Raw genomic sequence first — 57,301 nt, forward strand, 5'->3', positions numbered from 1 at the left:
CGGGCATGATGATCCGGCACGGCAAGGGCCCGCGCGGCGGCGTCGCCCGGTCGGTGAAGATGATGCGCGGCTACCTCGCCGAGCTGATCCACAAGAAGCGCCAGGCGCTGCCCGCCGAGCCCGCCCCGGGCGAGGACCTGATCTCCGGCCTGATCCGCGCCTCCGACCACGGCGAGCACCTCACCGAGAACGAGGCCGCCGCGATGGCGTTCATCCTGCTGTTCGCCGGTTTCGAGACCACCGTCAACCTCATCGGCAACGGCACGTTCGCCCTGCTGACCCACCCCGGGCAGCGTGCACGCCTGCAGCGGTCGCTGGCCGCCGGCGAGCGGGAGCTGCTGCAGACCGGCGTGGAGGAGCTGCTGCGCTTCGACGGCCCCGTCGAGATGGCCACCTGGCGTTTCGCCACCGAGCCGCTGACCGTCGGCGGGCAGGACATCGCCCCCGGCGATCCGGTGCTCGTCGTCCTCGCCGCCGCCGACCGGGACCCGGAGCGGTTCGCCGACCCGGACACCCTGGACCTGGCCCGGCGCGACAACCAGCACCTGGGGTACGGGCACGGCATCCACTACTGCCTGGGCGCTCCGCTGGCCCGTCTGGAGGGGCAGACGGCGCTCGCCACCCTGCTCACCCGGCTGCCGGACCTGGAGCTGAACGCGGACCCGGCCGAGCTGCGCTGGCGCGGCGGCCTCATCATGCGCGGCCTGCGGACTCTTCCCGTCCGTTTCACCTCCCGACCTGCGACTTCGCCCGTGGACGGAGGGTGACGCACCAAAAGGTGACAGCGACTCAACTATGTGATGTTCGTGTGATCTGCGCGGCATGAACTTGTGACGAGCGTTCGTATGGCTATACGTTCACGCATCGGCGTGGCGCCGAGCACCACCCGCCACGCGTTCCCTGTTGTCGGGTGAAAGGTTGCTGCATGCTCTCCGGGAACGGTCGTCACCGACGCCCCCGGCAGGCTCCCGCCCTGCTCGTCACCGCCGGCGTCACCGGATCCGCCATCGCACTCCCGCTGATCGGGGCCTCCGCCGCGAACGCCGCCGACGGCACCACCTGGGACAAGGTGGCGGAGTGCGAGAGCGGCGGCTCCTGGAGTGCCGACACCGGCAACGGCTACTTCGGCGGCCTCCAGCTGTCCCAGGACGACTGGGAGAAGTACGGCGGACTCGCCTACGCCCCCAGCCCCGACCAGGCCAGCCGGTCCCAGCAGATCGCCGTGGCCGAGAAGATCCTCGCCCACCGCGGGCCGGGCGCCTGGCGCACCTGCGCGCTGCTGGCCGGGCTGACCCGGGACTCCGGCGCGGCGAAGGTGGACACCGGCGTGGACGGCAGCACCTCCGGCGACACCGGGTCCGCCGCCGGCTCCGGCTCCTCGCACTCCGGCGGCCACTCCGGATCGTCCGATTCCGCCGGCTCCTCCGACGCGGCGCACTCCTCCGACGCGACGGGCGATGCGGGCGTGACCGACCCCGGCCCCTCGAACTCCTCCGAGGAGGAGGCGGACTCCCCGGCCACCACCCCGTCCGCGTCCTCCCCGTCGGACCACGCGTCCGCCGATCCGTCCCCGGAGCACACCGGTTCCGTCTCCGTCACGCCCTCACCCGGCGAGACGGGCAACCCGGTCACATCCGGCGCGCCGGAGGGAAGCGGTACGAACTTGCCGGGGGCGCCCTCTGTGGCGCCTACCGTTCCCGACCAGAACGAGTGGGACAACCCGGGCCAAGTGGTCGGCGTTTCCGCCCTGGTGGACACCGGCGCACTGGGCTCCGGCCGGCATCGCGGCGCGAGCGCGGACGAGAGCGGCCTCCGCGGCCAGGAGTCCGCGACGGGCCGGCACGCCTCCCGCGGCGCCGCCGGCGGCACCTACACGGTCCGCTCCGGCGACTCCCTGTCGTCCATCGCCGACTCCCTCGACGTCCACGGCGGATGGCACGCGCTGTACGCCGCGAACAAGAGCACCGTCGGAGCCGACCCGGACCACATCGTCGCCGGTCAGACCCTGGACGTTCCGGCTCAAAGCGCCCACGTCGGGAGCTAGTTGAGGGTCCGGTTCGCGTCGAATGTCGCCTTCAGCGAAAGTGTGGGATGAGTCTCAAAGGCCTGGATCGTCTTTGAAATTTCGCGCACCGGCTGTCTACGGTCATGTCCGCTCGCCACCGCGAGCTCCCGGCTGCCGCACGCCGAATCCTGCCGGCGGCCGCCCGGGAACAGTCGTCGCATCGCGCGCCGCAGGCAGGAGCGGGGGACCCAAGGTAAGTGCCGCACCGTGTGGTTGACGGAGCGGCTGGGGGTGAAGCCGTGCCTTCTTCGGGGCACGGCCGGGCAACTCGACCGGCCCGAACCCGACAGCTCACCTCGCAGGCGTCGGTGAGGGGATCCTTCCATGCTGTTTTCCGGCAAGGGCAAGCACCGTCGTCCGTCCAAGACCACCCGCGCCGTCGCGCTCGCCGGTGTCGCCGGCGTGGCCGTCGCCGGCCCGCTGCTGGCGGCGGGCAACGCCTCCGCCGCCACCGCCTCCGAGTGGGACGCCGTCGCCCAGTGCGAGTCCGGCGGCAACTGGTCCATCAACACCGGCAACGGCTTCTACGGCGGCCTGCAGTTCGCCCAGTCCACCTGGGCCGCCTACGGCGGCACGGCCTACGCCCCGCGCGCCGACCTGGCCACCAAGGCCCAGCAGATAGCCGTCGCCGAGAAGGTCCTCGCGAGCCAGGGCAAGGGCGCCTGGCCGGTGTGCGGCAAGGGCCTGTCGAACGCCGCCTACAGCGGCTCCACCGGCTCCACCGCGCCGTCCTCTCCGGCCGGCGGCACCAGCTCCTCCGGTGGCTCCGGGAAGAGCACCACCACGACCCGGTCCACCGAGCAGCAGCACGCGGCCCGTTCGGCCACCCGCACCGCGCCGGAGAAGACCGTCACCACCCCGAGCGGCCGCCACGTGGCCAAGGGCGACGGCGAGTACACGGTGGTCCCCGGCGACACCCTCAGCTCCATCGCCGCCGCCCACCACGTCGCCGGCGGCTGGCAGAAGCTGTTCGAGCTGAACCGCGACATCGTCGACGACGCCGACCTCATCTACCCGGGCCAGCAGCTGCACCTGAAGTAAGGAGCGGCCCCGCCCCCGTCCCCACAGCTCCCCGCCCCGGCGCGTGTTCCCCCGTACGCGCCGGGGCGGGGTCGTGCGGGGAGGAGGCGAGCACCGGCGCACAGGGACGGAGCCGGCGCACAGGGCCGGACGGGACGCGGCGCGCACCCGGAGCCCGCCCCGGCCTCCGCGCCCGGCTCCGCCCTGGTGCGTCCGCGTCCCTCCGCCCGCTCGCCCTCCGCCCGCTCCGCCCCGGCGCGTCCCTGCCCCGCTCGCCCGCGCCGGTCCGGTGCCCGTCGATCCTCCGGACCTGTCGATCCTCCGGACCTGTCGATCCTCCGGACCTGTCGATCCTCCGGACCTGTCGATCCTCCGGACCCGTCGATCCTCCGGACCCGTCGATCCTCCGGACCCGTCGATCTCCGGATCCGATCGGTCTCCGAACCCTTTGTTCCGGAGCGGAACAATGTGTACTGTCACCCTGTCCGAGGGACGGTCGGTCGGCCGACCCGCACCCCTGGACGGTTAGGCTCTAGTCGCAAGGCTCACCAGCCCCGCACTTTCAGCGTCACATCCACGAAGGAGATGCTCGTGCCGTCCATCGACGTCGTCGTAGCCCGGGAAATCCTGGACTCCCGAGGCAACCCCACGGTCGAGGTCGAGGTCGGCCTCGACGACGGCAGCACGGGGCGTGCCGCCGTTCCGTCCGGCGCCTCCACCGGCGCCTTCGAGGCCATCGAGCTGCGCGACGGTGACCCGGGCCGCTACCAGGGCAAGGGCGTGGAGAAGGCCGTCCTCGCCGTGATCGAGCAGATCGGCCCCGAGCTGGTCGGCTACGACGCCACCGAGCAGCGCCTGATCGACCAGGCCATGTTCGACCTGGACGCCACCGACAACAAGGGCTCGCTGGGCGCCAACGCCATCCTCGGTGTCTCCCTGGCCGTCGCCCACGCCGCCGCCGAGGCCTCCGACCTGCCGCTCTTCCGCTACCTGGGCGGCCCCAACGCGCACCTGCTGCCGGTGCCGATGATGAACATCCTCAACGGCGGCGCGCACGCGGACTCCAACGTGGACATCCAGGAGTTCATGATCGCGCCGATCGGTGCCGAGTCCTTCTCCGAGGCCCTGCGCTGGGGCGCCGAGGTCTACCACACGCTGAAGAAGGTGCTGAAGTCCAAGGGCCTGTCCACCGGCCTGGGCGACGAGGGCGGCTTCGCCCCGAACCTGGAGTCCAACCGGGCCGCCCTGGACCTCATCCTGGAGGCCATCAAGGAGGCCGGCTACACCCCCGGCGAGCAGATCGCCCTGGCCCTGGACGTGGCCGCCACCGAGTTCTACAAGGACGGCCGGTACGTCTTCGAGGGCAAGGAGCGCACCGCCGAGGAGATGACGGCGTACTACGCCGAGCTGGTCGAGGCCTACCCGCTGGTCTCCATCGAGGACCCGCTGAGCGAGGAGGACTGGGAGGGCTGGAAGGCCATCACCGCCCAGCTCGGCGACAAGGTCCAGCTCGTCGGTGACGACCTGTTCGTCACCAACCCCGAGCGCCTGCAGAAGGGCATCGAGGAGGGCGCCGGCAACGCCCTGCTGGTCAAGGTCAACCAGATCGGTTCGCTGACCGAGACCCTGGACGCCGTCGAGCTGGCCCAGCGCAACGGCTACAAGTGCATGATGTCCCACCGCTCCGGCGAGACCGAGGACGTCACCATCGCCGACCTGGCCGTCGCCACCAACTGCGGCCAGATCAAGACCGGCGCCCCGGCCCGCTCCGAGCGCGTCGCCAAGTACAACCAGCTGCTGCGCATCGAGGAGATCCTCGACGACGCCGCGGTGTACGCGGGCCGCAGCGCCTTCCCGCGGTTCAAGGGCTGAACCGCACCCGAACCGCACCGTGACCACGGCCTGACGCGGCCCGGCCGGCGCCGCGCGGGCCGTGCTTCGACCGTCGTGCGTACGTCCCCGTACCCGGTCCCGTACCGTGTCCGGGGACGTACGCGTGTATGAAGGACGCCGGCAGCAGGTAAGGGGAGGCGGAAGCCAGATGGCCGTCAAGGACCGGGACCGGTTCTCCACCGCGACCAGGCTCAGGCTGCTCGGGGAGCAGACCGCGGCCCGGGTCTACCGCTCCCAGAGCCGTCGGCAGGCCCGCCGTTCCCGGCTGACCGGCCGCGCCGCACTGCTCGCGCTGGTGGTGTGCTCCCTGGTGGTCGCCCTGGCCTACCCGATGCGGCAGTACGTCTCCCAGCGCGAGGACATCGCCGACCTCAAGCGGCGCAAGCAGCAGGCCCAGGAGCGGGTCGAGCAGCTGCGTGACCTCAAGGCGCGCTGGCAGGACGACGCCTACGCCGAGCAGCAGATCCGGCAGCGGCTGCACTATGTCAAGCCCGGCGAGACCGGATACACCATGATCGACCCGGGCGAGGCCAGACAGTCGAGGGCCGAGCAGAAGACGGCTCCCCGCCCCTGGTACATCAACCTCTGGCACGCCGTGGACACCTCCGACGCGGCCCGCCACTGAACCGACAGGAAGACCCACCCACAGGCATGGAAACCCCTCCGCCGCCCACCCCGCGCACCGAACCCACCGCCGAGGACACCGAGGCCGTCCGGCTCCAGCTCGGCCGGCCCCCGCGCGGGCTGCGCGCGATCGCGCACCGCTGCCCCTGCGGCCGGCCGGACGTCGTGGAGACGGCACCGCGGCTGCCCGACGGCACGCCCTTCCCGACGCTGTACTACCTCACCTGCCCGCGCGCCGCCTCGGCGATCGGCACGCTGGAGGCCGAGGGCGTGATGAAGGAGATGACCGAGCGGCTGCAGCGGGACGAGGAGCTGGCCGCCGCCTACCGGGCCGCGCACGAGGACTACTTCCGGCGCCGGGACGAGATCGAGGAGCTGACCGGCTTCCCCAGCGCGGGCGGCATGCCCGACCGGGTCAAGTGCCTGCACGTGCTCGTGGCCCACTCCCTGGCCGCGGGCCCCGGCGTGAACCCGCTGGGCGACGAGGCGATCGCGCTGCTGCCCGAGTGGTGGCGCAAGGGAGCCTGCGTGCAGGTGCCGCAGCAGCACACGACGAGCGAGGAGAACGACACGTGACCCGGGTGGCAGCCATCGACTGCGGAACGAACTCCATCCGTCTGCTGGTCGCGGACGTGAACCCGGACACGGGCGAACTGACCGACCTGGACCGGCGGATGACGATCGTGCGGCTCGGCCAGGGCGTGGACCGCACCGGCCGGCTCGCGCCCGAGGCTCTGGAGCGCACCTTCGCGGCCTGCCGCGAGTACGCCGAGGCGATCAAGGAGCACGGGGCGGAGCGGGTGCGGTTCGTGGCCACCTCCGCTTCCCGGGACGCCGAGAACCGGGACGAGTTCGTGCGCGGGGTGGTGGACATCCTCGGCGTCGAGCCGGAGGTCATCACCGGCGACCAGGAGGCCGAGTTCTCCTTCACCGGCGCGACCAAGGAACTGGCCGGCCGGGCGGACCTGGACACGCCGTTCCTGGTGGTGGACATCGGCGGCGGCTCCACGGAGTTCGTCGTCGGCGAGGACCACGTGCGCGCGGCCCGCTCGGTCGACGTCGGCTGTGTGCGCATGACGGAACGCCACCTGGTGCACGGCGGCGTGGTGAGCGACCCGCCCACCGAGGAGGAGATCGCCGCCATACGGGCGGACGTCGAGACCGCGCTCGACCTCGCCGAGCAGACCGTCCCGCTGCGCGAGGCCCGCACCCTGGTGGGCCTGGCGGGGTCCGTGACGAGCGTGTCGGCGATCGCCCAGGAACTGCCGGAGTACGACTCGGCGCGCATCCACCACTCCCGCGTCTCCTGCGACCGCGTCCGGGAGATCGCCGACCGGCTGCTGCACTCCACGCACGCCGAGCGCGCGGCCATCCCGTCGCTGCACCCCGGCCGGGTGGACGTCATCGGGGCGGGCGCCCTGGTCCTGCTGGCGATCATGGAGCGTATCGGCGCGCAGGAGGTCGTGGTCAGCGAGCACGACATCCTCGACGGCATAGCTCACAGCTGCGCCGCCGAGGCGCGCTGACGGGCACGGTCAGGTGGCGGGGCGTCACAGGGTGCGGTAGACGTCCCGCCGGTCGCCCACCTTGACCACGAGGACGACGAGTTCACCATCGTTGATCTGGTAGGCGACCCTGTAGCTTCCGACCCGGAGCCGGTAGAGCCCCGACGGGCCGGTGAGCTTCTTGACGTCGGCGTCCTGACGGTAGGGGTCGTCACCGAGTGCGGTCAGCGCGGTCAGGATGCGCATGGCGTCGGGTCGGCTCATGGCCCGGAGTTGCCGCTGCGCCGCCGTGGTGAACCGGAAGGCGTACTTCACGCCGCCTCGCCGTCCTGCTCGGTGAACAGGTCCGCGAGGAGTTCCGCCATGGTCACGGTGCTGCCTCCCTCGGCCAGCACCGCTTCGGCCTCGCGCGCCAGCATCACGTCGGCTGCTTCCTCCAACGCTTCGAAGTCCGAGATCGGCACCACGGCCGCCACCGGGACGCCATTGCGCGTGATGACGGTCGGAACGCCTTCCTCGGCCCGGTTGATGTGGTCGGCGAGGTGTGCGCGGGCTTCCCGTACGGTCACGGTGTTCTCAGTCATGACGTCAGTGTACGCGCGAACGTGTACACACAGCATCTGTCGACCGGATCGCCCGGTCCCCCGGCCCGAGAAGGAGCGGGCGAGGCGGCGCTGCGCAGCTGCCCCGCCCGCCGGCCGAGGCAGGGCTGTTCACCTGCCAGGGGGGTGAGTCGGTCCGCCGGTGACACCGTGTCGGAAAACGTTCGTGAAGTTCTTCACAAGGATTTCCGTCGTGTCGGTGCACAGGAGGGGCTTCAGCAGCCCTTCAGGGGGCTCGACAGGGACTCGGGGGCGCTCGACGAAGCGCCCCGGCGCGCTGTCCGGAGAGGCGTTCACACGGTCCGCGCAGGGCCCGCCGGGACCCGGAGCGGCAGCTCACGCGGCCTTGACAACGGTTGCAACCGGACACCGGTTCCCGTGAGGGGGCATGATCTCCGTCACGTGAGCGGCGGAGTGTAGCACAGGGGTTTGGGAACCTTGTGAAGGGGCGCACGAGGGGCCCTCTCGGGGCGGGTGGATACTCGATGCCATGAGCACCACGGAGCGTCCCAGGATCCTCGTAGTAGGCGGTGGGTACGTAGGCCTGTACGCAGCTCGGCGCATCCTGAAGAAGATGCGCTACGGCGAGGCGACCGTCACGGTCGTCGACCCCCGGTCGTACATGACCTACCAGCCCTTCCTCCCGGAAGCCGCCGCCGGCAGCATCTCCCCGCGTCACGTCGTCGTCCCGCTGCGGCGCGTGCTTCCCAAGGCGGCGGAGGTCCTCACCGGCCGGGTCACCAGCATCGACCAGGACCGCAAGGTCGCCACGATCGCCCCGCTGGTGGGCGAGTCGTACGAGCTGCCCTTCGACTACCTGGTCATCGCCATGGGTGCGGTCTCCCGCACCTTCCCGATCCCCGGCCTCGCCGAGCAGGGCATCGGCATGAAGGGCATCGAGGAGTCCATCGGCCTGCGCAACCACGTGCTGGAGCAGATGGACAAGGCCGACTCCACCACCGACGAGGAGATCCGCCGCAAGGCGCTCACCTTCGTCTTCATCGGCGGCGGCTTCGCCGGCGCCGAGACCATCGGCGAAGTCGAGGACATGGCCCGGGACGCGGCCAAGTACTACCGCAACGTCTCCCGCGACGACATGCGGTTCATCCTCGTCGACGCCGCCGACCGCATCCTCCCCGAGGTCGGCCCGAAGCTCGGCGCGTACGGCAAGGCCCACCTGGAGAGCCGTGGTGTGGAGGTCTACCTCTCCACCTCCATGGAGTCCTGCGTCGACGGCCACGTGGTGCTCAAGAACGGCCTCGAGGTCGACGCCAACACGATCGTCTGGACGGCCGGCGTCAAGCCGAACCCGGCCCTGGCCCGCTTCGGCCTGCCCCTCGGCCCGCGCGGTCACGTCGACTGCGAGCCCACCCTGCAGGTCAAGGGCACCGACTACATCTGGGCCGCCGGCGACAACGCCCAGGTCCCCGACCTCGTCGGCCGCGAGGCGGGCAACGAGAACGCCTGGTGCCCGCCCAACGCCCAGCACGCGCTGCGCCAGGCCAAGGTCCTCGGCGACAACGTGGTGGCCCGCATGCGCGGCTTCCAGCAGAAGCCCTACCGCCACGCCAACAAGGGCGCGGTCGCGGGTCTCGGCCTGCACAAGGGCGTCGCGATGATCGTCATGGGCAAGATGAAGATCAAGCTCAAGGGACGGCTCGCCTGGTACATGCACCGCGGCTACCACGGCCTGGCGATGCCGACCTGGAACCGCAAGATCCGCGTCTTCGCCGACTGGACGCTCGGCATGTTCCTCAAGCGCGAGGTCGTCTCCCTCGGCGCCATGGAAAACCCGCGCGAGGAGTTCTACCAGGCCGCCAACCCCGCCCCGGTCCCCGCCGCCGTGGGCAAGCCGGAGGAGAAGGCCAAGGCCTCCTGACCGACGGTCACCGTCCGATCCCCCGAAGGGGCCGCCTGCCATCCGTGGTGCGGGCGGCCCCTTCGGCGTGTCCGGCACCGCCGCGGGCCCCTGCTGCGTGCATGCTGCACCTGTTTTGCCCAGTCGTAACTCCCTTGCGGGGGTGCGTGACAGCCGAACCGGTGTTTACGTGGGGGAAGACATCCGGCGTTCTCCGTCACGGAGGTGTGCACCATGCCCGACGCCGCGCTGCGGCTTGCGACACTGCTCGAACAGCTGATGGGAAGCCCTCTGCCGGTGCGCCTCCGCGCCTGGGACGGCTCCGAGTCCGGGCCGCCCGGGACGCCGGTGCTGGTCGTCCGCAACCGGCGCGCCCTGCGCCGGCTGCTGTTCAAGCCCGGTGAACTCGGCCTGGCCCGCGCCTGGGTGTCCGGCGACCTGACCGTCGAGGGCGACCTGTACACCGCCCTGGACCTGCTCGCCGGCATGGTGTGGGAACGCGGGGACGACGCCCGCGGGATCGCGCGGCGCCTGCGTGCTCCCGAGGCCCGGTCCGCCGTCCGGGACCTGGTGAAGCTGGCCGGGCTGCCCCTGCCGCCCAGGCCGCCCGCCGAGGAGGTCCGCCGCCCCTCCCATCTGCACACGCGCCGCACCGACCGGCGTGCCATCAGCCACCACTACGACGTCGGCAACGACTTCTACGAACTCGTCCTCGGCCCGTCCATGGTGTACTCCTGCGCCTACTGGCCGGCCGGCGGGCCCGAGGCGACCCTGGAGCGGGCCCAGCGGGACAAGCTGGACCTCGTCTGCCGCAAACTCGGCCTGCAGCCCGGCCGGCGACTGCTCGACGTCGGCTGCGGCTGGGGCTCCATGGCGCTCCACGCCGCCCGCGAGCACGGCGCCCAGGTGGTCGGGGTGACCCTGTCCCAGGAGCAGGCCGCCTACGCCCGCAAACGGGTCGCGGACGAGGGCCTGACCGACCAGGTGGAGATCCGCGTCCAGGACTACCGCGACGTCACGGACGGTCCGTACGACGCCATCTCCTCCATCGGCATGGCCGAACACGTCGGCGCCGCCCGCTACCTGGAGTACGCCCGCGACCTGTACGCCCTGCTGCGGCCCGGCGGACGGCTGCTCAACCACCAGATCGCCCGCCGCCCGCAGGCCGACGAGTCGGCCTACCGGGTGGACGAGTTCATCGACGCCTACGTCTTCCCCGACGGCGAGCTGGCCCCCGTCGGCACCACCGTCACCCAGCTGGAACGGGCCGGGTTCGAGGTGCGCGACGTGGAGTCGCTGCGCGAGCACTACGCCCTCACCCTGCGCCGCTGGGTCGCCAACCTGGAGGCGAACTGGGAGGAGGCGCAACGGCTCACCAGCCCCGGCCGCGCCCGGGTGTGGCGGCTGTACATGGCGGCCTCCGCGCTGTCCTTCGAACGCAACCGCATCGGCGTCAACCAGGTGCTCGCGGTGAAGACCCCCGCCTCCGGCGCGTCGGGCATGCCGCTGCGCCCCCGCACCTGGGGGACACCGGCCGCACCGGCGCACGGACCGGCCGAACAGGCGGACGGACCGGCCCTATAGGCGGTCGGACCGTCCGAGCAGGAACACACGAGGGCCCCGTCCCGGTCACCGCGGTCACCGGTACGGGGCCCTCGCCCGGACGGCGAGCCGTCACTCCGAGGTGATGGCCCGCAGCATGTTCAGCCGGGCCGCGCGCCGCGCCGGCCACAGCGCCGCCAGGACACCAACCACCCCCGCCAGCAGCAGGAAGACCGCCATCCGGCCCCACGGCAGCACCAGCTCGTACGTCTCCAGCCGGTCCCCGGCCAGCGACCCGGCGGCCCAGCCGAAGAACACGCCGAGGACGATGCCGAGCACTCCGCCGAACAGCGAGATCACCAGGGACTCCAGGCGCACCATCCGCTTCACGCCCGCCCGGTCCACTCCGATCGCGCGGAGCATGCCGATCTCCCGGGCCCGCTCGACCACCGACATCGCCAAGGTGTTGACGACACCGAGGACCGCCACGATCACCGCCATCGCCAGCAGGCCGTAGAGCATGTTCAGCACCAGTGTGACGCTTCGCGCGATGCCGTCGGAGATGTCCTGGCGGTCCTGGATCAGGATCGCCGGGTTGGATCCGGCCGCCTTCACCAGCCGGGCCTTGACGGCGTCCCCGGGGCCGTCGGCGGTCTTCACCATGATCTGCATGTCCGCCGGATCGGTCTGGTGCGGGGCCAGGGTGTCCTTGTCCATGAGGATGCCGCGGATCATCTCGTTGGCCCGGTACACCCCGGCGACCGTCAGCTCCTGCTTGCGGCCGTCCTCGTAGGAGACGGTGAAGCGCGAACCGGCCGTCCAGTGGTGGTCCTCGGCGGTGTCGCCGTCGACGACCACCGTGGTGCCGCCGACGGTGAAGGTGCCGTCGGCCACCGGCAGATCCGTCAGCTCGCCGAACGCGGCACCGTCCACACCGGTCAGGAACTCCGTTGCGCCGTCGATGCGGGAGATCGCGTTGCGCATCGGGCTGACGGCGGTGACGCCCTCGGTGGCCTTCAGCTTCCGCTCCACGTCCGGGGAGAGGTCGTTGCCGTTGGCCATGGACACCACGTAGTCGGCGCGGATCGCGGAGGCCGCCAGCTTCTCGACCGCGAGCTGCATGCTGTTCGCGACCACCGTCATGCCCGTGATCAGCGTCAGCCCGATCATCAGCGCCGAGGCGGTGGCCGCCGTGCGGCGCGGGTTGCGGACCGCGTTCAGCCGGGCCAGCTTGCCCGCCACCCCGAAGGCACGCAGCACGGGCGCGGCGGCCGCGATCACCGGCCGGGACAGCAGCGGGGTCAGCACGAACACACCCGTGATCAGCAGCACGGCACCCAGCCCCATGGGGGCCTGACCGGAGTCCCCGCTCATCGTGGTGGCCACCAGCACCAGCCCCGCACCGGCCGCCGCCAGCAGCGCGCCCAGCGTGTTGCGCAGCACCAGCGACTTGGTGGTGGCCGTGGCGTGCACACTGCTCATCGCCGCCACCGGCGGGATCTTCGCGGCCCGCCGGGCGGGCAGCCACGCCGCCAGCATGGTCACCAGGATGCCGACCGCGAACGCGGCGACCACCGTGCCGGGCGTCACCACCAGCGGCCCGTCGGGCACCGTCGAGCCGAACGACCCCAGCAGGGAGTGCATCCCCGCCCCGATGCCGATGCCGGCGACCAGCCCGACGACGGCGGCGACCGCACCCACCACGAACGCCTCGATCAGCACCGACCGGGTCACCTGCCGGCGCGACGCCCCGATCGCCCGCAGCAGCGCCAGCTCCTTGGTGCGCTGGGCGACCAGCATGGTGAAGGTGTTGGCGATGATGAAGGTGCCGACGAACAGCGCGATCCCCGCGAACACCAGCAGACCGTTCTTCAGGCTGCTCATCGAGTCGGCGATCGCCCGCGCCTGGTCCGAGGCCAGCTGATCCGCGGTGGTGGCCTGCGTCAGGCCCTTCGGCAGCGCGGTGTCCAGCTGCTGCTTCAGCACGCTCTGACCGGTGCCCGGCTTCGCCTTCACGTCGATCTCGTCGTACGAGCCCGGCTTGCCGAACAGCTGCTGGGCGGTGGCGGTGTCGAACAGGGCGAGGCTGCCGCCGGCGGTGACATTGCCGTCGTCGGTGGTGAAGATGCCGCTGATCGTCGGCGTCAGGACCGGGCCGTCGACGGAGATGCGCACGGTGTCACCGACCCGGTAGCCGGCCCGCTGCGCGGTCTTGGAGTCGATGAGCACCTGGCCCTTGCCGTGCGGGGCGGTGCCGGCGACGAGCGGATAGCGGGGGTCGTCGTCCCCCCAGTAGTTGCCGCCCTTGGAACGGAACCCGCCGCCGATCAGCTCACCGTGCTTGTCGGCGATCGCGGTGAACCCCTCGACGACACCGATGGCGGAGGCGGCCCCCGGCACATGGAGGGCGGTGTCCAGTGTGGCGTCGGTCAGCTTCGGCAGCGTGCCGACCCGGTCGCCCTTGCCCTCCTGGTACACGGGCTGGACGGCCACGTCGACGTGGTCGAAGCCCCGGGCGGAGCTGTTCTCCAGGGCGCCGGAGACGGTGTTGGTGAAGACCAGGGTCCCCGACACGAAAGCGACGCCGAGCATCACGGCGAGCACGGTCATGAGGAGCCGGGCCTTGTGCGCGAGCACGGTGCGCAAGGCGGTGCGGAACATGGGTGTGTCTCAGTCCAGAGGTACGAGGTGCAGGTGGGCGGTGGTCCGGGTGCGCGGGGTCAGCCGACGCGGCCCTCGGCGCCGGCCGCGGGGGTCCGTGGGCTGCCTCCGGGAAGGCTGCGCATGCGGTCCAGCACCGCGTCCGGGGTCGGCCCGTACACCTCGTCCACGATCCGGCCGTCCGCGAGGAACACCACCCGGTCCGCGTACGCCGCCGCCACCGGGTCGTGGGTGACCATCACCACCGTCTGGCCCAGTTCGCGCACCGAGTTGCGCAGAAAGCCCAGCACCTCGGCACCCGAACGGGAGTCCAGGTTGCCGGTGGGCTCGTCACCGAAGACGATCTCCGGCCTGGAGGCCAGCGCCCGGGCGACCGCCACGCGCTGCTGCTGACCGCCGGACAGCTGCGAGGGCCGGTGCCCCAGCCGCCCGGACAGACCGACCATCTCGATGACCGAATCCAGCCACTGCCGGTCGGGCTTCCGCCCCGCGATGTCCATGGGCAGCGTGATGTTCTCCAGGGCCGTCAGCGTGGGCAGCAGATTGAACGCCTGGAAGATGAAGCCGATCTTGTCCCGCCGCAGCCGGGTGAGCTGCTTGTCCTTCAGCGACCCCAGCTCGGTGTCGCCGATGCGCACCGAGCCGGAGGAGAAGGTGTCCAGTCCGGCCACGCAGTGCATCAGCGTGGACTTGCCGGACCCGGACGGACCCATGATCGCGGTGAACTGCCCCTGCGCGAAGTCCACCGAGACCCGGTCCAGGGCGATCACCTGGGTCTCGCCCTGTCCATAGATCTTCGACAGCTCCGTGGCACGTGCGGCCACGGCAGTGGTCCGGCCGGCGAAGGAAGAGGTGGTCACGGGTGGGCGCTCCTGACAGGACGACGATGATTCTCGAACGTGGGATCTGTCACCATCGTCGTCGCCGCCCGGCCCCGCACCGTCAGACGCTGTGCCCGTTCCGAGGGCCGACTCGGGTCTGACCGAGGCCCGCCGTGTCCTACCTGGGGATGATCCCCGCCCCGGAGAACGCCCCGCACGGCCCGGCCGTCAGGCCCAGGTCAGCAGGGGACCGCGGGCGGCCGGCGGCCTCAGGGACCTCCCCGGAGCACGGCCGCCTGTGCGCGTCGTGTCCGGACGGTGAAATTCCGTCATTTCGCGTGCGCGCCCCCTTGCCGCACGCAACGCTACTGACAGGTGCGTCCGATGGTCGCTCTCCGGCCTGATGCACCCTCAGATGTCAATAAAATAAGACAACATCGGTCCGTCCGTCCGCTGTTCAGGGGACACCTCCCGATAGGCTCGGAGCCTGTGCGGAGCCCACGGCCTGCCCGGATGGTGGAATGCAGACACGGCGAGCTTAAACCTCGCTGCCCCTCGCGGGCGTACCGGTTCGAGTCCGGTTCCGGGCACTTCGGTTGCACCCCGTCTGACCTGCGGTGACAGGTGAGGCGGGGTGGACGTTTTCGTCTCGTGTGCGCACCGTGTGCGCACCGTGTGCGCACGGCGGCTGCTAGCCTGCGATGGCATGGCCTACGTCGTAGAACGCAAGGACAAGCGTGGCAACGCCACGTATCGAGTCCGCTGGCGTGAGGGGGGCGCCCGAACGGCGCCATGGCATAGTGAGAAGTTCGACAACCGCGAGGCGGCGGAGATCTTCCTATCGGCCGTGGAGGAGGCCGACCAGCGGTGGCCGGTCGGTTGGGTCCCGGGGATTGGGTACGTCGGTGATGGGGCGCTGCCCGCCAACGACATGTACCTGTTCCGGAACTTCGCGCTCCAGGTCATCGCGACCCGCACGGGAGTGTCGGAGAGGTACCGGCAGGACTGCATCCGGGACCTTGAGCGCTATGTGTTCCCTACGTTCGGGGACTGCGACGTGCGGTCGGCCGCGGACTTCTCGCGCGAGACGGTCGGCGCGTGGGTGAATGAGCTGTGCCGTACGTGGGTGTGGCGGGGCAGCCGGCGCAAGCTCATGTCTCCGAAGACCGTCCGGGGCCTGCACGCGCTGCTCAGTATGGTGTTGCAGGCTGCGGTAGGCCACGAGCCGCCGCTGCGCGACCGGAACCCGTGCCGGTTGACGCGGCTTCCCCGCACCGATGACGACGGTGGAGGACGACGAGGGCGAGGACGGCGACTTCCTGGAGCACGACGAGGTCGCCGGGATCGTGGAGGGCCTGCCGCGGCGCGAGGACCAGATACTCGTCCGCCTCGCCTATGGCACGGGGCTGAGGTGGGGTGAGCTGACGGCCCTCGCGGTGAAGCACGTGCGGGCGCGGTCGTCGGGCAGCTACGAGATTCGTGTTGCTCGCGCGTGGAAGCGTGGCGCGCGCGGTGAAGGGTTCTACCTGGGGCCGCCCAAGAGCCGGGCGGGCAGGCGCACGGTCGAGATCAGCGAGGCCCTGTGGGGAGAGCTGTCGGAGCTGACGGCCGGCCGGGGGCCGGACGAGCTGGTCTTCCACAACGGCCGCGGGCAGCAGCTGATCTACAGCACGTTCTACGACCGGTGGCGGGAGGCGGTCGACGAGGCCAAGAGCCGCGGGCTGTTGCCCGCGTGGAAGTTCCCCAAGGTGCACGGTCTGCGGCACAGCCACGCCGCGGCACTGATCTCGGCGGGCGTGAACCTGGACTTGATCAAACGGCGTCTGGGCCATGAGTCCATCACGACGACCTCGGACACGTACGGGCACCTGCAGCGGGAGGCGCACGGGCCGGCGCTGGCCGCGATGGACCAGGCACTCGGGTTCGGCCCGGTGTCCTCGGCCGCCGAGGAGGTCGACGAGCACCAGCCGGTCCAGGACCCGGGCCAGTGCCTCTACGTGGCTCACCTTGGCTCGTACCGGGTGGCGTTCTGGGACGTGGAGCATGCCGAGTGGACTGCCGAGCGGTGGGCGCAGGACCGCGGTGATGCGGTGCGCGTCGAGCGGATGACGTGCGACTGGTGGCGGCGTACGGCTGGTGGCGTGGTGGGCGCGGACAACGGCCTGAAGGCCGTACGGGCCGAGGTGCCCTCCCGTGTGCTCGTGTGGGAGGCCGGCCCGGTCGTGTACAAGGACGACGGGTCGGAGGTGATGCCGGAGCCGGCCGCGGCCGAACCGCGGAGCGTGTGGCGGTGGGACTTCGAGGAGGGGTACACCGACGAGCCGGCGATGCGGTCGGCCGAGTGGCTGCCGGGGGCGGAGGCGCTGACGGAGGCGCGGGCGTGGGGCCTGGACCGGACCGCGGTCAAGGCGGCGTTCGCCGCGGCGTACGGACGCGTTGCGGATCTGCTCGCTGCATCCGGCGCGGTCGGCTCGGAGAGGGCGTGAGACGGCCGTGTGACGGCGCGTAGGGGTGCGGGGCGCTCCGCACCCGGGGGTAGCCGAAGAGGCCCATAGAGGGCCTCTTCGGCTTGTTCAGGTTGTGAGGTCAGGTGCGCCAGCACAGCCACCACGCTTGGATGTCGAGCAGGCAGTGGTGGTGTCCTGTGTGGCCAGGGTCCGCAGGGGGCGTCCTGTTCAACGGCCGTGGCATGGCCCGGCTCGCCCTCGGCATGGAAGGGCTGGTCCCGCTGGTCGAGAGCTGGAGGCCGGACGTCATCGTGGGCGGTTCACTGTCGTATGCCGCACCACTGCTGGCGCACCGGTACGGGCTGCCCTGGGTGCGGCATGCCCTCAACATGGGGGAACCGGTCATCATCGATCTGGCCGCGGCGGCCGAACTGGTCCCCGAGATGGATGAGATGGGGCTGTCCGCCCTTCCCGCACCGGACATGGACATCGAGCTGTGTCCGCCGTCGGTGCGCCGCCCCGACGCCGGTCCCGCACAGTTCATGCGGTACGCGGCCCGGACCCGGGAACTGGCCGCGGAGATCGCCTCCCTGCCCACCCCGCACGAGGTGACCCAAGCCATCGTGGACATGGTGCGCGGCCGGACGGCGGCGTGACCGCACCTGCGTCCGGCCGCGCACGACAGCGGGGGCCGAGGCGTACCGCGACGCCGATGCCTCGGCCCCGCTCGCGCCTTACGCGGTCTGATGCGGACGCTGCTGCGGGACGAACAGCGACAGCAGGACGCCCAGGACGAGGAAGCAGCCACTGACCAGGTACACCTCGTCGATGGCCTGGGTCATGGCCTGAAGCAGGGGGCGTGCGATCCGGTCGTCGGCGTGTGCGAGGAACGAGGTGTCGTCCAGATCCAGACTGCCGTCGGCGCCCCGGAGCAGGATGCGGTTGGCCGGCTGAGAGGCGACGGACGGGTCATGGGCAGCAGCCGCGAACGCGCTGTCCGAGGCGGCGTCCGCATAGGAGCGTGCCACGTGCCCGCTGACGGTGCCGAAGAACACCGCGAGGAACACCGACGCGCCGGCCGTCGACCCGATCTGCCGGAAGAAGGTGTACGACGCCATCGCGGCGCCCATGTTCTGCGGTGCGGCGTTGCGCTGGATCGCCACCAGCATCACCTGCCAGGAGAAGCCCACCCCGACGCCCATCACCAGGGTCGCGCCCCCGGTCTGCCACAGTCCGGTGTCCATCTTCGTCGTGCTCAGCCACCACGAGGCGACCGCCATCAGCACGACACCCGTCGCGATCACGATCTTGTAGTTGCCCGTCCTGGCCACGTACGGTCCGGCGACCCGGCCCGAGAGGACGATGCCGACGGTCTGCGGCAGCAGCATCAGGCCGGCCTGCGTCGGTGTCAGTCCCCGGACGATCTGCAGGTACATCGGCAGTACGGTCAGGACGCCGAACACGCCCATCCCGACGATCACATTGGCGCCGTTGACCAGGGTGAAGACCCGGTTGCGGAACAGGCTCAGCGGCAGTATCGCCGCCTCGCCCGCCCGCCGCTGCGCCAGCAGGAACAGCACCAGACCCACCACACCGACGGCGAACAGTGCCAGTGTGCTGCCGGAGCCCCATCCCCAGGCGCGGCCCTGCTCGGCGGCGATCAGCAGCGGCACCACGCAGACCACCAGGGTCGCAAGGCCGAGCACGTCGGTCTGCCGGCCGGCCGCCTGGGGCTTGGGCAGCCGCAGCAGCCGGCCGATGATCGCCATTGCGGCCACGGCGATCGGGACGTTGATGAAGAACGCCCAGCGCCAGCCGGTGGCGCCGAGGAAGGTGTCCATGCCGGCGAACCAGCCGCCGACCACGGGCCCGACGACGGCCGAGACGCCGAAAACGGCACCGAACCACGCCTGGTACCGGGTGCGCTGCGGCATCGGCACCACATCGGCCAGGATGGTGAACGCCAGACTCATCAGACCGCCGGCGCCGATGCCCTGGACGGCACGGGAGGCGATCAGCTGCCACATCTCCTGGCTCAGGCCGGCCAGCACGGAACCGGCCAGAAAGATGCCCACGGCCAGCAGGTAGACCGGTCGGCGGCCGTGGTCGTCGGACAGTTTGCCGTACAGAGCGGTGGAGACGACCGAGGTCATCAGGTAGACGGTGGTCACCCATGCTTGCTGGGTCAGCCCGTGCAGGTCGTCGGTGATGGTGCGCATCGCGGTGGCCACCACGGTCTGGTCCAGCGAGGACAGGAACATCCCGAGCATGAGCCCTAAAAGGATGATCTTGGCGTGTGGTTTCGGCCCGCCGGTCGTTTCCGACTGGGCCGGCGGCCTCGCGGTGTCGGTCATGGGTAGTACTCCTTGGCTGAAACGCGGTGTCGGCTGGGGTGTTGAGGACCACCAAACCCTGCAACCTCGATCGCAGTTGAGGTCAAGCCGCCGCGGGCCGTTCGACCGGGAGTCCAGGTGGTCTCCAGCAGGTGCGGCGAGCGTGGTCAGCGCGGCCGGAAGGGCCGCCGCGCAAACCCTGACAGAACGGTGGTGAGAGGCGTGGCAAGGGACCCGAGACATTCCGCGACTTCTTCGGTTCGGTGCCGACGGCCACGGCCACGGCCCCGGGCCGGACCGGTCCCATGAGGGCGCACGCGGGTACCCGGGTCGCGAGTGTCCGCGTGCGCCCTCCGCAGTGGTGGCCGGTTACTTGACGGTGGTCGACGTCAGTGTCTGGGCAGGATTGGGGGTAGCACCGCAGGGTGCTGGTGGGCCGGAACGTGCGGGGCCTCGTTCGCCGAGGGGATGAAGTCCCAGCCGAATCCGTAGGTGTCGTAACCGGAGCCTCCCGGCTCGGTGGTGACCGAGCCCCGGGTGGTCGCCTTGAGGGTGAGCTTCACCGTGGGCAGCTGGAAGGCAACGGCGGCCGGGAAGGGGCCGGGGGCCCGCAGGACCAGCTCGTCCCCGTCGAGGGTCGCGGTTGCCGGGGGTGTCACCTCCGGTCAGCCGGTACTGACGCAGCTTCGCGTTGTCGGGGAGCCGCAGACGCAGCACCAGGTCGTACGAGTAGTCGTTGTGCGAGGGGTTCGGCGTGATGGGCGCCCCCCGGAGGCTACGGCTGCGCCCTCCGGGCCGGAGCCGTGGATGTTCGAGCGCGGACCATTGACATCGCCCGAGACCCGGCGGAAACTCAGGGCATTCGAGTGAAGGAAACTTCACCACACGAACCAGCTGCTCGCGGCACACGCAGTGCCCGCCGCGCCCCTGCGCGTACGCGGCCGCGCGCTCCCGTCCGTCACGGCAACGACGCCCACCGAAGGGATCACGACCGATGCGCACCACCGTCGGCATCATCGGGGCCGGGCCCGCCGGCCTGCTGCTGGCCCGGCTGCTCCACAACGCCGGGATCGACTCGGTCGTGCTGGAGAGCCGCGACCGTGCCTACGTCGAGCAGCGGCAGCGGGCCGGGATCCTGGAGCAGGGCACGGTGGACGTGCTGCGGGCGGCCGGGGCCGGGGAGCGGATGGACCGGGAGGGGCTGCGGCACGACGGCATCGAGCTGCGGTTCGGCCGGCGGCGGCACCGGGTGGACTTCCCGGCGCTGACCGGGGGCCGGTCCGTGATGGTCTACGCCCAGACGGAGGTCTGCAAGGACCTGATCGCCCTCCAGCTCAAGGAGGGCGGGCCGCTGCTGTTCGAGGCGGAGGCGCTGGCCGTGGAGGGAGCCGAGAGCGACCGTCCGGCGGTGCGGTTCCGGCACGGGGGGCGCGAGGACGTCCTGGAGTGCGACTACGTCGTGGGGTGCGACGGTTTCTGGGGGGTGTCCCGCAGGGCGATCCCCGCGGAGTCGGCCCGGGTGTACGAGCGGGCTTACCCGTTCGGGTGGCTCGGCATCCTCGCGGACGTGGCGCCCTCCCACGACGAACTGGTCTACGCCCGGCACGAACGGGGCTTCGCCCTGCTGTCCATGCGGTCGCCCTCCATCTCCCGGCTCTACCTCCAGGTCCCCGCCGACACCGACGCGCAGACCTGGTCCGACGAGCACATCTGGGACGAGCTGGAGCGGCGGCTGGAGACGGACGACGACTGGACGCTGCGCCGCGGGCCGGTCACCCAGAAGTCGGTGACCCCGATGCGGTCCTTCGTGCACGAGCCGATGCGGCACGGACGGCTGTTCCTCGCGGGTGACGCCGCCCACATCGTGCCGCCGACCGGTGCCAAGGGCCTCAACCTCGCCGTCGGGGACGTCGCCACCCTCGCCAGGGCGCTGGAGCACCGCCTGCGGACCGGGTCCGAGGAACTGCTGGACGCCTACTCGGACAGGTGTTTGCGGAGGGTGTGGCAGGCGGAGCGGTTCAGCTACGACATGACGACGATGCTGCACCGCGCCCCGGACGCCACCGCGTTCGAGGAGCGTCTGCAGCTGGCACGGCTGGAGCGGATCGCCACCTGCCGGGCGGCCGAGGCCGACCTCGCCGAGGGGTACACCGGCTTCCCGCTCGACTGACCCTTCCCTTCACCGTTCTGCCGTAGCGTGTCGCGCCGAAAGGTCAGGGAAAGATCCTCCACAGGTATCAGGTCAACCCTTTGCCTGTCCATTACTCTTGACCCAGGGTCGCGCCGTGCGGCCATGGAGGAGTGAGATGAGGAGCAGAAACCCGGTCTTCTCGCGACGGGGGTTCAGCCGCGACCACGGCTACGCGGGCTTCAACACCGCGCCGCAGGCCGGGGGCCCCGCTGTCGGCGCACAGGGCAATCCGTACGCGCAGGGCAACCCGTACGCCCAGCCGAGCGGGAACCCCTACGCTCAGAACCCTTACGCTCAGAATCCGTACGCCCAGCAGGACCTGTACTACGGCGCACCACCGCAGGCCCCGGCCTCCACCGGCCGGATGACGATGGACGACGTCGTCGTGCGCACCGCCTCCACGCTCGGTGTGCTCGTGGTCGCCGCCGCCCTCTCCTGGGCGCTGCTGCCGGTGGACGACGCCAACATCGGCCGGTCCTACGGCCTCGGCATCGGTGCCGCGCTCGTCGCGATGGTGCTGGGCTTCGTCCAGTCGTTCAAGCGCAAGGCCTCGGCTCCGCTGATCCTGGCCTACGCGGCGTTCGAGGGCGTCTTCCTCGGTGTCGTCTCCAGCGTCATCGACAACCGCATCGCCAGCGGTGCGGCCATGCAGGCGGTGCTCGGCACGATGGCGGTCTTCGCGGCCGTGCTGATCGCCTACAAGGCGCGCTGGATCCGGGTCAACCGGCGCTTCTACGGCTTCGTGATGGCGGCCGCGCTCGGCTTCGTGCTGCTGATGATGGTGAACGTGCTGTTCGCCGTGTTCGGCGGCGGTGACGGGCTCGGCTTCCGCAGCGGTGCTCTCGGCGTCTTCTTCGGCATCGTCGGTGTCGTGCTCGGTGCCTGTTTCCTCGCCCTGGACTTCAAGCAGGTCGAGGACGGGGTGGCCTACGGGGCCCCGCGCCAGGAGGCCTGGCTGGCCGCGTTCGGCCTGACGCTGACGCTGGTGTGGATCTACCTGGAGTTCCTGCGGCTCATCGCCATCCTCAACCAGAACGACTAGCTCGGCCGGAAAGGCCGGCTCGACCTGGACGGCCGGTGAGCCGCAGCCGGCCGGGTGCACGGGAAGGGCCCCGGGAGCGATCCCGGGGCCCTTCGCCATGTCCGCTGCTTCGGGGCTCGTCGCGCACTCAGCGCCGATGTCCTAGACCAGCTTGCGCGCCGCCCTCCTCAGTTCGAACTCGTGGATGAGCGCCTTGGCGTGGCCGTAGGAGAGGTTGTGCTCGTGGCGGAGCCAGCTGAGCTTCTCCTCGAAGCCGAGTGCGGGGCCTTCCTCGACGGTGCGCAGCCAGTCGGCCACTTCACGGCCGGTGCATGCGGGGATGCGGGCAAGCAGGTTGCGATGGGTCTCCTCGGAGTACACGTGGGACATCGGCGCCTCCGGACGCTTTCGACAAGGCCGGTCCTTCACGCCACCGTGCCTGAGCACGGCCGCGTTGGCAACAGTCCGGGTCCGGCGCGTACCCTCGCGGCGTGGTGGACACGACATCTCTGACCCGGGCGGTGGATCACTTCGCGGACCGGCTGCGGGCGGCGCCGCAGAGCCGACTGCAGCGCGGCGCGGCGGCCGAGGCGCTGGAGCTGGCGAGGGAACTGGCGCGCCGGGCCCAGCTCGCGGAGTTTCCCGGACGCGAGCCGCGGCAGATGCCCGACGCCGGGATGTTCGCGGCCGCGGACCAGCTCACCGTCGCCGGGCACGACCTGGCGCTCGTCCTGACCTCCGAGGAGGACGTCGAGGAGGCGGTACGGCTGGTGACCGAGGCGCAGAAGCGCGCGGGGGTGTGAGGCGCGGCGCCCGGCCGGCCGAGGGGAGAACAGCAGGGCCGGACGTCTCTCGCGTGCGGGGCGGCGACACCCGGGCGCGGGAAGGAGGGCGGCCCCGATCCGCGCGGGAGCGGCCGTGTCACCCGGCGGGCGGCCGGGGCCTACCGGAACGGGAGCCGAGGGCCGTCACACGGAGGTGACGATCCGGTCCGCGAGGACGTACACGTTCTCCTCGCCGCAGGAGAAGGTCAGGGTGTAGGCGCCGGAGACGCCGGAACCGCCCAGCAGCACCGGGGAGCGGCCCGCGCGGACGGCGTCGGCCAGGCGCTCCGCGGTCTCGCGGTGTCCGGGCGTCATGCACAGCGTCGTGCCGTCGGCGAAGACGTAGACGTCGAGGGTGCCCAGCGGGCCGGGGCGGACGTCGGTCAGTTCCGTGCCGCGGGAGGCCAGCTGTTCCAGCGTGGCCACGGTCCGCTCGTGGTCGCCGGTCAGCGGTGAGGGGCGCGGAGTGAAGTCCGGGTGCGAGGGGTGGCGGCGGCGGGCGGCGGCCAGTTCCGCGGACTCGCCGACGGTCGGTCCGCTCTCGTGGGCCGCGGAGTCGTCGCCCTCCTTTCCGGTCTCGGTGACCGGTTCGAGCCGGCCGAACGCGGAGAAGTCGGTCTGGCGGGGCAGGAAGATCTCCCCGTCGGCCGGCGACAGATCGGACAGCCCGGTGACCGGAGGCGTCTCGGAGGCGTCGCGTGCCTCCTGCGCGGCCCAGAAGGCGCGGGCCTCGGCGAGTTCGCGCTCCCGCTCCTCCGCGAGCGCCTCGACCACGGCGGCGCGTATCTGCTCGGCGTCCGCGGGCCTGCGGGCGGCGGGCAGCAGAGCACAGGTGGCGGCGTGATTCTCGGCGAGCTGGACGTGCAGGGCGTTGACCTGACGGCGCAGCTTCACCAGGGTGCACAGGACGGCGACGCCCACGGCGCCGGTGGCGGCCGTGGTGACCAGCAGGGCGATCGGCATGGCGCTCACTGACGTTCTCCCGGGTTCAAGGTCGACCCCCGACTTCCTACCTCAGCTTGAAGGGAGGACCGTCCAGCTGTCAGTGCGTAACGTCACGAAACGGGCAAAAATACGGTATGGATGCTGTTTGCCTGGCCTGGTGGCGCATCGCTGACCTGCGAAGATCCCCTTCCGGAGGGACATGGGTCACATCATGGGGGAGATTGGATCACGAAACGGCCCGGAATCCCGGTCTTTCGCGGATTCCGAGCCGTTTCTTCACATCGGGTGCTATACGGGGCACGGATCGTGGTCCGTGGGTGCCCGGTGTGCCGTGCCGGTCAGCTGAGACGCTCGATGATCATCGCCATGCCCTGGCCGCCGCCGACGCACATGGTCTCCAGGCCGAACTGCTTGTCGTGCCACTGCAGGGAGTTGATCAGCGTGGTGGTGATGCGCGCGCCGGTCATGCCGAAGGGGTGGCCGACGGCGATGGCGCCGCCGTTGACGTTCAGCTTCTCCAGCGGGATGTCCAGCTCGCGGTAGGACGGGATCACCTGGGCGGCGAACGCCTCGTTGATCTCCACCAGGTCGATGTCGTCCATGGTCATCCCGGCGCGCCGCAGGGCCTGCCGGCTGGCCTCCACCGGGCCGAGGCCCATGATCTCCGGGGACAGGGCGGAGACGCCGGTGGCGACGATCCGCGCCAGCGGGGTCAGGCCCAGCTCGCGGGCCTTGGTGTCGGACATGATGACGAGGGCGGCCGCGCCGTCGTTGAGCGGGCAGCAGTTGCCCGCGGTGACCAGGCCGTCGGGGCGGAAGACCGGCTTGAGGGCGGCCACGCCCTCCATGGTCACGCCCGGGCGCGGGCCGTCGTCCTTGGAGATCACCGTGCCGTCCGGGAGGGTCACCGGGGTGATCTCCCGCTCCCAGAAGCCGGCCTTGATGGCCTCCTCGGCCAGGTTCTGCGAGCGGACGCCGAACTCGTCCATCTCCTGCCGGGTGATGCCCTTGAAGCGGGCGAGGTTCTCCGCGGTCTGGCCCATCGCGATGTACGGGTCGGGCAGCAGGCCGTCCTCGCGCGGGTCGTGCCAGCCGGCGCCCTCGGACTCGGCGACCGCGGCGGTGCGGGCCTCGGCCTCGGCGAACAGCGGGTTGTGCGTGTCGGGAAGGCTGTCGGAGTTGCCCTTGCCGTAGCGGGAGACGGTCTCGACGCCGGCCGAGATGAACACGTCGCCCTCGCCGGCCTTGATGGCGTGCAGGGCCATGCGGGAGGTCTGCAGCGAGGAGGAGCAGTAGCGGGTGATGGTGCAGCCGGGCAGGTGGTCCATGCCCATCTGCACGGCGACGATCCGGGCGAGGTTGTTGCCCTGCTCCCCGCCGGGCAGGCCGCAGCCGAGCATCAGGTCGTCGATGTCCCTCGGGTCCAGCTCGGGGATCTTCGCGAGGGCCGCCTGGATGATCGCGGCGGTCAGGTCGTCCGGACGCATGTCCTTCAGGGAGCCCTTGAAGGCGCGGCCGATGGGGGAGCGGGCGGTCGAGACGATGACGGCTTCGGGCATCACGGCTCCAGTGGCGTTGGGACGAAGGGCGGCGGACGGCGCCCGCGGGACGGCACAGTCAGGCTGCTTGGAAGTTACCCGTACGTAGGGGCGCGGTCACGGCCGTGGCGGTGTGATCCTCACCGCAGCTTTCCAAGCGCTTGCTTGTTTTTCCTCCTGTCCTTCGGATGCCTGTCCTGCGGGCGTGTGCCGTGCGGGCGTGTGCCGTGCGGACCGCCCGCCGGGTCAGGGTGCGGCGGGCGCCGGCTGAGGCTCGGGCACCCGGCGGCGCCGGCGCCGCTTGAGCAGCGCCCACGGGCCTCGCGGTGCGGCCGGTGCCGCCGGGGTGACCTCCGTGCCGGCCTCGGACGCGGCCTCGGCCGCCGCCCGGGCCACCGGCAGGATGTCCTCGCGCCGGGAGGCGTCCGGCCGTTCCTCCTCGGCCGGCCACAGCCCGAGTGCCGCACACACCGTCGGCAGCACGGCCATCGTCGCCGTGGCGTACCCCTCGGCGGACGGGTGGTAGTTGTCCGGGCCGAACAGCTCCCGCGGCCGCGCCGCGAACTCCGGGCCCAGCAGGTCGCCCAGCGACACCGTGCGGCCGCCCTGCTCCACCACCCCGATCGTCTGCGCCGCCGCCAGCTGCCGGGAGGCGCGGCGGGCCAGCCAGCGCAGCGGCTGTTGCACCGGCTCGATGGTGCCCAGATCCGGGCAGGTGCCGACCACCACCTCCGCGCCGGCCGTGCGCAGCCGCCGCACCGCCGCCGACAGATGGCGCACCGACTGGGTCGGGGGCATCCGGTGGGTCACGTCGTTGGCGCCGATCATGATCACGCAGACGTCGGGCACCTGGTCCGCGTCCTCCAGGACCAGCCCCACCTGCCGGTCCAGGTCGTCGGAGCGGGCGCCGGGCACGGCGACGTTGCGCAGCCGCACCGGGCGTTCGGCCACCGCGGCCAGACCCGAGGCCAGCAGCGCGCCCGGGGTCTGCCCGGCCCGGTGCACGCCCTGGCCGGCGGCGGTGGAGTCGCCCAGCATGGCCAGGGTCAGCGCGGGCCCGGCGGAGGTGTCGCAGGCGAGCCCGTACACGCCGTCCGCGTACGGGACATAAGGGTCCGTGCCGCCCAGTACGTGACGCCGGGCCAGCCGCACCTCTGCCAGCAGCACTCCCACGGCCGCCACGCCGGCCAGGCCGATCCCGCCGCCGCCGTACGCGGCGCCGGCCGCGATCCGCCGGGGCGCTCTCGCCCTCGACATCTGCGTCATGCCTCGCCGCCTTCCGCTTCGCCCTTCACTGACTGCTTGCCCCGTACCCACGGTCGTCCAATCGTGACGGGGTGTGAACGGGCGCTCGGGATGTCGTGCAGGCCTTACGCTGGCGGCACCTCCACGACCACTATGTGCAGCAACCGGAGACAACGGTGCAATTCCACGACTCGATGATCAGCCTCGTCGGCAACACCCCGCTGGTGCGGCTCAACAGCGTCACCAAGGGCATCAAGGCGACCGTCCTGGCCAAGGTCGAGTACTTCAACCCGGGCGGATCGGTGAAGGACCGCATCGCCCTGCGCATGATCGAGGCGGCCGAGCAGAGCGGCGAACTGCGGCCGGGCGGCACGATCATCGAGCCCACCAGCGGCAACACCGGCGTGGGGCTGGCCATCGTGGCCCAGCAGAAGGGCTACAAGTGCATCTTCGTCTGCCCCGACAAGGTCTCCACCGACAAGATCAACGTGCTGCGCGCGTACGGCGCCGAGGTGGTGGTATGCCCGACGGCCGTGGCACCGGAGCACCCGGACTCCTACTACAACGTCTCCGACCGGCTGGTGCGTGAGACGCCGGGCGCCTGGAAGCCCGACCAGTACTCCAACCCGAACAACCCGCTGTCGCACTACCACTCCACCGGCCCCGAGCTGTGGGAGCAGACCGAGGGGAAGATCACCCACTTCGTGGCCGGCGTCGGCACCGGCGGCACCATCTCCGGCACCGGCCGCTACCTGAAGGACGTCAGCGACGGCCGGGTCAAGGTCATCGGCGCCGACCCGGAGGGCTCGGTGTACTCCGGCGGCTCCGGCCGCCCGTACCTGGTGGAGGGCGTGGGCGAGGACTTCTGGCCCGAGGCCTACGACCGGACCGTCGCCGACGAGATCGTCGCCGTCTCCGACAAGGACTCCTTCCAGATGACCCGCCGCCTGGCCCGCGAGGAGGGCCTGCTGGTCGGCGGCTCCTGCGGCATGGCGGTCGTGGCGGCGCTGCGGGTGGCCGAACGGCTCGACGAGGACGACGTCGTGGTGGTCCTGCTGCCGGACGGCGGCCGCGGCTACCTGTCGAAGATCTTCAACGACGAGTGGATGGCCGACTACGGTTTCCTGGAGGACGAGGGCCCCAGCGCCCGCGTCGGCGACGTGCTGCGCGACAAGGACGGCGGCATCCCCTCCCTGGTGCACATGCACCCGGACGAGACCGTCGGGCAGGCCATCGAGGTGCTGCGCGAGTACGGCGTCTCCCAGATGCCGATCGTCAAGCCGGGCGCCGGGCACCCCGACGTCATGGCGGCCGAGGTGGTCGGCTCCGTCGTCGAACGCGAGCTGCTGGACGCGCTGTTCACCAAGCGGGCCGCGCTGGACGACCCGCTGGAGAAGCACATGTCGGCGCCGCTGCCGCAGGTCGGCTCCGGCGAGCCCGTCGGCGACCTGATGACGGTGCTCGGTGCCGCGGACGCGGCGATCGTGCTGGTGGAGGGCAAGCCGACCGGCGTGGTCAGCCGCCAGGACCTGCTGGCCTTCCTGGCCAAGGGCGGCGGCCGGCAGTAACGGCGCCCGGTGGTCATCAGCCCCGGCACTCTCGCCGAGGCCGGCGGCGGGCCGCTCGTGCCCGTCCGGAAGCGTGGCCTTCGCGGGACTTCCGCGAACGTCGCGGAAGTGGAACGCGCGTGTCACGTGGGCGCAGCACCCGCTTAACACGCGCCGGGCACAGTGGTGGATGCCGGCGGGAGGGAGCGGCTCCCCTCCGGGCCGGCGGCCGATAGGCGTCAGGGACCTCCGGAGCGGCTCCCGGACCTCCATGGACGCCACGGACGCGCAGGACCGGCCCCGACCCGGGCCCGCGTCCCCCCGCGGGGACCGCCGTCGTCCCGCCCCCCAGGTCATGGGGGTGCGGCGGTCCCCGCGCGCAGGCCGTGCACGCCGTCCCCGTAGACCGCGGCCCGGCCCCGCAGCTTTCCGCACGTCACCGGGCCCCGGAGACGTCACCGGCCCCCCGGACATGAACCTCCGGGACGGCTCAGCCCTCCTGTCAGGCGTCGTCCCGGCCGGTGCGGTGCCGGCGGCCGGCGAACAGCCCCGGGGTGGTGCGGGCCGCGTGCGCGACGTTGACGCCGACGATGCCCGCCCAGGCCACGATCAGCCCCGGCAGATCGGCCACATTGCCGCCGATCGCGGACAGCGGGACGGCCAGCACCAGCGAGACGATGCCGAACCCGAAGCGCTCGCCGAAGGAGTCGGCCGCCCTCGGGCCGCGGGCGTCCCGGGCCCGCTGCGTCTGCTGCTCGGCGAGCTGCCGGCGGACCCGGCGCTCCACGGCGTCGTCGATGCGCCGGTCCACCTTCTCCAGGAAGGACTCCACCAGCGCAGCGTCGTACTCCTCGCCCAGCTCCTTGCGGGCCTGCAGGGTGGCGTCGAGTTCCTTCCTCAGATCGCTGCCCCGCTCGTCCAATCCGCTCATGCGCCTCAGGCTAGGAACGCCGGACCGGCTCCGCACTGGGGCAAACCCCCGGTCGTGGGGGTGGCGAGCAGGTGTCCTGTCCGTTCCTTGCCCCTCCTGCATGACCTCATGCAGAGTTGAGAGTGACTGAATAGAAGGTGGTCGGGGAGTACTCTCCGGGACGTCCGACGACTTTTCGGAGGGGGAGCACGTCATGAGCGGGACCGACAGCCCTGCGGCACGGCTGCAGGCGCTCTTCGAAGGACACCGGCTCACGCCGACCCAGCGGCGCATCGCGCACTGCATGGTGCGGCGCGCCGCCGACGTGCCGTTCCTGTCCAGCGTCGAACTCGCCGAACTGGCCGGGGTCAGCCAGCCGTCGGTGACCCGCTTCGCCGTCGCCCTGGGCTTCGACGGCTACCCGGCGCTGCGCCGGCACCTGCGCGAGGTCACCCCCGCCGAACCCGTGGACCGCCCGGCCACCCGCAACGAGTACCAGCAGGCCGTCGAGGAGGAGATCGACAACCTCCGGCACCTCGCTCAGGCGCTGGCCGATCCCGGACCGGTGCGGCAGGCGGCCCGGATCCTCGCCGCCTCGCGCCCGCTGCCGGTCCTCGGGTTGCGCGCCGCCGCCGCGCAGGCGTACGGCTTCGCGTACTTCGCGGCCAAGGTCCACCCGGACGTGCGGCTGCTCGACGAGGGCGGCACGATGCTCCAGGACCGCATCGACTCCGCCGTCCGGGCGGGGGCGACGGCCCTGCTGTGCTTCGCGTTGCCCCGGCATCCGCGTGAGGTGGTGGACACCCTCGCCCACGCCAAGGACGCCGGACTGACCGTCGTCACCGTCGCGGACTCGGCGTTCGCCCCGGTCGCCAAGCACTCCGACGTGCTGCTGCCCGCGGCCGTGGGCACCGGCCTGTCCTTCGACACCGCCTGCGCGCCGATGCTGCTGGGCCGGGTGCTGCTGGAGGCCATGTGCGACGACCTGCCGGACGCCCAGGCGCGGCTGGAGGAGTTCGACGCCACGGCGGCGGCACGCGGACTGTTCGTCGAGTGACCCGCCGCCGCGCCTCAGCCCGTCCAGGAGCCGCCGCAGCCTCGCCCTCTCTCAGATTCGTCTCAGGAACCCTCGCTAGCCTGCCCGCCCGAACGGGACTGTGCCGGAGAGGAAGGAGGCGGCAGTGGCACGCGGAGGTCGCGGAGCGCGCGGAGGCCGGGGACTGGCCCGGGTGGCCGTCGTCGTACGGGCCGGGGCGGCGCCGCTGTGGTGGCTCGGGGTGTGCGCGGCGGCCGTCGGGCTGGCCGTGCCGGGCCTGACCGGACGCCGGATCGGGCTCTGTGCGGGGGCCGCGCTGTTCCTGGTGACCGCGGCCGTGGTGGCGTGCGCCCGGCGCGGGCGGTACAAGACCCTCGCCGGCAAGGCCGTGCGCGCCGGACGGCACGACGTGCTGCAGGACCGGGCCGTCAGCGTCCGCGTCTGGCGGCGCGGGCACCGCTGGTGGCTGCTGCTGGCGTTCCTGGCGGCCCTGGCGAGTGCGCCGGCCGTGCCCGCGGCCGGCGGTCTGCTGCTGGCCGGTGCCGGGACCGGGCTGCGCCTGAAGGCCGCCTGGCTGGGGCGGCTGGAGCGCGCCGGGGACGTGCTGCTGTGGGTGCGGGTCGACTGGCTCGGCAAGCGCGGCGGACGCCCGGCGGGCCCGGCGGTCAAGGGCTTCCGCAGCACCGGCATCGCCGCGGGCGACGCGGCCCCGGGCGGGGCACGCCGCCGCAGCGCGGCGCTCGTCTGACCCGGCGGCCGGGCCGCGGCCCGGCACGGCAGCGGGCCGGCCGCCGTTCCGCCGTGGCCCGGGACCGGCGCACCGGTGGTGCGGCCGGTCCCGGGCGCCGGCGTGTGCCCGGGCACGTGGCACGTGGGCACGTGCACGCGGGGCAGGGCAGTTGTCAGGGCACCTCCAGCGAGGTCAGGGCCGTGGCGTGCGCGCCGCCCGCCTCCGTCACGATCTCCGCCACCGTCTGCGGCTCGCGCACCGTCGCGAACGCGACGCCGCCGCGGCCGTCCGGCAGGTAGCCGTACACCGCGGGCCGGGGCAGGGAGTTGTAGGCGTAGTGGTGCGCGAAGTAGTAGGCGCCGGTGTCCAGCGCGGCGACCACGTCGCCCGGTTCCAGCAAGGCGAGCGAGCGTGCCTCGGCCAGCAGGTCGCCCGCGAAACAGGCGGGCCCGGCGATGTCCTGCACCGCCTCGGGGCCCGGCTTGGGCCGGCCCTCGGCGTCGTACGCGGCCAGCCGCAGCGGCCACGCCTGCGGGGCGTACACCGTGCGGGTGGCGACCTGCACCCCGGCATGCGTCACCGCGACCGGGCGGCCGCCCGCGGTCTTGGTGTACTCCACCCGTGTCAGCAGCGTGCCCTGCTTGGCCAGCAGCGACCGGCCGAACTCGGTCACCAGCCCGTACCGCCCGTCGAACAGCCCCGGCACCGTCTCGGCCAGCAGCCGGGCGTACTCGGCGTACGTCGGCACGGTCTCCTCCCCGGTGAAGTTCACCGGCAGCCCGCCGCCGATGTCGAGGGTGTCGATCTGCCGGCGCCCGGCCCGCTCGTTGATTTCCTCGGCGAGCCGGTAGGTCTCGGCGATGCCCTGGGCCAGCAGCGGCAGCGGGATGCCCTGGGAGCCGGTGTGGGCGTGCAGCCGGGTCAGCCACGGCCGGTCCAGGAAGGCTGTGATCACCCACTCGCGCGCCCCCTCGTCGCGCAGGGCCACACCGAACTTCGAGGTGGCCGTCGCCGTGGACAGTGCCTCGATGGAACCCCCGCCGACCTGCGGGTTCACCCGAATTCCGAGCGGTGAGCGGGGGACGGTGGAGCCCACGAGGGCGTCGATGCGGGCCAGCTCCTGCGGGTTGTCCGCGTTGACCGCGATGCCGAGCGCCAGTGCCTCGCGCAGCTCCGCGGCGGTCTTCGCGGGGGAGTCGAGCACGGTGGCCTCGGCGGGCACGCCCGCCGCCCGGGCCAGCGCCAGCTCGCCCGGGCTCGCCACCTCCGCGCCGATGCCCTCCTCGGCCAGCAGCCGCAGCACCGGCACCAGCGGGGTCGCCTTGACCGCGAAGGCGTGCAGCACGGGCGTTGCGGGGGCGGTGACCTCCTCGAACGCCTGCCGGAGCCGTGCGGCGGCCTGACGGATCCCCGCGACGTCGAGCAGGCCCACGAGGGGCGCGCCCGGGCCGAGCAGCCCCTGCTCCACCGCGGCCCGCACCGCCTCGTCCCGCCGGGCCGCCCGCTCCTCGTCCGCGTCCCGCTCCTGCCGGCGCACCAGATGCCCGTCGCTCATGCCGTCTCCCTCGTCGCGTCGCCGCCCGCGGCGGTCCGTGCCCTGCTTCCAGCCAAACATCCGGACGGCGGCCGCGGGGACACCCCGATGTGTTGACTAGTTCTATTCACGAGGTGAGGATGTGAATAACACGGGACAGCGTGCCCCGAGAGCGATCCGCTAGGAGGCAGACCATGTCAGGACCCCGCCCCGTCCGAGCGCCGCGCGGCACGGAACCGAGCGCCCTGGGATGGCAGCAGGAGGCCGCCCTGCGGATGCTCCAGAACAACCTCGACCCCGAGGTCGCCGAACACCCCGACCAGCTCGTCGTCTACGGCGGCACCGGCAAGGCCGCCCGTGACTGGCGCTCCTTCGACGCCATGGTCCGCACCCTGCGGACCCTCAAGGCCGACGAGACCATGCTCGTCCAGTCCGGCCGGCCGGTCGGCGTCCTGCAGACCCACGAGTGGGCGCCGCGCGTCCTCATCGCCAACTCCAACCTCGTCGGCGACTGGGCCACCTGGGAGGAGTTCCGCCGTCTGGAGGCCCTCGGGCTGACCATGTACGGGCAGATGACCGCCGGCTCCTGGATCTACATCGGCACCCAGGGCATCCTGCAGGGCACCTACGAGACCTTCGCCGCCGTCGCCGCTAAGAGGTTCGGCGGCTCGCTGGCCGGCACCATCACCCTCACCGCCGGACTCGGCGGCATGGGCGGCGCCCAGCCGCTGGCGGTGACGATGAACGGCGGCGTGGCGCTGTGCATCGACTGCGACCCGCGCGCCATCGACCGCCGCATCGAGCACCGCTACCTGGACGTGAAGGCCGACTCCCTCGACCACGCCCTGCGGCTCGCCGTCGAGGCCCGCGACCGGCGCGAGCCCCTGTCCATCGGGGTCCTGGGCAACGCCGCCGAGCTGGTCCCGCAGCTGCTCGCCTCGGGCGCGCCCGTCGACGTCGTCACCGACCAGACCTCCGCCCACGACCCGCTGTCCTATCTGCCGCTCGGCATCGCCTTCGAGGACATGGCCGAGGCCGCCGCGAAGGACCCGGCCGGCTTCACCGCCCGCGCCCGCGAGTCCATGGCCCGGCACGTGGAGGCGATGGTCGGCTTCCAGGACGCCGGCGCCGAGGTCTTCGACTACGGCAACTCCATCCGCGGCGAGGCCAAGCTCGCCGGGTACGAGCGGGCGTTCGCCTTCCCCGGGTTCGTGCCCGCCTACATCCGGCCGCTGTTCTGCGAGGGCAAGGGCCCCTTCCGCTGGGCCGCGCTGTCCGGCGACCCCGCCGACATCGCCCGGACCGACCAGGCGATCCTGGAGCTGTTCCCGGAGAACGAGTCCCTGGCCCGCTGGATCCGGATGGCCGGCGAACGCGTCCGCTTCCAGGGCCTGCCCGCCCGTATCTGCTGGCTCGGCTACGGCGAACGCGACAAGGCCGGCGAACGGTTCAACGACATGGTGGCGCGCGGCGAGCTGAAGGCGCCCGTTGTCATCGGCCGCGACCACCTCGACTGCGGTTCCGTCGCCTCCCCGTACCGGGAGACCGAGGCGATGCGCGACGGCTCCGACGCCATCGCCGACTGGCCGCTGCTCAACGCCATGGTGAACGTCGCCTCGGGCGCCTCCTGGGTGTCCATCCACCACGGCGGCGGCGTCGGCATGGGCCGCTCCCTGCACGCCGGGCAGGTCACGGTGGCCGACGGCACCGCGCTGGCGGGGGAGAAGATCCGCCGGGTGCTGACCAACGACCCCGGCATGGGCGTGATCCGGCACGTCGACGCGGGCTACGACATCGCCGAGTCCGTGGCCGCCGAGCGCGGTGTCAGGGTGCCCATGCGCGAGGGGGAGCAGGCGTGAGCTTCCACAGCATGTGGACCGAGCTGCTGCCCGTCGGCCGCAGCTCCGCCTCCGGCGGCTACCGCCGCTTCGCGTGGACGGCCGCGGACGCCGAGTGCCGGGCATGGTTCGAGGAACAGGCCCGCGCCCGGGGCCTCGCCTGTGAGGTCGACCGCAACGGCAACCAGTGGGCCTGGCTGGGCGATCCGGCCGCCGGAAACGCCGTGGTCACCGGCTCGCACCTGGACTCCGTGCCCGACGGCGGCGCCTTCGACGGCCCCCTCGGGGTGGTGTCCGCCTTCGCCGCCCTGGACGAACTGCGCGGCAGGGGCGTGCGGTTCACCCGGCCGCTGGGCGTCGTCAACTTCGGCGACGAGGAGGGCGCCCGGTTCGGACTGGCCTGCGTCGGCTCCCGGCTGACCGCCGGGAAGCTCACCGCCGAGCAGGCGCACCGGCTCACCGACCGCGACGGGATCAGCCTGCCCCGCGCCATGGAGGCCGCCGGACACGACCCCGAGGCCATCGGGCCGGACCCGGAGCGGCTGGCCCGGATCGGCGCCTTCGTCGAACTCCACGTCGAACAGGGGCGCGCCCTGGACGAGCTGGGGCACGCCGTCGGTGTGGCCTCGGCGATCTGGCCGCACGGGCGGTGGCGGTTCGACTTCCGAGGCGAGGCCAACCACGCCGGCACCACCCGGCTGACGGACCGCCACGACCCGATGCTGCCCTACGCCGAGACGGTGCTGGCCGCCCGGCGCGAGGCCGAGCGGGCCGGAGCCGTCGCCACCTTCGGCAAGGTCGCCGTGGAACCGAACGGCGTCAACGCCATCCCCTCCCTGGTGCGCGGCTGGCTCGACGCGCGCGCCGCGGACCAGGACGTGCTCGACACGGTCGTCGGCGGCATCGAGCAGGCGGCCCGCAAGGGCGCCGACGGACACGGCGTCACCCTGGACGTGGTCCGGGAGTCCTTCACGCCCGTCGCCCGGTTCGACCACGCCCTGCGCGACGACCTCGTACGCATCCTGGCCCGCACGGACGGCCCGGACGTGCCCGTGCTCGGCACCGGCGCGGGACACGACGCCGGGATCCTCTCCGCGAGCATCCCGACCGCCATGCTGTTCGTGCGCAACCCCACCGGCGTCTCCCACTCCCCGGCCGAGTCCGCCACCGAGGACGACTGCCTGGCCGGGGTGCGCGCCCTCGCCGACGTACTGGAAGGACTGGCCTGCAGGTGACCGGCACCCCGACGCGGACCTACTGGCTTCAGCACGCCTGGCTCGGCGACACCGTCGAGCCGGGGGTGGCCCTGGACGTGCACGACGGCCGGATCGCGGCGGTCCGCACGGGCGTGACCGTGCCGCCGCCGGGAGCCGTGTCCCTGCGCGGCCTGACCCTGCCGGGGCTGGCCAACGCCCACAGCCACGCCTTCCACCGGGCGCTGCGCGGCACCGCCCAGGCCGGCACGGGCGACGCCGGGACACCGGAGTCGTTCTGGGCCTGGCGGGACGTCATGTACGCCGTCGCCGACCGGCTCACCCCCGAGCGGTACCTGGCGCTCGCCCGCGCGGTCTACGCCGAGATGGCCCTCGCCGGGATCACCGCGGTCGGTGAGTTCCACTACGTCCACCACGCACCCGGCGGCACCTCCTACGCCGACCCCAACGCCATGGGGGAGGCGCTGATCGAGGCCGCCGCCGAGGCCGGCATCCGCATCACCCTGCTCGACACCTGCTATCTGTCCGCCGGTTTCGGGCAGCCGCCCGACGCCCGCCAGGCCCGTTTCTCCGACGGCACGGCCGAGGCCTGGGCCGAACGCTGTGCACGTCTCAAGGAACGGGATCACGCACGGATCGGTGCCGCCGTCCACTCGGTGCGTGCCGTGCCCGCGGACCAGCTGGCGACAGTGGCGCGGTGGGCCGAGGAGCGGCGGGCCCCGCTGCATGTGCATCTGTCCGAGCAGCCCGCCGAGAACGACGCCTGCCGCCGGGCCCACGGGTGCACGCCCGCCCGGCTGCTGGCCGACCACGGCGTCCTCGGCCCGCGCACCACCGGCGTGCACAACACCCATCTGACCGAGGAGGACATCGCCCTGCTCGGCGGCTCGGGCACGGGCACCTGCATGTGCCCCACCACCGAGCGGGACCTGGCCGACGGCATCGGGCCCGCCGCCGCCCTGCAGCGCGCCGGCTCCCCGCTGTCGCTCGGCTCCGACAGCCACGCGGTCATCGACCTGTTCGAAGAAGCCCGCGCGATGGAGCTGAACGAGCGGCTGCGCACCCGTGTACGCGGCCACTGGACGGCCGCCGCGCTGCTGCGCGCCGCCACCGCCGGCGGACACGCCGCCCTCGGCTGGGACGACGCGGGCACCCTCACCCCCGGCGCCCGCGCCGACTTCACCACCGTGGCGCTGGACTCGGTCAGGACCGCGGGAGCGCCGCCCCGGCTCGGCGCCGAGACGGCCGTATTCGCCGCGACCGCGGCGGACGTGCGGCACACGGTCGTCGGCGGGCGGCACATCGTGCGGGACGGGCAGCACCAGCTCGTGCCCGATGTGCCGCAGGCCCTGGCACGGGCCGTGGAAGCCCTCCGCGGCTGACCCCCCTGGCCACCGGAGAGGACAGCATGAGCAGCAGCACGGTCATCACGAACATCGCCACGCTGGTCACCAACGACCCCTCCCTCGGTGACGGATCCCCCCTGGGCGTGGTCCGGGACGCGGCCGTCGTCGTCGAGGGCGACCGCGTCGTGTGGACCGGTCCCTCAAGGAAAGCACCCGCCACTGACAACCGGGCCGACGCCGGCGGCCGGGCCGTGCTCCCGGGCTTCGTCGACTCCCACTCCCACCTGGTGTTCGCGGGCGATCGCACCGAGGAGTTCAACGCCCGCATGTCCGGCCGCCCCTACAGCGCCGGCGGCATCCGCACCACCGTCGCCGCCACCCGCGCCGCCGGCGACGCCGAGCTGGAGGCCACCCTCACCCGTCACCTCGCCGAGGCCCTGCGCCAGGGCACCACCACCCTGGAGACCAAGTCCGGCTACGGGCTCACCGTCGAGGACGAGGCCCGCGCCCTGCGCCTGGCCGCCCGTCACACCGAGGAGGTCACCTACCTCGGCGCGCACATCGTCGCCCCCGAGTACGCCGCCGACCCGGCCGGCTACGTCGCCCTGGTGACCGGGGAGATGCTCGACGCCTGCGCGCCGCACGCCCGCTGGATCGACGTGTTCTGCGAGAAGGGCGCCTTCGACGGCGACCAGGCCCGCGCGATCCTCACCGCGGGTCAGGCCCGGGGCCTGCACCCGCGCATCCACGCCAACCAGCTGTCCTTCGGCCCCGGTGTGCAGCTCGCGGTGGAGCTGGACGCGGCCAGCGCCGACCACTGCACCCATCTGACGGACGAGGACGTGGCCGCCCTGGCCGGCAGCCGCACGGTCGCCACCCTGCTGCCCGGCGCCGAGTTCTCCACCCGCGGCCCCTGGCCCGACGCCCGCCGGCTGCTGGACGCCGGCGCCACGGTCGCCCTGTCCACCGACTGCAACCCCGGCTCGTCCTACACCTCGTCGATGCCGTTCTGCATCGCCCTGGCGGTGCGGGAGATGCACATGACGCCCGACGAGGCGGTGTGGTCGGCGACCGCCGGCGGGGCGGCCGCGCTGCGGCGCGACGACATCGGCCGGCTGACCCCTGGTGCCCGAGCCGACCTGGTCGTCCTCGACGCGTCCAGCCACGTCCATCTGGCCTACCGCCCCGGCGTCCCGCTGGTCCGGCAGGTGTGGCGGCGCGGCGTGCGCGAGGTCTGACACGACGCCATGCGTACGGCTGCCGTACGACGAGGGCGTCCGCTGCCCCTCGGACAGCGGACGCCCTCGTCACGGCACGGCAGGCCCCGCAGGCCGTCACTCCTCCAGAGTCAGCCCCTTGCGCAGCCTGAGCAGTGTCCGCGACAGCAGCCGCGAGACATGCATCTGCGAGATGCCCAGTTCCTCGCCGATCTCCGACTGCGTCATGTTGGCGACGAACCGCAGGGACAGGATCCTGCGGTCGCGGGAGGGCAGTTCGGCGATCAGCGGCTTCAACGACTCGACATATTCGATCCCTTCGAGCCCGTGGTCCTCGTAGCCGATCCGGTCCGCGAGCGCACCCTCGGAGTCGTCCTCCTCGGGCTGGGCGTCCAACGACGAGGCAGTGTAGGCGTTGGACGCCGCCATGCCCTCGACCACCTCGTCCTCGCTGAGGCCCAGGTGACTGGCGAGTTCCGCCACGGTCGGGGCGCGGTCCAGGCGCTGGGCCAGCTCGTCGCCGGCCTTGGCCAGGTCGAGGCGGAGTTCCTGCAGCCGGCGCGGGACGCGCACGGACCACGACGTGTCACGGAAGAAACGCTTGATCTCCCCGATGATGGTCGGCATGGCGAAGGTGGGGAATTCCACGCCACGGGAGAGTTCGAAGCGGTCGATCGCCTTGATGAGGCCGATGGTGCCGACCTGGATGATGTCTTCCAGCGGCTCGCTGCGGGAGCGGAAGCGGGCGGCGGCGAACTTGACCAGCGCGAGGTTGAGTTCGACGAGGGTGTTGCGTACGTACGAGTACTCGTGGGTGCCTTCCTCGAGGCTTTCCAGCCGCTCGAAGAGGGTCTTGGACAGCGCCCGGGCGTCGTCCGGGGCCACTTCGTCGTACGGGGGGATGTCCGGGAGTCCGGTCAGTGCGGCGGGCGGGGCGGCTCGCCCGGAGGGTGCGTCGTCGTGGAACGCGGGGGGATCCAGATGGTCCGGAGGGATTGTCGACGTCGCCGTCCGGGTATGCGAGGCGTCGAGCCGGGGTGACATGATGTCCTCCATCGTTCTCGGCATATGGCTGCCGAAGCCAGTTCGTGCACTGCGGTGTGCGGCGCCTCCAAAGCCGACGGTGTCGGGTACGTGTCCTTACTAGCCCTACCCGCTTTCCCAACATGACCGCAAGTGCCTTCTGTAGGCATATGTCCGTTTCTGTGCGGTTGTTCAGGTGTCCGGCCGGTGGGGGAAGGCGTAGTGTTCGAGGGCGTCAGTCAGCAGCCAAGACACCCGGGAGAGAGACGGCATGGACCGCGGGACGGTCGGCAGCGCACAGTCGGGCCGGCTTCTGGTGGAGGTGCGGCAAGAGGGCTCCAGCGCTGTCGTGACACCGGCGGGCGAGCTGGACCATCACACGGCGGACCTGCTGCGCGTGCCGCTCGAGGAGTGTCTCGCCAAGGGGCGCTCGCGACTGGTGGTCGACTGCTCGCGCCTGGAGTTCTGCGACTCCACGGGGCTGAACGTGCTGTTGGGGGCGCGGCTGAAGGCGGAGGCCGCCGGAGGGGGTGTGCATCTGGCCGCCATGCGGCCGGTGGTCGCCCGCGTCTTCGAGATCACCGGGGCGGGAGCGGTCTTCGGTGTCTACGACACGCTGGAGGCCGCACTGGCCGGCGGACGCGGTGACGCCGGGGACGCCGGCGGGACCTCGGACACCTCGGACACCGGCGGGGAGACGGCCGACGGCGACCGGTCCGGCGAGGGCGGCACGGCCCCCGGGCCCGGCGCGTCCGGGTGACCGGCCCGTGCGGTCGCGGCCGGTGACCGCCCGCCCTCGGGCGCGGGCGCGGAAAACGGGGGTGTTCCACCGGGGCTGTCGGGCAGGAGTCATCCTGTGCGGAACGGCTCGCGCCCCCTGGACGGACGACGGATCCCCGCGGCCGCGGATCCGGGTGAATCGGCGCACAGCCGCCTCCCGGCGGGAGCCGGCAGGCCCCCGAACGGCGTGTGTACGGGCGTACCGACGCTGTACGTGTGTAGTGACGTGTGAATCGTGAACTGGTGAATCGGTGAGGTGAAGCGCTGATGAGCACCACCCGGCCCTACTCGCCGGGCGACCGCGGCCCGGAGCCCAGCGGCGCTTCCGGGGTGCCCGAGCCGTCCCCGCCGGCGTTCGTGGCGTCCGCGCAGGACGCGACGGCGGTGCCGGGAATCGCGCCGGGCAGTCGCCAGGTCCGCAGGCTGAGCTTCGACGGCGAGAGCGGCGTCGTGCCGCTCGCCCGCGACTTCACCCGTCAGGCGCTGTACGCCTGGGGCTGGCTGCCCGCGTCGACCGCCGACCGGCGGGCCGCCGCCGAGGACGTGCTCCTGGTCGTCTCCGAACTGGTCACCAACGCCTGCCTGCACGCCGAGGGGCCGGACGAGCTGGAGATCTCCTGCGACGACAAGGCGATCCGCATCGAGGTCTCCGACCGCGGCGCCGGACAGCCGGCGCCCCGCACCCCGCACCGCGCCGGCCGCCCCGGCGGCCACGGCATGTTCATCGTCCAGCGGCTGTGCCTGGACTGGGGCGTCGTCCGCGTTCCCGGTGTGGCCGGCAAGAAGGTCTGGGCGACGCTCGGCGCCCCCGCGTAGCACCCGCACAAGCCCCCCGCGCCGCCCGCCCCGCTCCGGCCGGGGCGGGCGGCGCGCTGCTGCGGCGGCCGGCGTTCCGCGGCATGCGGCCGGGACGCAACGAGGCCCCCGCCGTCCTCGGACGGACGCGGGGGCCTCGGGGTACGGAAGGGGGCGGACGTCAGCGCACGTCGCCCATGAGGGTCTTGACCTTGGAGCGGTACATCCACACGGCCAGACCCGCGACGACCGCCAGGAAGGCCTCCAGGGCCACGATGCCCCTGGTGTTGAGGTCGACCCCGGCGGTGGAGAGCAGACCGGTCGTGGCGTCACCGGCGGTGACGGCGAGGAACCAGACACCCATCATCTGCGAGGCGTACTTCGCGGGCGCCATCTTCGTGGTGACGGACAGGCCGACCGGCGACAGGGTCAGCTCGCCGACGGTCTGCACGAAGTAGATGCCCACCAGCCACAGGGCGGCGGCCTTGTGGCCGCCGTCGGCGATCGCCAGCGGGGCCAGGAAGAGGAAGAAGGAGGCGCCGATGAGCACGAGGCCCATCGCGAACTTCACCGCGGTGCTCGGCTCCTTGCCGCGGCGGGCCAGCGCGAGCCACAGCCAGGCGAAGACCGGCGCGAGCGCCATGATCATGACCGGGTTGACCGACTGGTACCAGGAGACCGGGAAGTCCCAGCCGAAGATGCTGTTGTCGGCCGACTTCTCGGCGAACAGCGACACCGTCGAGCCGCCCTGGTCGTAGATCATCCAGAACACCGCGGCGGCCACGAAGAACCAGATGTAGGCGGTCATCTTCGACTGCTCGGTGCTGTCCAGATCCTTGTCCCGCTTGATCCGCACCAGGACCATGACCGGGATGAGCAGGCCGGCGATGGTGATCGGGACCAGCACCCAGTTCAGGGTGTAGACGCCGGAGAAGCCCACGATCGCGTAGAAGATCACGGCGACGGCCGCCCACAGCGCGGACTTGCGCAGCGTGGCCTTCTTCTCCTCGGCGGACAGCGGCGTCGGGACGACGTCCGAGCGCGGGTCCAGGTAGCGGGAGCCGAGCAGGAACTGGGCCAGACCCACACCCATGCCGAGCGCGGCCAGGGCGAAGCCGATGTGCCAGTTCACGTTCTCGCCGATGGTGCCGATGATCAGCGGCGCGGCGAAGGCACCGAGGTTGATGCCGATGTAGAAGATCGTGAAGCCGCCGTCCCGGCGCGGGTCGTCGGCACCCTTGTACAGGTGGCCGACCATCGTGGAGATGTTGGCCTTCAGCAGGCCGGAGCCGATCGCGACCAGGCCCAGGCCGGCGAAGAAGCTGCCGGCCCACGGCAGGGCCAGCGTCAGGTGACCGAGCATGATCACCGTGCCGGCGACCGCCACGGTCTTGCGGGGGCCCAGGACCCGGTCGGCGAACCAGCCGCCCGGCATGGCCAGCAGGTACACGAGCGACAGGTAGACCGAGTAGATCGCGGTCGCGCTGGCCGCACTCATGTGCAGGCCGCCCGGCGCCACCAGATACAGCGGGAGCAGAGCCTTCATGCCGTAGTAGGAGAAGCGCTCCCACATCTCGGTCATGAAGAGGGTGGCCAGGCCGCGGGGGTGGCCGAAGAAGGTCTTCTCGGAACCGGGGGTGCCCGGCAGAACCGAGTCCTTCGTCAGGCTGGACGCCATGGTCGTTCCTTGCTGCTCGGGACGCGCCGCGAGCCGGTACGCGCCCGGTGGGGGGACAGCCGGCACCGGCTGGACCGCCGCCCACCCCACGCCCGAGGGGAGCCCGCCCCGGGTCGCGGGACGGAGGACGCCGGCCACCGGGATCCACACCTGACCCGGCGCGTCGCGCCCGGTCAGGCCCGGCCCTAGGTCATTGCTTGCTGGGCCGGACGGGCCGGCCCCGCACACAAAAGGGACCCTCGGCGTCGTCGGCGAGCGCCAAAGGTCCCCTGCGTGCTACAGGCGTTCACGTCACCATACGGCAGGACACGGCCGGAAAAGGAGGACTTGAGATGCGGATCACATTGATCGCTGGAACCGCGGACGCCCGTGCGGAGGTGATCACCAGGATGGCACCGCATCGCCGCGCCGCGCCAGCCGAGCGGAGACGCCCGGCCCAGGTGCGCACGAACCGGCTGGAAACCGGCGGCCGCGGACCGCCCGGAAGGTAAGAGCCCGGGGCGCCTGTCACAGCGCCGCACACCCCCGGCGGACTGCACGAGCGGACTACCATCGCCTCATGACCCGTGTACTGCTCGCCGAGGACGACGCGTCCATCTCGGAGCCGCTGGCCCGCGCACTGCGCCGGGAAGGTTACGAGGTCGAGGTACGTGAGGACGGACCCACCGCGCTCGACGCAGGAATGCAGGGCGGTGTGGACCTGGTCGTGCTGGACCTCGGTCTGCCCGGTATGGACGGACTGGAGGTCGCCCGCCGGCTGCGAGCCGACGGTCACACCGTGCCCATCCTGATCCTGACCGCGCGCGCCGACGAGGTGGACACCGTCGTCGGCCTGGACGCGGGCGCCGACGACTACGTCACCAAGCCGTTCCGGCTGGCCGAGCTGCTGGCGCGGGTGCGGGCCCTGCTGCGGCGCGGGGCCACGGAGCCGCAGCAGCCGCCCGCCACCCACGGTGTACGCATCGACGTCGAGTCCCACCGGGCCTGGATGGGCGACGAGGAGCTGCAGCTCACCGCGAAGGAGTTCGACCTGCTGCGAGTCCTGGTGCGGGACGCCGGCCGGGTCGTCACCCGCGAGCAGCTGATGCGCGAGGTCTGGGACACCACCTGGTGGTCGTCGACCAAGACCCTCGACATGCACATCTCCTGGCTGCGCAAGAAGCTCGGCGACGACGCCGCGAACCCCCGCTACATCGCGACCGTGCGCGGCGTGGGTTTCCGTTTCGAGAAGAACTGATCGTCAAGAGCCGATCGTCGCGGGACGACCCGCTCCGAGATGAGCCGATCGTCGCGGGACGACCCGCTCCGAGATGAGCCGATCGTCGCGGGACGACCCGCTCCCGGAAGAGCCGGTCGTCACAAGACGACCCGCGCCAGTCAGGCGGGCCCCGGCCGCATCGTCCCGGGGCCCCACCCCCACCCCGGGCCGCCCGGGACCCGAGCCAGGTAAGAAGTCATGCGCCGCCGACTGATCCAGTCCACGCTCGCCGTGGTGCTCGTGGTGATCGCCGTCTTCGGCGGCTCCCTGGTGCTCGTGGAGACCCGGACGATCAGCAACAGCGCCCAGGAGCGGGTCGACTCCGAGGCGCTGCGGCTGGCCAGCATCGTCGACAGCCGGCTGCTGGGCGACCAGAGTGTCGACGCGGACGCCCTGAGCGGCCAGGTCGCCCCGGGCCAGTACGCGGTGATCGGCATCGCCGGGCAGAAGCCGATCAAGGTCGGCACCGAGCCGTCCGGGGACGTCATCCACGCCACCGCCACGGGCGAGCAGGGCGAGACCGTCCGGGTCGAGGAGCCGCGTTCCGTGATCACCCGTGAGGTCGGCCGGACCCTGCTGATCATCGGTCTGGTGGCGCTGCTGGCGGTGGTGGCGGCGGTGCTGCTCGCCGTCCGCCAGGCCAACCGGCTGGCCTCCCCGCTGACCGATCTCGCCGAGACCGCCGAGCGCCTCGGCTCGGGCGACCCGCGGCCCCGCCACAAGCGGTACGGCGTCCCCGAGCTGGACCGGGTCGCCGACGTGCTGGACCGTTCCGCCGAGCGCATCGCCCGCATGCTGACCGCGGAGCGGCGGCTGGCCGCCGACGCCTCCCACCAGCTGCGCACCCCGCTGACCGCCCTGTCGATGCGACTGGAGGAGATCACCCTCACCGACGACCTGCACACGGTGAAGGAGGAGGCGAACGTCGCCCTCACCCAGGTCGAACGGCTGACGGACGTGGTGGAGCGCCTGCTGACGAACTCCCGCGACCCGCGCACCGGCTCCGCCGTCTCCTTCGACCTGGACGAGGTCATCCAGCAGCAGATCGCCGAGTGGCGCCCCGCCTACCGCAGCGCCGGGCGTGCCATCGTCAGCTCCGGAAAGCGGCATCTGCAGGCCGTGGGCACGCCGGGCGCGGTGGCCCAGGTGCTGGCGGCCCTGATCGAGAACTCGCTCATGCACGGCGGCGGCACGGTGGCGCTGCGCACCCGCGTGACCGGCAACCAGGCGGTCGTCGAGGTCACCGACGAGGGCCCCGGCGTCCCCGCCGACCTGGGCGCGCGCATCTTCGAGCGCACGATCAGCGGCCGCAACTCCACGGGCATCGGGCTGGCCGTCGCGCGGGACCTGGCGGAGGCCGACGGGGGCCGGCTGGAGCTGCTGCAGTCCAAGCCGCCGGTGTTCGGGCTGTTCCTGTCCCGGACCCAGCCGCCGAAGAAGCCCGGCGAGGCGGAGGACGGCCGGACGGTGCGCTGAGGCCGCCCGGCCCGGGTCAGCGCCCGGCCCGCGCCCCGGCCCGTTTCGGCTCCGAGCGCAGCGGTGTCCCGGTCTCGCCGGAGGCGGCCTGGCCGCGCGGCAGGGTGCGGAAGACCCAGGTGCGGTAGGACCAGAACCGGAACAGGGTCGCAATGCCGATGCCGAGGAACTTGAAGACGTTGCTCTGCAGCGGGCTGTCCCAGCCGAAACCGTACGTCGCCAGGTACAGCACCCCGTTCTCGATCACCAGACCGGCCGCGCTGAACAGCAGGAACAGTGTCATCTCCCGGGTACGGCCGCTCTTGTCCCGGTCCCGGTAGGTGAAGTAACGCAGCCCGAGGTAGTTGAAGCAGATCGACACCACGGTCGCGATGACGCTGGCCCGCACCACCTGCAGGTCGGTCACGTGCCGCACGAGGTTGAACACGAGCAGGTTCACCAGCAGCCCGGCACCGCCGACCGCCCCGAACTTGACCGCCTCCTGCCACAGCCGGCCCACGCGGCGCCACACCGCGCCGCCGGGCGCCCGGCCCTGCCGGGTCTCACCGGCCGTCCGCGGGCTGTGGGCCGTGCGGGGTTGCTGGGGCGCCGGGGGCGCCGATCGGTGCCCCGAGGAACCACGTCCCATGGTCGTCCAGGCCCCCGTCCGGGTCGGTTGCGTCAACTCCGCCATGCTAACCAGCGGCCCGTCTCCTCGCCCGTGGACGGACGATGCCCGGGGGACCCGGCCGGAAAGTGCCTGGAAGGGACAGGAAAGGGCCGCGGAAGACACCGGTGGGAATCCGGAAAGAGAAAGGCAAGAACCCGGACGACAGCCGGGCGGAGCACGGACGGATCACCGCGGCCGGCCGGACGGGCACACGCCCTCGAAGGCGGGTGATCCGGCCATACCGGCGCGGCCGATACCCTGGGGGCGTGACGTTCCCGGTAGTCGGCATGGTCGGCGGTGGCCAGCTCGCTCGTATGACCCACGAGGCGGGCATCCCGCTGGGCATCAGGTTCAGGCTTCTCAGCGACTCTCCCCAGGACTCCGCGGCTCAGGTCGTCAACGACGTCGTCGTCGGCGACTACCGCGATCTGGACACCCTGCGTGCCTTCGCGCGCGGCTGTGACGTGATCACCTTCGATCACGAACACGTGCCCGCCGAGCACCTGCGTGCCCTGGAGGCGGACGGCGTCCCGGTGCGTCCCGGCCCGGACGCGCTGGTGCACGCCCAGGACAAAGGGGTGATGCGCGCCCGGCTCGACGCGCTCGGCATCCCCTGCCCGCGGCACCGCATCGTGAGCGACCCCGCGGACGTGGCCGCGTTCGCCGCCGAGGGGGACGGCTTCCCCGTGGTCCTCAAGACCGTCCGCGGCGGCTACGACGGCAAGGGCGTGTGGGTGGTCCGCTCCGCGGAGGAGGCCGCCGAGCCGTTCAAGGCGGGCGTCGCGGTCCTCGCCGAGGAGAAGGTCGACTTCGTCCGGGAGCTGGCGGCCAACGTCGTCCGCTCCCCGCACGGCCAGGCCGTGGCCTACCCGGTCGTGGAGTCCCGGCAGGTGGACGGCGTGTGCGACACGGTGATCGCCCCCGCCCCCGGCCTGGACGAGGAGCTGGCCCTGCGGGCCGAGCAGATGGCCCTGACCATAGCCAAGGAGCTGGGCGTCATCGGCCACCTGGCCGTGGAGCTGTTCCAGACCCGTGACGGCCGCATCCTCGTCAACGAACTGGCGATGCGCCCGCACAACTCCGGTCACTGGACCATGGACGGCGCGGTCACCTCGCAGTTCGCCAACCACGTCCGCGCGGTCCTGGACCTGCCACTGGGCGACCCGCGCCCGCGCGCGAAGTGGACCGTGATGGCCAACGTGCTCGGCGGCGACTACCCCGACATGTACTCCGCGTACCTGCACTGCATGGCCCGCGACCCCCAGCTGAAGATCCACATGTACGGCAAGGACGTGAAGCCCGGCCGCAAGGTCGGACACGTCAACACCTACGGCGACGACCTGGACGACGTGCTGGAGCGCGCGCGCCACGCAGCCGGCTACCTGAGAGGCACCATCACCGAATGAGCCCCGTTGTTGGCATTGTCATGGGGTCGGACTCCGACTGGCCCGTCATGGAGGCCGCCGCCAAGGCCCTCGACGAGTTCGAGATCGCCTACGAGGTCGACGTCGTCTCCGCGCACCGCATGCCGCGCGAGATGATCGCGTACGGCGAGCACGCCGCCGACCGCGGCCTGAAGGTGATCATCGCCGGTGCGGGCGGCGCCGCCCACCTGCCCGGCATGCTCGCCTCCGTCACGCCGCTGCCGGTCATCGGCGTGCCCGTGCCGCTGAAGCACCTGGACGGTTTGGACTCGCTGCTGTCGATCGTGCAGATGCCGGCCGGGGTGCCCGTGGCGACCGTCTCCGTCGGCGGCGCCCGCAACGCCGGTCTGCTGGCCGCCCGCATCCTCGGCGCCCACGACGAGGACCTGCTCGGCCGGATGCGGGAGTTCCAGCAGGACCTCAACGACCAGGCCACGGAGAAGGGCAAGCGGCTGCGGGCCAAGGTCGACGGCGCGGCCGGCGGCTTCGGCTTCAACTCGGGGAAGTGACGCCATGACCTCGCTGGAGAAGGCCCGGGAACTGCTGCGCGAGTTCCCCGTCGTCGACGGCCACAACGACCTGCCGTGGGCCCTGCGCGAACAGGTCCGCTACGACCTCGCCGCCCGCGACATCGCCCACCGCCAGGACGCCCACCTGCACACCGACATCCCCCGGCTGCGCGAGGGCGGCGTCGGGGCCCAGTACTGGTCGGTGTACGTCCGCGCCGACCAGCCCGATCCGGTGCCCGCGACGCTGGAGCAGATCGACTGCGTCCGGCAGCTGATCGCCCGCCACCCCCGCGACCTGGCCCCCGCGCTGACCGCCGCCGACATGGAGACGGCCCGCCGCGAGGGACGCATCGCGTCCCTGATGGGCGCCGAGGGCGGGCACTCCATCGCCTGCTCGCTCGGCACCCTGCGCGGCCTGTACGCGCTGGGCGTGCGCTACCTGACGCTCACCCACAACGACAACGTGCCGTGGGCGGACTCCGCCACCGACGAACCGGGCGTCGGCGGCCTGTCGGCCTTCGGCCGCGAGGTCGTGCGGGAGATGAACCGCCTCGGCATGCTGGTCGACCTCTCCCATGTGGCCGCGACCACCATGCGGGACGCCCTGGACACCTCCGAAGCCCCGGTGATCTTCTCCCACTCCTCCGCCCGGGCCGTGTGCGACCACCCGCGCAACATCCCCGACGACGTCCTGGAGCGCCTGCCCGCCAACGGCGGCATCGCCATGGTGACGTTCGTGCCGAAGTTCGTCCTGCGGGCCGCCGTGGACTGGACGGCCGCCGCCGACGAGAACATGCGGGCCCACGGCTTCCACCACCTCGACACCACCCCCGAGGCGATGAAGGTGCACCGCGCCTTCGAGGCGGCCCACCCCCGCCCCGTCGCCACCGTCGCCACGGTCGCCGACCACCTCGACCACATGCGCGAGGTCGCCGGCGTCGACCACCTCGGCATCGGCGGCGACTACGACGGCACCGCCTTCACCCCCGACGGCCTCAGCGACGTCTCCGGCTACCCCAACCTGCTCGCCGAGCTGCTGGACCGCGGCTGGTCGAAGGCCGACCTGGCCAAGCTGACCTGGCAGAACGCGGTCCGCGTCCTGGGCGCCGCGGAGGACGTGGCCCGTGACCTGCAGTCCACCCGCGCACCGTCGAACGCGACGATCGAGGAACTGGACGGCTGAGGGGCGCGTGACGGGCACGATCCGGCAGAGGCAGCGCGCCCGCGCCGGATCGCTGTTCTCCGGACCGGGACTACGCCGTGGGGCGGCCCATCGCGCGGTACGTCCAGCCGGCGCGGCGCCACAGCTCGGGGTCCAGCGCGTTGCGGCCGTCCAGGATCACCCGGGACCCCACGACCTCGCCCAGCTCGGCCGGGTCCAGCTCACGGAACTCCTGCCACTCGGTCAGATGCAGCACCACGTCGGCGCCGCGGACCGCCTCCAGCGCGGAGTCGGCGTAGCCCAGCGTGGGGAAGACCCGCCGGGCGTTGTCCATGCCCTTCGGGTCGAACACCGTCACCTGGCCGCCCTGGAGGTGGATCTGCCCGGCGACGTTGAGCGCGGGCGAGTCGCGCACGTCGTCGGAGTCGGGCTTGAAGGTGGCGCCCAGCACCGCCACCCGCTTGCCGAGGAACGGCCCGCCGCCCAGCGCCTGCCGGGCCAGCTCGACCATCTGCCCGCGCTGGCGCATGTTGATCGAGTCGATCTCGCGCAGGAACGTCAGCGCCTGGTCGGCGCCCAGCTCACCGGCGCGCGCCATGAACGCGCGGATGTCCTTGGGCAGGCAGCCGCCGCCGAATCCGATGCCGGCGCGCAGGAATTTCCGGCCGATGCGGTCGTCGTAGCCGATCGCCTCCGCGAGTTTCGCCACGTCGCCGCCCGCGGCCTCGCACACCTCCGCCATCGCGTTGATGAAGGAGATCTTCGTGGCCAGGAAGGAATTCGCGGCGGTCTTCACCAGCTCCGCGGTCGGGAAGTCGGTGACGAGGAACGGCGAACCCTCGGCGATCGGTGTGGCGTACACCTCGCGCAGCAGCTTCTCGGCGCGCTCGCTGCGCACCCCGACCACGATCCGGTCCGGGTGCAGCGTGTCCTGCACGGCGAAGCCCTCGCGCAGGAACTCCGGGTTCCAGGCCAGCTCCGCGTCCTCGCCGGCCGGTGCCAGCTGGGCGATCGTCCGGGCCAGCCGGTCGGCCGAACCCACCGGCACCGTCGACTTGCCGACCACGAGCGCCGGAGCGGTCAGATGCGGGGCGAGCGCGGTGACCGCGGCGTCGACGTAGGACATGTCGCAGGCGTACTCGCCGTGCTTCTGCGGGGTGTTGACGCAGATGAAGTGGACGTCGCCGAAGGCGCCCGCCTCGGCGTAGTCCTGGGTGAAGCGCAGCCGCCCGGTGGATCCCTCGATGCCGGCCACGTGCTTGCGCAGCAGCTCCTCAAGGCCCGGCTCGAACATCGGAACCTCACCGCGCCGCAGCATCTCGATCTTCTCCGGCACCACGTCCAGGCCCAGCACCTCGAACCCCAGCTCGGCCATGGCGGCGGCGTGGGTCGCGCCGAGATAGCCGGTGCCGATCACGGTGATCTTGAGGCTCATGGATGCTCCAGAAAAGGGACGGCGATGCGCGGGTCGAGCATATCCGGGGCATGCGCACGGCCCTCACCGGGCAAAGTGACCGCTGTCGTCAAACTCACGTATCCCGCGCGTGAGCAAGCCTCTAGAATCCGGGTTACTTAACGGTAATTAGCATCGAGCCGTCTTGGAGCGTGAGAGACCTTGGCCGGATCGGCTGACTTCGACCTGTACCGCCCGTCCGAGGAGCACGACATGCTCCGCGACGCCGTCCGCTCGCTGGCCGAGGCGAAGATCGCGCCGTACGCCGCCGCGGTCGACGAGGAGGGCCGCTTCCCGCAGGAGGCGCTGGAGGCGCTGGTCGCCAACGACCTGCACGCCGTGCACGTCCCCGAGGAGTACGGCGGCGCGGGCGCCGACGCCCTGGCCACCGTCATCGTGATCGAGGAGGTGGCCCGCGTCTGCGCGTCCTCCTCCCTGATCCCGGCGGTGAACAAGCTGGGCTCGCTGCCGCTGATCCTGTCCGGCTCCGAGGAGCTGAAGAAGAAGTACCTGGGCCCGCTCGCCAAGGGCAAGGCGATGTTCTCGTACTGCCTGTCCGAGCCGGAGGCCGGCTCCGACGCCGCGGGCATGAAGACCAGGGCGGTCCGCGACGGCGACCACTGGGTCCTCAACGGCGTCAAGCGCTGGATCACCAACGCCGGCGTCTCCGAGTTCTACACGGTCATGGCCGTCACCGACCCGGGCAAGCGCTCCAAGGGCATCTCCGCGTTCGTGGTGGAGAAGTCCGACCCGGGCGTCTCCTTCGGCGCCCCGGAGAAGAAGCTCGGCATCAAGGGCTCCCCGACCCGCGAGGTCTACCTCGACAACGTGCGGATCCCCGCCGACCGTATGATCGGCGAGGAGGGCACCGGCTTCGCCACCGCGATGCGGACCCTCGACCACACCCGCATCACCATCGCCGCCCAGGCCCTCGGCATCGCCCAGGGCGCCCTGGACTACGCCAAGAACTACGTCCGGGAGCGCAAGCAGTTCGGCAAGCCGATCGCCGACTTCCAGGGCATCCAGTTCATGCTGGCCGACATGGCCATGAAGATCTCGGCCGCCCGCGCCCTGACCTACCAGGCCGCCGCCGCCTCCGAACGCGGCGACGCCGACCTCACCTACCAGGGCGCCGCCGCCAAGTGCTTCGCCTCCGACGTCGCCATGGAGGTCACCACCGACGCCGTCCAGCTCCTCGGCGGCTACGGCTACACCCGCGACTACCCGGTGGAGCGCATGATGCGTGACGCCAAGATCACTCAGATCTATGAGGGCACGAACCAGGTCCAGCGGATCGTGATGGCGCGGAACCTGCCGTAACGGCGTTTCCACAGCTCGGAAGCCGTTTCCGGCCGAACACAGCCCCCGGCGAGCTGCCGGGGGCTGGTGCTTGTGGGATCCGGCTGAGGAGAAGGGGCGTGCTCGCCGTCCCCGGACGTCATCGGTGCCAAGAGCCCAGTGGGCATGTCAGTTCGGGGTGGTGGATGGTGGGGTAGCAGACGATCGAGACGGACAGGATGCTGCCCGAGCGTGTGTAGTGGACCCAGGTCACATCCGTGCCGAGGCTCAGCCGGTCCACCGCCCGCTGCCGTTTGACGTCCAGGCTGATGCAGGTCTGTCCCTCGGGTGTCCTGGTGCGGCGGGTTCTCCTGGTACTGCTTGGTCAGCCATTCGACCGCTTCCAAGGGGTCGGTCCAGGTCCGCTCCGCTGATGCCTGCCCTCGCTTCATCAGCCAATGGCCGGACATCATCGGGGGAAGACCGGACGTGTAGAACTCGGCCTCGGCCTCCCGGTACCGCCCATTAGGGCCTTCTGTACGGCCTCTGGGTTGTCTGTGAAGCGCGGATTCCGCGTCAGCTGCGGGGCTGCACTGATATCGCCCTTGGCCTTGGCGATCTGCTGGAGGGCGGCGTATTCGTTCCGGTCGAGCTTGATGATGCCCGGGCCGCTGTCGGGGTACACCGTGCCCGTGTCCTCGACGCCGTACGTGCGCCCGTTGACCTCTGCTCCGGAGGGCCGTCCGTGACCAGGGAAGGAACCGCGTACCACGGCCTCACCCGGACGGCCCCTGCACGGCCACGGATTTCTCGGATGGCGGAAAGCCACGACCGGGCGTACGACGGAGGTGAACGGGGTCCGGCCCCGGGCCCCTCTCGTCCCCCAGGAGGAGCCATGACTCACACCCAGCCGGGTACCGCGCCCGCACTCAGCAAGGAGATGCAGGACTGTGTCGAGGCCTGCATGAGCTGCCACACCATCTGCGAGGAGGCCATGAGCTCCTGCATGCAGATGGGCGGGCAGGCCCAGATGCAGATCATGCGCGCCCTCATGGACTGCTCGGAGACCACGCGCATGTGCGCCGACATGATGATGCGGCGCTCGCCCATGGCGTCCGAGATGTGCACGGTCTGTGCCAAGGCCTGCGACATGTGCGCCGAGGCGTGTAGGTCCATGCCGGACGACAAGATGATGGCGCGCTGTGCGGAGGCGTGTCGTCGCTGCGCCGAGATGTGCCGCCAGATGGCGGGCACCCGTATGTGAGACGGGCGGCGGTCCGGCCGAAGCGGAAAGCCCCGTGGTGCGCCTGGCACCCGGGGCTCTTCCCGCGTCGTGGGCCGGGGTCAGTCCCCGGTCACCGTGACCTTCTGGTCGTTGTTCAGCTCGTTCACCAGGGTCTTCAGCTTCGCCTTGTCCCAGACGAGGTTGCCGCCCACGGATCCGGAGATCGGCATGTTCATGGAGGTGCCGTCACCGCCGCTGACACCCTTCATCGCCCAGAACATCGACGCCAGGTCCCACAGGCCCATGTCCTTGTCGACGATCAGCGAGTCCAGGCCCGCGCCCAGCGTCGGGTAGAGCTTGAACGGGTTCAGCACCGTGCCAGGGGTGGCGACCTGGTGGGCCAGCGCGGACAGGAACTTCTGCTGATTCCTGGTGCGCTGCAGGTCGGAGGCCGCGAAGGCGTGCCGGGTGCGGACGAAGGCCAGGGCCTCCTCGCCGTTCAGCTTCTGCTTGCCCGCCTGGAAATCGGCGCCGGACCACTTGTCCTTGAACGGCTTGTCGATGGTGATCTCCACGCCGCCGACCGCGTCGACGATGTTCGCGAAGCCCGCGAAGCCGATCTCCACGTAGTGGTCGATGTGCAGGCCGGTGTTGTACTCGATGGTGCGCACCAGCAGCGCCGGGCCGTCCTCCGCGTAGGCCGCGTTCAGCTTGGTGTGCCGGCCGGTGGCCGGGTACAGCTTGCCCGACTCGGCTCCCCGGAAGGAGGGGATCTCCACGTCGGAGTCGCGCGGCAGCGATATCAGCGTGTCGCCGTTGTCGCCGACGTGCAAGATCATCATCGAGTCGGTGCGCTTGCCCTCGGCGGAGCCGGTGTGCAGCTTCTTCTTGTCCTCGGCGGACATGCCCTCGCGGCTGTCGGAGCCGACGATCAGGTAGTTCGTGCCCTTGCCCGGCTCGGGCCGCTCGATGACCTTGGACAGGTCGACCTCGCGGCGCAGCTTGGAGTCGGCCCAGAAGTAGGTCGCCACCGAGGTGACCACCACCACCGCGACCACGGTGATCGCGGTCCACTTGATGCGGCGGCCCCAGTTCGGCGCGGGGCGCGGGCCGCGGCTGCCGCCCGCACCGGGGCCGCCGTGGTCGCCGGCCGGGCGTCCGTAGACCTGGCCGGTGTTGTACCCGCTGTCGTACCCCTGGCCGTCGCCGGCGTACGCGGGGCCCTGGCCGCCGTCGACGTACGACGGCTGCCGCGGCACGCCGTGCGGCGGTGCCGCGGGCCCCTGGCCGCCCGGCCTGCCGTAGGGGCCCTGCCCGCGCTGCGGGGCCGGGCCGCGCCGTACCTGGCGCATCACACGAGCGCCCTCCGGCTCCGCGCCGCTGCTGCCGCGTCCGTAGCGGGGGCCTCGGTCGTCGCCGGTCCACCCTTCGGGCCATTCATTCATGCGCCCCAGTGTGCCGGTCCGGGCCACGGGCCGTACAAGGGCCGTCGAAGAACAGGGCCACGGCTGTTGCGAAGCCGACACAAAACAGGCCGATGCCGCCTCGGCATAAGGTGGAGGGCATGACAGAACAGGCCCCCGTCGCCGAGTCCGGAACCACGGACATACCCGGCAAGCCGACCTCTGCGTCCCGGACCACGCTCAGCCACATCATGACCCACCACGACACCAACCTGCTGGGGACGGTGCACGGCGGGGTGATCATGAAACTGGTCGACGACGCGGCGGGCGCGGTGGCCGGCCGGCACAGCGGCGGCCCCGCCGTCACCGCGTCCATGGACGAGATGGCGTTCCTCGAACCCGTGCGGGTCGGTGATCTCGTCCACGTCAAGGCCCAGGTCAACTGGACCGGCCGGACCTCCATGGAGGTCGGTGTGAAGGTGCTCGCCGAGCGCTGGAACGAGTCCGCGCCGCCCACCCACGTCGGCTCCGCCTATCTGGTGTTCGCCGCGGTGGACGCCGACGGCAAGCCCCGCCCCGTTCTGCCGGTGCTGCCCGAGACCGAGCAGGACAAGCGCCGCTACCAGGAGGCGCAGATCCGCCGCACCCACCGCCTGGCCCGCCGCCGCGCCATCATGGAGCTGCGCGAGCGCCGTGCCGCGGAGGGGTTCGAGGACTGAGTCCGGCGGCGTCCGGTCCCGGACCGCATCCGCCCGGTGCGCCGTGCCGTCCCCGCGGCCCGGGCCGCCCGGCTCAGCCGCACGTCACCTCGTCGCCGCGCACCACCCGCGCGGCGCTGCGTGCCGGGTCCTCCACCTTCACCTTCCGCACCGCTTGGTGGTCCGTGCCGACGATCACCCGCATCGTCGCGCCCTGCCCGGCCACCGCGCGCAGCTCGCTGCCCGGCAGGGCGGCCGCCAGCGACCTGGCCGAACGGTCCCAGCGGGGGTCGTAGAGGACCCGGGTCCGCCGCACCCCGCGCTGCTGGGAGTCCACGGGCGCTCCGGTGGTGGCGAACCCGGCCGTGCGCAGCGCGGTGTCCACCCGTCGGCCCAGCCCCACCGTGCTGGTGCCGTTCTCCACCTGCACCCGGATCCGGGACGGTGCCACCGCCACGGCCACCGCGTCGTCCGGGCGGCGCGCGGGCCTGCCCGTGGCCAGCGACCGGTCCTCGCGCAGCTTGCGGAAGAGCTGCTCCGCCTCGGCCTCGTCCCACTTCACGGTGGAGCCGAGGCCCGGGACGGGGTAGGAGGTCCGGGCGATCGGCACGGTGGTGAACTCCGAGGACGACGGCGAGAAGTCCCGCATCGCCCGCCCCAGATCGAGCAGCTCGTCGGTGTGGAAGTTCCGGTCGGCCCGGACCGAGCCGAGCACCGCCCGGGTCACGTCCCGGAATTTGATCGGGTTCAGCAGCACCCGGGAGGAGGTCGCGCGGTCGATCAGTGCGGCCAGGAACCGCTGCTGGCGCCGCATGCGGCCCAGGTCGCCGACCGCGTCGATGTGCCGGGAGCGGACGTACTGCAGGGCCTGGCCGCCGCCCAGGGTGTGGGTGCCGGCGGGCAGGTCCAGGCCGGTGTAGCTGTCCTTCAGCGGTTCGGTGGTGCACAGCCTGACCCCGCCGAGGACGTCGACGGTGCGCATGAAGGTGGTGAAGTCGACCTCCAGATAGTGGTCGATCTTCAGGCGGGTCAGGCTCTCCACGGTGCGCACGGTCAGGGCCGGTCCGCCCTCGGCGTAGGCCGCGTTCAGCTTCACCGCGTGCGGCGCGCGCCGCCTGCCGGTCCTCGGGTCGGTGTAGGCGGGCAGCCGGACGTAGGTGTCGCGGGGCAGGCTGACCACGCTGGCCCGCTCCCGGTCCGCCGACAGGTGCACGATCATCATCGTGTCGGTGCAGTGGCAGGGCTCGCCGCCCAGCCGGTAGCGGCGCCGCTCCTGCGCGGTGAGCCTGTCCCGCCCGTCCGTGCCGACCAGCAGCACGTTCATGCCGTGCCCGGTCGGCGGCCGGTTCTTCATGTCCCGGAACGGATCGACCCGCATGATGCCGGCGTCCAGGCTGGAGACCACCGCGTGCCCGATGCCGGCCGAGGCGAGCACCACCACCGACAGCGTCGTCGCCGCCCGCATGGCCCAGCGCGGTCTGCGGCGCGGCACGGGTGCGCCGGGCACACGGCCCGCCGGCGGTGCGGCGGCCGGCCGCCTCCCGCGCCGCTGCGGCGCTGCGTGCGACGAGGGCCGGGGCGGCGTGGTGGACATGGGGGACACCTCCGCATATACATGGGCGGGCACCGTGAGCACCGTAGGCACATACGATCTGCGCACCGGTGCAGCACCCCGGCGGCGCGCATGGGCGTCCCCCGTTCGCGGTAACGTGAGCGGCGATGAACACCAATCCCGACGTGCGGCTCCCCGCCGTTTCTGTGATCATGCCGGTCCTCAACGAAGAGCGGCATCTGCGCGGAGCCGTCGAAGCGATCCTCGCGCAGGAGTACGACGGCGAGCTGGAGGTCGTGATCGCCCTGGGTCCGTCGACGGACCGCACGGACGAGATCGCGGCCGAGCTCGTACGGGAAGACCCCCGCGTGCACACGGTCCCGAACCCCAGCGGCCGCACCCCGGCCGCGCTGAACGCCGCGATCAAGGCG

The 57,301-nt window shown here is 71.9% G+C and carries 49 protein-coding genes, 1 tRNA gene, 1 pseudogene and 1 riboswitch (2 of these 52 only partly in view); of the genes and pseudogenes, 33 read left to right on the plus strand and 18 right to left on the minus strand.

Features of this window, described 5'->3' with window-relative positions; all coding sequences use genetic code 11:
- The 7 genes from IE286_RS13560 to IE286_RS13590 form a co-directional block, all read left to right on the plus strand.
- On the plus strand, positions 1-767 hold the 3' portion of the coding sequence (locus IE286_RS13560; RefSeq protein ID WP_189796944.1) for a cytochrome P450 family protein. 532 nt of this gene lie to the left of the window's left edge; the window shows 767 of its 1,299 coding nt (coding positions 533-1,299); the start codon falls outside the window, past its left edge; the stop codon is at positions 765-767.
- 158 nt (positions 768-925) lie between these two features.
- A complete protein-coding gene (locus tag IE286_RS13565; RefSeq protein ID WP_189796945.1) occupies positions 926-2,044 on the plus strand; it encodes a LysM peptidoglycan-binding domain-containing protein in 1,119 nt (372 codons plus the stop codon).
- A 176-nt stretch (positions 2,045-2,220) separates the two neighbouring features.
- Positions 2,221-2,385: riboswitch (cyclic di-AMP (ydaO/yuaA leader) on the plus strand.
- Between the two features lie 4 nt (positions 2,386-2,389).
- Positions 2,390-3,106: a LysM peptidoglycan-binding domain-containing protein gene (locus IE286_RS13570; RefSeq protein WP_189796946.1), complete on the plus strand. Its 717-nt coding sequence runs from the start codon at positions 2,390-2,392 to the stop codon at positions 3,104-3,106.
- Positions 3,107-3,676: 570 nt separating this feature from the next.
- Positions 3,677-4,957: a phosphopyruvate hydratase gene (gene eno / locus IE286_RS13575; RefSeq protein ID WP_125496868.1), complete on the plus strand. Its 1,281-nt coding sequence runs from the start codon at positions 3,677-3,679 to the stop codon at positions 4,955-4,957.
- Between the two features lie 169 nt (positions 4,958-5,126).
- Entirely contained in the window at positions 5,127-5,603 is a 477-nt protein-coding gene (locus tag IE286_RS13580) for an FtsB family cell division protein (RefSeq protein WP_189796947.1), read from the plus strand.
- A 26-nt stretch (positions 5,604-5,629) separates the two neighbouring features.
- On the plus strand, positions 5,630-6,178 hold the full coding sequence (locus tag IE286_RS13585) for a DUF501 domain-containing protein (protein ID WP_189796948.1): 549 nt from the start codon (positions 5,630-5,632) through the stop codon (positions 6,176-6,178).
- The gene (locus tag IE286_RS13590) at positions 6,175-7,128 is read left to right on the plus strand and encodes a Ppx/GppA phosphatase family protein (RefSeq protein WP_189796949.1); all 954 of its coding nucleotides are present in this window, start codon (positions 6,175-6,177) and stop codon (positions 7,126-7,128) included. Before IE286_RS13585 ends, IE286_RS13590 begins: the two co-directional genes overlap by 4 nt.
- 24 nt (positions 7,129-7,152) lie before the next feature.
- Here the strand turns inward: IE286_RS13590 and IE286_RS13595 are convergent, their stop codons facing one another.
- Positions 7,153-7,422: a type II toxin-antitoxin system RelE family toxin gene (locus tag IE286_RS13595; protein ID WP_189796950.1), complete on the minus strand. Its 270-nt coding sequence runs from the start codon at positions 7,420-7,422 to the stop codon at positions 7,153-7,155.
- Positions 7,419-7,691, minus strand: coding sequence for a type II toxin-antitoxin system Phd/YefM family antitoxin (locus IE286_RS13600; RefSeq protein WP_151784401.1), 273 nt, complete (start codon positions 7,689-7,691; stop codon positions 7,419-7,421). Before IE286_RS13600 ends, IE286_RS13595 begins: the two co-directional genes overlap by 4 nt.
- Before the next feature lie 508 nt (positions 7,692-8,199).
- Between IE286_RS13600 and IE286_RS13605 the strand changes: the two genes are divergently transcribed.
- Both IE286_RS13605 and IE286_RS13610 read left to right on the plus strand, forming a co-directional pair.
- Positions 8,200-9,588 (plus strand): NAD(P)/FAD-dependent oxidoreductase, encoded by a 1,389-nt coding sequence (locus IE286_RS13605; protein WP_189796951.1) that lies wholly within the window; start codon positions 8,200-8,202, stop codon positions 9,586-9,588.
- Positions 9,589-9,801: 213 nt separating this feature from the next.
- Complete coding sequence (locus IE286_RS13610) at positions 9,802-11,151, plus strand: class I SAM-dependent methyltransferase (RefSeq protein WP_189796952.1); 1,350 nt, start codon at positions 9,802-9,804, stop codon at positions 11,149-11,151.
- 90 nt (positions 11,152-11,241) lie between these two features.
- Here IE286_RS13610 and IE286_RS13615 read toward each other — a convergent pair whose 3' ends face one another.
- The gene (locus IE286_RS13615; RefSeq protein WP_189796953.1) at positions 11,242-13,770 is read right to left on the minus strand and encodes an ABC transporter permease; all 2,529 of its coding nucleotides are present in this window, start codon (positions 13,768-13,770) and stop codon (positions 11,242-11,244) included.
- Positions 13,771-13,829: 59 nt separating this feature from the next.
- Positions 13,830-14,630, minus strand: a complete 801-nt coding sequence (locus IE286_RS13620; RefSeq protein ID WP_189796954.1) for an ABC transporter ATP-binding protein — start codon at positions 14,628-14,630, stop codon at positions 13,830-13,832.
- A gap of 468 nt (positions 14,631-15,098) precedes the next feature.
- On the opposite strand from IE286_RS13620, the gene IE286_RS13625 reads away from it, so the two are divergent.
- The 3 genes from IE286_RS13625 to IE286_RS13635 all read left to right on the plus strand — a co-directional run bounded on the left by IE286_RS13625 (position 15,099) and on the right by IE286_RS13635 (position 17,694).
- Positions 15,099-15,181 (plus strand) — tRNA-Leu (locus IE286_RS13625).
- A gap of 687 nt (positions 15,182-15,868) precedes the next feature.
- Positions 15,869-17,077, plus strand: coding sequence for a site-specific integrase (locus tag IE286_RS13630; RefSeq protein WP_189796955.1), 1,209 nt, complete (start codon positions 15,869-15,871; stop codon positions 17,075-17,077).
- Between the two features lie 203 nt (positions 17,078-17,280).
- Positions 17,281-17,694, plus strand: coding sequence for a hypothetical protein (locus tag IE286_RS13635; RefSeq protein WP_189796956.1), 414 nt, complete (start codon positions 17,281-17,283; stop codon positions 17,692-17,694).
- A gap of 78 nt (positions 17,695-17,772) precedes the next feature.
- Here the strand turns inward: IE286_RS13635 and IE286_RS13640 are convergent, their stop codons facing one another.
- On the minus strand, positions 17,773-19,392 hold the full coding sequence (locus tag IE286_RS13640; protein ID WP_189796957.1) for an MDR family MFS transporter: 1,620 nt from the start codon (positions 19,390-19,392) through the stop codon (positions 17,773-17,775).
- Positions 19,393-19,760: 368 nt separating this feature from the next.
- Complete coding sequence (locus IE286_RS13645; protein ID WP_189796958.1) at positions 19,761-20,030, minus strand: hypothetical protein; 270 nt, start codon at positions 20,028-20,030, stop codon at positions 19,761-19,763.
- Positions 20,031-20,365: 335 nt separating this feature from the next.
- Here IE286_RS13645 and IE286_RS13650 point away from each other — a divergent pair, with 335 nt between their 5' ends.
- Together IE286_RS13650 and IE286_RS13655 are read left to right on the plus strand one after the other, a co-directional pair.
- Positions 20,366-21,541 carry a 4-hydroxybenzoate 3-monooxygenase gene (locus tag IE286_RS13650; protein ID WP_189796959.1) on the plus strand — a complete coding sequence of 392 codons (1,176 nt, stop codon included), beginning with the start codon at positions 20,366-20,368 and terminating at the stop codon, positions 21,539-21,541.
- 136 nt (positions 21,542-21,677) lie between these two features.
- A complete protein-coding gene (locus IE286_RS13655; protein ID WP_189796960.1) occupies positions 21,678-22,604 on the plus strand; it encodes a Bax inhibitor-1/YccA family protein in 927 nt (308 codons plus the stop codon).
- Between the two features lie 141 nt (positions 22,605-22,745).
- Here IE286_RS13655 and IE286_RS13660 read toward each other — a convergent pair whose 3' ends face one another.
- Positions 22,746-22,973, minus strand: coding sequence for a DUF4287 domain-containing protein (locus IE286_RS13660; RefSeq protein ID WP_125496878.1), 228 nt, complete (start codon positions 22,971-22,973; stop codon positions 22,746-22,748).
- 101 nt (positions 22,974-23,074) lie between these two features.
- Between IE286_RS13660 and IE286_RS13665 the strand changes: the two genes are divergently transcribed.
- The gene (locus IE286_RS13665) at positions 23,075-23,386 is read left to right on the plus strand and encodes a hypothetical protein (RefSeq protein ID WP_189796961.1); all 312 of its coding nucleotides are present in this window, start codon (positions 23,075-23,077) and stop codon (positions 23,384-23,386) included.
- A gap of 165 nt (positions 23,387-23,551) precedes the next feature.
- On the opposite strand, the gene IE286_RS13670 is transcribed toward IE286_RS13665, so the two are convergent.
- The 3 genes from IE286_RS13670 to IE286_RS13680 all read right to left on the minus strand — a co-directional run bounded on the left by IE286_RS13670 (position 23,552) and on the right by IE286_RS13680 (position 27,156).
- Positions 23,552-24,379 (minus strand): hypothetical protein, encoded by an 828-nt coding sequence (locus IE286_RS13670; RefSeq protein WP_189796962.1) that lies wholly within the window; start codon positions 24,377-24,379, stop codon positions 23,552-23,554.
- Positions 24,380-24,690: 311 nt separating this feature from the next.
- The gene (locus tag IE286_RS13675) at positions 24,691-25,911 is read right to left on the minus strand and encodes an acetyl-CoA C-acetyltransferase (RefSeq protein WP_189796963.1); all 1,221 of its coding nucleotides are present in this window, start codon (positions 25,909-25,911) and stop codon (positions 24,691-24,693) included.
- 225 nt (positions 25,912-26,136) lie between these two features.
- A complete protein-coding gene (locus tag IE286_RS13680) occupies positions 26,137-27,156 on the minus strand; it encodes an SGNH/GDSL hydrolase family protein (protein ID WP_189796964.1) in 1,020 nt (339 codons plus the stop codon).
- A gap of 155 nt (positions 27,157-27,311) precedes the next feature.
- Between IE286_RS13680 and IE286_RS13685 the strand changes: the two genes are divergently transcribed.
- Positions 27,312-28,703, plus strand: a complete 1,392-nt coding sequence (locus IE286_RS13685) for a cystathionine beta-synthase (RefSeq protein WP_189796965.1) — start codon at positions 27,312-27,314, stop codon at positions 28,701-28,703.
- A 481-nt stretch (positions 28,704-29,184) separates the two neighbouring features.
- Here the strand turns inward: IE286_RS13685 and IE286_RS13690 are convergent, their stop codons facing one another.
- Positions 29,185-29,613 carry a hypothetical protein gene (locus IE286_RS13690; RefSeq protein ID WP_189796966.1) on the minus strand — a complete coding sequence of 143 codons (429 nt, stop codon included), beginning with the start codon at positions 29,611-29,613 and terminating at the stop codon, positions 29,185-29,187.
- Positions 29,614-29,806: 193 nt separating this feature from the next.
- Between IE286_RS13690 and IE286_RS13695 the strand changes: the two genes are divergently transcribed.
- Positions 29,807-30,649 (plus strand): MurR/RpiR family transcriptional regulator, encoded by an 843-nt coding sequence (locus IE286_RS13695; RefSeq protein ID WP_189796967.1) that lies wholly within the window; start codon positions 29,807-29,809, stop codon positions 30,647-30,649.
- Positions 30,650-30,773: 124 nt separating this feature from the next.
- On the plus strand, positions 30,774-31,376 hold the full coding sequence (locus IE286_RS13700; RefSeq protein ID WP_189796968.1) for a hypothetical protein: 603 nt from the start codon (positions 30,774-30,776) through the stop codon (positions 31,374-31,376).
- 154 nt (positions 31,377-31,530) lie between these two features.
- Here IE286_RS13700 and IE286_RS13705 read toward each other — a convergent pair whose 3' ends face one another.
- Positions 31,531-32,913 (minus strand): type III PLP-dependent enzyme domain-containing protein, encoded by a 1,383-nt coding sequence (locus IE286_RS13705; protein ID WP_189796969.1) that lies wholly within the window; start codon positions 32,911-32,913, stop codon positions 31,531-31,533.
- Between the two features lie 173 nt (positions 32,914-33,086).
- On the opposite strand from IE286_RS13705, the gene hutU reads away from it, so the two are divergent.
- Genes hutU through hutI form a run of 4 tightly spaced genes read left to right on the plus strand, consistent with a single transcriptional unit; the run spans position 33,087 to position 38,528 of the window.
- On the plus strand, positions 33,087-34,751 hold the full coding sequence (gene hutU / locus IE286_RS13710) for a urocanate hydratase (protein ID WP_189796970.1): 1,665 nt from the start codon (positions 33,087-33,089) through the stop codon (positions 34,749-34,751).
- Entirely contained in the window at positions 34,748-35,965 is a 1,218-nt protein-coding gene (locus IE286_RS13715) for an allantoate amidohydrolase (protein WP_189796971.1), read from the plus strand. The genes hutU and IE286_RS13715 overlap by 4 nt, the downstream gene beginning before the upstream one ends.
- Complete coding sequence (locus IE286_RS13720; RefSeq protein ID WP_229862670.1) at positions 35,962-37,326, plus strand: formimidoylglutamate deiminase; 1,365 nt, start codon at positions 35,962-35,964, stop codon at positions 37,324-37,326. Before IE286_RS13715 ends, IE286_RS13720 begins: the two co-directional genes overlap by 4 nt.
- 26 nt (positions 37,327-37,352) lie before the next feature.
- Positions 37,353-38,528 carry an imidazolonepropionase gene (gene hutI / locus IE286_RS13725; protein WP_189796972.1) on the plus strand — a complete coding sequence of 392 codons (1,176 nt, stop codon included), beginning with the start codon at positions 37,353-37,355 and terminating at the stop codon, positions 38,526-38,528.
- 96 nt (positions 38,529-38,624) lie between these two features.
- Here hutI and IE286_RS13730 read toward each other — a convergent pair whose 3' ends face one another.
- A complete protein-coding gene (locus tag IE286_RS13730) occupies positions 38,625-39,563 on the minus strand; it encodes an RNA polymerase sigma factor SigF (RefSeq protein WP_189796973.1) in 939 nt (312 codons plus the stop codon).
- A gap of 238 nt (positions 39,564-39,801) precedes the next feature.
- On the opposite strand from IE286_RS13730, the pseudogene IE286_RS13735 reads away from it, so the two are divergent.
- Both IE286_RS13735 and IE286_RS13740 read left to right on the plus strand, forming a co-directional pair.
- Positions 39,802-40,176: pseudogene (locus IE286_RS13735) on the plus strand (STAS domain-containing protein); the annotation flags it as partial.
- A 401-nt stretch (positions 40,177-40,577) separates the two neighbouring features.
- A complete protein-coding gene (locus IE286_RS13740) occupies positions 40,578-41,126 on the plus strand; it encodes an ATP-binding protein (protein WP_189796974.1) in 549 nt (182 codons plus the stop codon).
- A gap of 160 nt (positions 41,127-41,286) precedes the next feature.
- Here IE286_RS13740 and IE286_RS13745 read toward each other — a convergent pair whose 3' ends face one another.
- Positions 41,287-42,783 carry an oligopeptide:H+ symporter gene (locus IE286_RS13745; protein WP_189796975.1) on the minus strand — a complete coding sequence of 499 codons (1,497 nt, stop codon included), beginning with the start codon at positions 42,781-42,783 and terminating at the stop codon, positions 41,287-41,289.
- Between the two features lie 559 nt (positions 42,784-43,342).
- On the opposite strand from IE286_RS13745, the gene IE286_RS13750 reads away from it, so the two are divergent.
- Entirely contained in the window at positions 43,343-44,020 is a 678-nt protein-coding gene (locus IE286_RS13750; protein WP_189796976.1) for a response regulator transcription factor, read from the plus strand.
- A 219-nt stretch (positions 44,021-44,239) separates the two neighbouring features.
- Positions 44,240-45,517, plus strand: coding sequence for a sensor histidine kinase (locus tag IE286_RS13755; protein ID WP_189796977.1), 1,278 nt, complete (start codon positions 44,240-44,242; stop codon positions 45,515-45,517).
- A 16-nt stretch (positions 45,518-45,533) separates the two neighbouring features.
- Here IE286_RS13755 and IE286_RS13760 read toward each other — a convergent pair whose 3' ends face one another.
- Positions 45,534-46,145 carry a GtrA family protein gene (locus IE286_RS13760; protein WP_229862679.1) on the minus strand — a complete coding sequence of 204 codons (612 nt, stop codon included), beginning with the start codon at positions 46,143-46,145 and terminating at the stop codon, positions 45,534-45,536.
- A 287-nt stretch (positions 46,146-46,432) separates the two neighbouring features.
- Here IE286_RS13760 and IE286_RS13765 point away from each other — a divergent pair, with 287 nt between their 5' ends.
- Genes IE286_RS13765 through IE286_RS13775 form a run of 3 tightly spaced genes read left to right on the plus strand, consistent with a single transcriptional unit; the run spans position 46,433 to position 49,282 of the window.
- Entirely contained in the window at positions 46,433-47,572 is a 1,140-nt protein-coding gene (locus IE286_RS13765) for a 5-(carboxyamino)imidazole ribonucleotide synthase (protein WP_189796978.1), read from the plus strand.
- On the plus strand, positions 47,569-48,099 hold the full coding sequence (gene purE, locus IE286_RS13770) for a 5-(carboxyamino)imidazole ribonucleotide mutase (protein WP_189796979.1): 531 nt from the start codon (positions 47,569-47,571) through the stop codon (positions 48,097-48,099). Before IE286_RS13765 ends, purE begins: the two co-directional genes overlap by 4 nt.
- 4 nt (positions 48,100-48,103) lie before the next feature.
- A complete protein-coding gene (locus IE286_RS13775) occupies positions 48,104-49,282 on the plus strand; it encodes a dipeptidase (protein ID WP_189796980.1) in 1,179 nt (392 codons plus the stop codon).
- A gap of 70 nt (positions 49,283-49,352) precedes the next feature.
- On the opposite strand, the gene IE286_RS13780 is transcribed toward IE286_RS13775, so the two are convergent.
- Entirely contained in the window at positions 49,353-50,696 is a 1,344-nt protein-coding gene (locus tag IE286_RS13780; protein WP_189796981.1) for a UDP-glucose dehydrogenase family protein, read from the minus strand.
- A 180-nt stretch (positions 50,697-50,876) separates the two neighbouring features.
- Between IE286_RS13780 and IE286_RS13785 the strand changes: the two genes are divergently transcribed.
- Together IE286_RS13785 and IE286_RS13790 are read left to right on the plus strand one after the other, a co-directional pair.
- A complete protein-coding gene (locus tag IE286_RS13785; RefSeq protein ID WP_267969663.1) occupies positions 50,877-52,034 on the plus strand; it encodes an acyl-CoA dehydrogenase in 1,158 nt (385 codons plus the stop codon).
- An 853-nt stretch (positions 52,035-52,887) separates the two neighbouring features.
- A complete protein-coding gene (locus IE286_RS13790; RefSeq protein ID WP_189796982.1) occupies positions 52,888-53,256 on the plus strand; it encodes a four-helix bundle copper-binding protein in 369 nt (122 codons plus the stop codon).
- Positions 53,257-53,336: 80 nt separating this feature from the next.
- On the opposite strand, the gene IE286_RS13795 is transcribed toward IE286_RS13790, so the two are convergent.
- Positions 53,337-54,662, minus strand: a complete 1,326-nt coding sequence (locus tag IE286_RS13795; RefSeq protein ID WP_189796983.1) for an LCP family glycopolymer transferase — start codon at positions 54,660-54,662, stop codon at positions 53,337-53,339.
- A 119-nt stretch (positions 54,663-54,781) separates the two neighbouring features.
- Between IE286_RS13795 and IE286_RS13800 the strand changes: the two genes are divergently transcribed.
- Entirely contained in the window at positions 54,782-55,339 is a 558-nt protein-coding gene (locus IE286_RS13800) for an acyl-CoA thioesterase (RefSeq protein WP_229862673.1), read from the plus strand.
- Between the two features lie 73 nt (positions 55,340-55,412).
- Here IE286_RS13800 and IE286_RS13805 read toward each other — a convergent pair whose 3' ends face one another.
- Positions 55,413-56,912 carry an LCP family protein gene (locus tag IE286_RS13805; RefSeq protein WP_189796985.1) on the minus strand — a complete coding sequence of 500 codons (1,500 nt, stop codon included), beginning with the start codon at positions 56,910-56,912 and terminating at the stop codon, positions 55,413-55,415.
- Between the two features lie 125 nt (positions 56,913-57,037).
- Between IE286_RS13805 and IE286_RS13810 the strand changes: the two genes are divergently transcribed.
- On the plus strand, positions 57,038-57,301 hold the start of the coding sequence (locus IE286_RS13810) for a glycosyltransferase family 2 protein (protein WP_189796986.1). It continues 768 nt past the right edge of the window; the window shows 264 of its 1,032 coding nt (coding positions 1-264); its start codon is at positions 57,038-57,040; its stop codon lies off the right edge, out of view.

This window comes from Streptomyces thermodiastaticus, from assembly GCF_014656135.1.
Lineage (GTDB): Bacteria > Actinomycetota > Actinomycetes > Streptomycetales > Streptomycetaceae > Streptomyces > Streptomyces thermodiastaticus.

Bases quoted from the DNA above. Each gene is read 5' to 3' on its own strand.
- IE286_RS13610 (WP_189796952.1), top strand. From the start codon at position 9,802: ATGCCCGACGCCGCGCTGCGGCTTGCGACACTGCTCGAACAGCTGATG.
- IE286_RS13630 (WP_189796955.1), top strand. From the start codon at position 15,869: ATGACGACGGTGGAGGACGACGAGGGCGAGGACGGCGACTTCCTGGAG.
- IE286_RS13640 (WP_189796957.1), bottom strand. From the start codon at position 19,392: ATGACCGACACCGCGAGGCCGCCGGCCCAGTCGGAAACGACCGGCGGG.
- IE286_RS13570 (WP_189796946.1), top strand. From the start codon at position 2,390: ATGCTGTTTTCCGGCAAGGGCAAGCACCGTCGTCCGTCCAAGACCACC.
- IE286_RS13635 (WP_189796956.1), top strand. From the start codon at position 17,281: ATGGCCCGGCTCGCCCTCGGCATGGAAGGGCTGGTCCCGCTGGTCGAG.
- IE286_RS13565 (WP_189796945.1), top strand. From the start codon at position 926: ATGCTCTCCGGGAACGGTCGTCACCGACGCCCCCGGCAGGCTCCCGCC.
- hutI (WP_189796972.1), top strand. From the start codon at position 37,353: ATGAGCAGCAGCACGGTCATCACGAACATCGCCACGCTGGTCACCAAC.
- IE286_RS13750 (WP_189796976.1), top strand. From the start codon at position 43,343: ATGACCCGTGTACTGCTCGCCGAGGACGACGCGTCCATCTCGGAGCCG.
- IE286_RS13580 (WP_189796947.1), top strand. From the start codon at position 5,127: ATGGCCGTCAAGGACCGGGACCGGTTCTCCACCGCGACCAGGCTCAGG.
- IE286_RS13650 (WP_189796959.1), top strand. From the start codon at position 20,366: ATGCGCACCACCGTCGGCATCATCGGGGCCGGGCCCGCCGGCCTGCTG.
- IE286_RS13800 (WP_229862673.1), top strand. From the start codon at position 54,782: ATGACAGAACAGGCCCCCGTCGCCGAGTCCGGAACCACGGACATACCC.
- IE286_RS13615 (WP_189796953.1), bottom strand. From the start codon at position 13,770: ATGTTCCGCACCGCCTTGCGCACCGTGCTCGCGCACAAGGCCCGGCTC.
- IE286_RS13585 (WP_189796948.1), top strand. From the start codon at position 5,630: ATGGAAACCCCTCCGCCGCCCACCCCGCGCACCGAACCCACCGCCGAG.
- IE286_RS13795 (WP_189796983.1), bottom strand. From the start codon at position 54,662: ATGAATGAATGGCCCGAAGGGTGGACCGGCGACGACCGAGGCCCCCGC.
- purE (WP_189796979.1), top strand. From the start codon at position 47,569: ATGAGCCCCGTTGTTGGCATTGTCATGGGGTCGGACTCCGACTGGCCC.
- IE286_RS13705 (WP_189796969.1), bottom strand. From the start codon at position 32,913: ATGAGCGACGGGCATCTGGTGCGCCGGCAGGAGCGGGACGCGGACGAG.
- IE286_RS13655 (WP_189796960.1), top strand. From the start codon at position 21,678: ATGAGGAGCAGAAACCCGGTCTTCTCGCGACGGGGGTTCAGCCGCGAC.
- IE286_RS13780 (WP_189796981.1), bottom strand. From the start codon at position 50,696: ATGAGCCTCAAGATCACCGTGATCGGCACCGGCTATCTCGGCGCGACC.
- hutU (WP_189796970.1), top strand. From the start codon at position 33,087: ATGTCAGGACCCCGCCCCGTCCGAGCGCCGCGCGGCACGGAACCGAGC.
- IE286_RS13695 (WP_189796967.1), top strand. From the start codon at position 29,807: ATGAGCGGGACCGACAGCCCTGCGGCACGGCTGCAGGCGCTCTTCGAA.
- IE286_RS13745 (WP_189796975.1), bottom strand. From the start codon at position 42,783: ATGGCGTCCAGCCTGACGAAGGACTCGGTTCTGCCGGGCACCCCCGGT.
- IE286_RS13730 (WP_189796973.1), bottom strand. From the start codon at position 39,563: ATGGAGGACATCATGTCACCCCGGCTCGACGCCTCGCATACCCGGACG.
- IE286_RS13790 (WP_189796982.1), top strand. From the start codon at position 52,888: ATGACTCACACCCAGCCGGGTACCGCGCCCGCACTCAGCAAGGAGATG.
- IE286_RS13600 (WP_151784401.1), bottom strand. From the start codon at position 7,691: ATGACTGAGAACACCGTGACCGTACGGGAAGCCCGCGCACACCTCGCC.
- IE286_RS13740 (WP_189796974.1), top strand. From the start codon at position 40,578: ATGAGCACCACCCGGCCCTACTCGCCGGGCGACCGCGGCCCGGAGCCC.
- IE286_RS13660 (WP_125496878.1), bottom strand. From the start codon at position 22,973: ATGTCCCACGTGTACTCCGAGGAGACCCATCGCAACCTGCTTGCCCGC.
- IE286_RS13775 (WP_189796980.1), top strand. From the start codon at position 48,104: ATGACCTCGCTGGAGAAGGCCCGGGAACTGCTGCGCGAGTTCCCCGTC.
- IE286_RS13760 (WP_229862679.1), bottom strand. From the start codon at position 46,145: ATGGGACGTGGTTCCTCGGGGCACCGATCGGCGCCCCCGGCGCCCCAG.
- IE286_RS13680 (WP_189796964.1), bottom strand. From the start codon at position 27,156: ATGACGCAGATGTCGAGGGCGAGAGCGCCCCGGCGGATCGCGGCCGGC.
- IE286_RS13805 (WP_189796985.1), bottom strand. From the start codon at position 56,912: ATGTCCACCACGCCGCCCCGGCCCTCGTCGCACGCAGCGCCGCAGCGG.
- IE286_RS13690 (WP_189796966.1), bottom strand. From the start codon at position 29,613: ATGAGCGGATTGGACGAGCGGGGCAGCGATCTGAGGAAGGAACTCGAC.
- IE286_RS13605 (WP_189796951.1), top strand. From the start codon at position 8,200: ATGAGCACCACGGAGCGTCCCAGGATCCTCGTAGTAGGCGGTGGGTAC.
- IE286_RS13755 (WP_189796977.1), top strand. From the start codon at position 44,240: ATGCGCCGCCGACTGATCCAGTCCACGCTCGCCGTGGTGCTCGTGGTG.
- IE286_RS13675 (WP_189796963.1), bottom strand. From the start codon at position 25,911: ATGCCCGAAGCCGTCATCGTCTCGACCGCCCGCTCCCCCATCGGCCGC.